Raw genomic sequence first — 57,671 nt, 5'->3', positions numbered from 1 at the left:
GAGATCGCCGGCATCATGCAGGGCACCGGCAAGCCGCAGTACGACCGCGCGGTGGACATGCTGACCCGCTCGGCGATCCGCGAGATGATCGTGCCCTCGTTGCTGCCGGTGGCGGTGCCGATCGTGGTCGGCCTGTTGCTGGGCCCGCGCGCGCTCGGCGGCCTGCTGATCGGCACCATCGTCACCGGGCTGTTCGTGGCCATCTCCATGACCACCGGCGGCGGCGCCTGGGACAACGCCAAGAAGTACATCGAGGACGGCCATTTCGGCGGCAAGGGCAGCGAGGCGCACAAGGCCGCGGTGACCGGCGACACCGTCGGCGACCCGTACAAGGACACCGCCGGCCCGGCGATCAATCCGCTGATCAAGATCATCAACATCGTGGCGTTGCTGCTGGTGCCGCTGCTGTAGCCACACGCGCAGCGGGCATCGGCGACATGCCGGCGCCTGCTGCGCGTCCTTTGCCGCTACAGGCAGTCGATCAGGCCGTCGTTGATGCTGTGCTCGCTGTGCGGCAGCGGCGCGAACAGCGGCCGCTCGCCCGACAGCGCCGCATACAGCGCGTGCAGCCGGGTCTGCGGCTGCAGCGGGGTCCGGCAGTGCCATAGCCGCGCATCGACCACGACCCGGCCGGTGCCCGCATCGATACTGGCCTCGCTGGCGCCGAAGCTCCAGATGCACTCCCCGATCACCCCGTCGCGCTGGCGCACCGAGCAGCGATAGCGCAGCGGCCGGTAGTCGCTGTAGTCGCCTTCGCAGAAGGTGTCGCCGCAGAGCTGGTCGAAGTCGTGCGCCAGCCGTTGCTCCAGGTCGGAGAACGCCTCCCAGCCCTCGCCCGGGGCGGGATAGTCCATCGCATCCACGTAGGCCGGTTGCGCCTGCTGCGCCTGTCGCGCCTGCGCACCGCCGCAGGCCAGGACCAGCACCGCCAGCAGCGGCAGCATCGATTGCCGGATTCCGTTCATCGTCTTGCTCCTTGGGTGGGGACAGTGGCCACAGGATCGCCGCCGCCCGATTCCGGCACCATCGGAATGCGCCCCATGCGGGCCGGTATGGAGTCCGAAACCGCTGTAGGAATCCTCCGAACCGCCGTGCGCTGCATTGCAACAGCCAACCGACTAGAATGCCTGCCTCTTTAGAAGCCACTCCACTGGAGCTAGCGCATGGGTCTGGAACTGGTCACCTCCGGCAAGAACCTGCCGGAAGAAATCAACGTCGTCATCGAAATCCCGAAGGATTCCGAGCCGGTCAAGTACGAAGTGGACAAGGCCAGCGGCGCCATCTTCGTCGACCGCATCCTCTCCACCCCCATGCGCTACCCGTGCAACTACGGCTACGTGCCCAACACCCTGTGCGGCGATGGCGACCCGGCCGACGTGCTGGTGGTGCTGCCGCTGCCGCTGGTGCCCGGCTGCGTGGTGCGCTGCCGCCCGGTCGGCGTGCTGAAGATGAGCGACGAGGCCGGCAGCGACGAGAAGATCCTGGCGGTGCCGGTGGCCAAGGTGTTCCAGGGCTATGCGCACATCGAGGACATCACCCAGGTGTCCGGCCACTGGATGGAGCGCATCGGCCACTTCTTCGAGCACTACAAGGATCTGGAGAAGGGCAAGTGGGTCAAGCTCGACGGCTGGGGCAACGCCGAGGAAGCCAAGCGCATCCTGCGCGAGTCCGTGACCCGCTTCGAAGCCGGCGCCTGAGCCGCCGCCACGGCGGGGCGCCGCCGCCCCGCCGTGGCTGATCCGTTTCACGTTTTGCCGTTGCCGGGGCGCCGCCCTTCGGGGTTTGCGGTACATTGCGCCATGGCATCACCGAGCCCGGTCCGTCCGCGATCCGGCTCTTCTTGGGGGACAGACTCTTGCGCATCCTGTTCGTCGGCGACGAAGCCAGCCTTCCGTCCGAAGTCACTGAATACATTCGCGATCTTGGCGACGACTGGCAGGTCCAGAGCGTTGCCGACGGCAATGCCGCGATCGCCGCGGCGGCCACGGTGCGCCTGGATGCGGTGATCGCCGCGCCGACGCTGCCGGACCTGACCACCGCCACCCTGCTCGGCCAGATCCGCACGCTGAGCCCGGAAACCATCCGCATCGCGCTGATCGAGGCCGAACAGAGCAATCGCGCGCCGCCGGCGCGGATCATCGGCGTGGCCCACCGGTTCCTGCCGTTGCCGCTGTCCCCGGAAATGCTGCTGGAGGCGGTCACCAGCCTGGAGGAACTGCAGGAACTGCTGGGCAACCCGCGCCTGCGTTCCAGCATTGGCCGCATCGAGAAGCTGCCTTCGCCGCCGCATCTGTACCTGAGCCTGATGCATGCGCTGGAGCAGGACGAGGGCAGCAACGCCGCCGACCTGGCCAAGCTGGTCTCGGCCGACCCGGCGATCGCGGCCAAGGTGCTGCAGCTGTGCAATTCGGCGTTCTTCTCCAACGGCCGCACCATTTCCGACCTGCGCACCGCCGTGACCCGGCTCGGCACCGCCACCCTGCGCGACCTGGTCCTGGCCAGCGAGGTGTTCTCGGTGCAGGCGCTGTCCAACGCCGAGCGCAACGCGCTGCAGCAGCGCTCGCTGCTGGCGTCCAAGCTGGCCGCGAAGATGCTGCCGGCCTCCAGCGTCGAACTCGGTTCGACCGCGGCGCTGCTGGCCGACATCGGCCTGCTGCTGCCGGGCGTGCGCGACGAGCGCGAGCCGCCCACCGATGCCGACGACATCCGGCCGGGCCACGCCGAAGCCGGTGCCTACCTGCTCGGCCTGTGGGGCCTGCCGATGCCGATCATCGAGGCGGTGGCCTTCCATCGCCAGCCGCAGCGCTCCAGCACCCGCAGCTTCTGGGTCACCGGCGCGGTGCACGTGGCGATGGCACTGGCCAGCGGCTCGGAGATCGACGAGGAGTACCTGGCCAAGACCGGCATGCTCAACAAGCTGCCGAGCTGGCGCGAGCACGCGGAAAATCTGATGGGCCTGACGTCGGCATAGGCCGCTGGGCGCTTGTGCGCCACAGCGCTACCGCGCCTGAGCGACTTGGTCCGACCGCTCGCCAGGCATGGCGAGCGGAAAGGGAGTCCTGCGATCACGCAGCACTGCCAACGCCCACGCGCCTGCGGGCGCACGGCCGGTCAGGCCGCCTCATGCGGCTGCAACGGCGGGACGCCTCCCAGGGGCACCCACCTCTCCGCTCTGCTGGACTACGGGTGTACGAATACGTCCGTGTGCACACACCGTCGCACCGCCCGATTGGCGTGACCTGATCAGCGGATCCGGCCTTCGCGCTTGCTGCCGCAACCGTGCGCACGCCCTGTACCGGACACGCGAGCACAGCACATCCGCGATTCGCCGCGACAGGCTAGATAGTGACGCAAACAGTCATCACCAGGGTGAGCGGCTGAAGCTGGCTTACTTTCCCCCGCCCCTCCTGGCCCTGCCGCATCGGCCAGTGATAATTCCCGACAAGACATTCGAATAGAAGAAGTGACTCGATCAAAGATCAGTGGAAAGTAAGAGCCGCATCCGGAGGCGCCCATCGAAGCTGAACCTCGAAACTCTGGGTAGCGAGCACACCTAGCACCACATGACTATCGAAAACCTGAGTACCCGAGCGCCCGGCATCCATCCTGGAGACCAAATTGAGTTATTCACCCTTGCTCGACACATTGAATTCGGAAAAGGCAAAAGGCTACTCGCAGGAAACAAGACTAGATGGCGCCGCAATCCTCAATCAATACGTCATCAAAAGATTCGACGAGAAATTCCCTGCCTACAAATTTTCAATCGAGCTCTCGAAAATCGACTCAGCCGATGATTGCGGCGACTTTGAAGAACGCCAAGAGCTAGAGGATTTCGACGCTGCAATTTCGTTTTCGAGAACGGCAGGTGTAGACATCAAAGAATTTGGCGCTTTCAAAGACACCAGCCCGATTCAGTCTGCCGGAGGCATCCTGTCCAATGCTAACCTACAGCGATGCCGTCGACATGACTGCGCTGGCAACTGCTTTGCAGCGAGCATCGTTACTGGATTGAGCATACAACTGGAAAACATCCAACCCGCAAACTGCAATGCCGGCTGAGCGCCACCATCGCCTGGGCGGCTCGACGGGATGCAACAACCCGTCATCTACGAATAGCCGCTCGATCAAGTAACGACATGATCCAGCGCAATGCCCAAAAAAAGACGAGCCTTGCGGCCCGTCTTCTTTGTTGCTCAGACGCGACTGAATCAGAAACGCTGGGTGTACTTCATGTACAGGAAGCGACCGATGTCGAAGCCGCCGTAGTACGAGAAGCTCGAGTTCGGCTTGCTGTACATCTGCGCGCCCTGGTGATCGAACACGTTGTTGGCACCCACCGCGATCGTCGCATTCCACGGCGCGGTGTAACGCACCTGCACGTCGTGGAAGGTGTTGGAACCGACTTCGCGCGATGGCTGCAGCTGGGTGTAGGCCGAGGAGAAGTTCGGCAGGTTGCACTCGCTGCCGCCTTGGTACGAGCACGCTTCCTTGGTGCCGGAGTAATAACGCACGCCCCAATTCACGCCCAGGTTGCCGAAGCTCCAATCCAGGTTCAGATTGGAACGCACGCGGAAGTTGGAACCCCAGTCTGCGCTGGACCAGCCATTACGCTGTTCGACTGGCGTCTGCGATTCGTTGTCGCGCTTGTACGACAGGTAGTCCACGTAGGTGGTCTTCCAGTCAACGACGAAGTTGCCGAATGCAGTGTCCGGCAGGCGATAACGCACGCCCAGGTCGTAACCCGCGGTTTCCTGGTAGCCACCGTTGATCAGCGTGCGCGTGACCGTGTCGACCTGGTTGATGTTGCGGCCTTCGGCGGCACGCGTGAAGCGGTCGCAGGCCGAGGCGATGTTCTGCACGTAGCACTGATTGAGGATGGAGGTGACCGACTCAGCAGCGATCACGTCGTCGATGCGGATCTTCCACCAATCCAGGCTCACGTCCAGGCCGCTGACGTAGCTCGGGCTGTAGACCAGGCCTACGGTGTAGGTCTTGGAGGTCTCAGGCAGCAGCTGCGCATTGGAGCCGGACTCGAACGCGCTGTACGACTGCGTGCCCGGACCGGTGGAGGTGGCACCGCCGGAGGTCATCTGACGGAAATTCGCCGGCACGCCCTGCGCGCCGCACAGCTGCGCGACCGACGGGTTGCGCGCGGCCGAGCCGAAGCTGGTATCGCACGGGTCAGTGTAGTTGTCGAAGGTCTGCGAGGTGCCTCCGAACAGGTCGGCCACGGTCGGCGCACGGAAGCCCGTGGCGTAGGTGCCACGCACCAGCAGGTCGTCGATCGGCTTCCACTTCAGGCCGAACTTGCTGTTGGTGGTGTCGCCGAAGGTGTTGTAGTCCGAGTAGCGGCCGGCCACGTCGAACGATAGCTCCTTGGCGAACGGCATGTTGGCCAGCACCGGGATGTTGAACTCCAGGTACACCTCGTCCAGCGAATAGCCGCCCTTGGTCGGTGCGCCGGCCAAGTCGGTACTCAGGCCGGACTGCAGCAGCGCGTCCGGTTCGTACTTGGCGTCCTCGCTGCGGTGCTCGTAGCCGGCCGCCATCGCCAGGTCGCCAGCGGGCAGGCTCAGCAGGGTGCCGCTGAGGTTGGCGCTGTAGATCTTGGTAGTGGTGGTGGAGGTGTCGTGCGACGGCAGGAACAGGTAGGCCTGCAGCGCGGGATCGGCTAACGAGCCGGCACCGGTGGCGCCGTACGGCAGCAGCGGGTTCCACGGCGTGCAGCCGGCGATCACGTTGCCGGCGTTGCCGCAGCGGGCCACGCCGCTGGCGTCGACGAACGAGGAGCCGACGGCATTGGTCACGTTCGGAATGAACAGGTTGCCGGCGCCGGTCTTGGTGCCCTTGTTCTGGTTGTAGACGTAGCCCACGTCCCAATCCCAGTAGTTGTCGCCTAGCTGGAAGGAGCCTTCCAGACCGCCGCTGAAGCGGAAGGTTTCCAGCTCAGAACGGGTCTTGCGCGGCACTTCCGAGGTGCGGCGGATGAAGTTGGCTTCGGTGCCCAGCGGGTTGTAGATGCTGTCGGCGGCCAGCGGGGTCGAATAGACCTCGGACTGGTACGGGTAGCCGGCGATCTGCTGCAAGGTCTCGCGACGGGTGTACAGCACGTCGGCCTTGGCGCGCAGGTTGTCGGTCAGGTCGAAGCTGCCGTTGGCGAACACCGAGCGACGCTCGATCTGCGTCTGCAGGAACATTTCCTGGTTGGCGTTGGTGTAGTCGCGGTAATCGGTGGGGTGGTAGTCACCGATGTTGGCGGGGTTGCCGCCCTGGTTCAGGGTGTACCAGTTGTCGTCGCCATCGATCAGCACGCCGCGGTTGGTGGCGGCGCTCCAGCCGTTGACGGCGGCGTCGCTGGTCGGCACCGGGTGGTAGACGCCGTTCGGCGAGGCGGTGAAGGAGCGGTCCTTGGCGTAGACCGGCTCTTCCTTGCTGTACTCCGCACCCAGGCTCAGCGAGCCACGGTCGGTGGTGGTGCCGTAGGCGAAGCTGTAGGTCTGCTTCTGCCCGTCGCCCTGGCCGTACTGGCCGATGTAGGCGCTGGCGTCGAGGCCGTTGAAGTTCTTGCGGGTGATGATGTTGATCACGCCGGCGATGGCGTCGGAACCGTAGATCGCCGAGGCACCGTCGGTCAGCACTTCCACGCGCTCGACCATCGAGGTCGGGATCGAGGCCAGGTCGCTGTAGCCTGCCGAGCTGATGCCCATGCGCTTGCCGTCCAGCAGCACCAGGGTGCGCTCCGGGCCCAGGTTGCGCAGATCGACGTACTGGCCGCCGACTTCTTCGCCCGAGGACAGTGCGTCGGCGCGGCTGATCGCCGGCGAACCGGTCGCAGCCAGGTTCTGCACGATGTCGGCGACGCTGGTGAAGCCCTGCCTCTCGATGTCGGCGCGCTGCAGCGCGATCACCGGTTGCGCGGTCTCGGAACTGGCCTGGCGGATGCGCGAGCCGGTGACCTCGATGCGGTCGAGGTTGGTCGGGTTGCCGTCGGTGGCGGTGGACTCTTGCGCGCCGGCAATTGCCGGCGTCAACGCGATCGCGATGCTGGCGGGCAGCAAGCCCAGCCGCACTGCGGGAGTGCGAAGGTTCATCAATCTCTCCAGGGTAACGTTAGGGGCGTGTTAAGACGCCCCCGGCACGTTACGTTCCGGTGAGCGCGGCTGCTTTGCCGCTGCCGCCCGCAGACTTTGCCGATTCTGGCGGCACGGGACTGCCATGCCGATATTGCGAGGCGGAGACACCGAAGCGCGCACGGAACGCCCGCGCGAAGCTGCAGCAATTGTCGAATCCGCTGGCGGCGGCCACCTCGCCGATCATCATGGTGGTGTCGCGCAACAGGTCCGCCGCGCGCTCCAGGCGCAGCCGCGCCGACAACGCCTGCGGGCTTTCCTCGTACAGGCTCTGGAACGTCTTGGACAGGTACCAGCCGGAGAAGTTGGTCAGCTCGGCCAGTTCGCTGATCCGCACCACGCGGTCGCGATGGCCGTCCAGATACAGCCGCGCACGCTGCATGCGCCCGAACACCTGGCGCTTGCGCATCCGCGAGCGCCCGGGACAACGCTGCACGCGGCGCGACAACTCGCCCTGCATGGAGGCCAGATGCAGCAGCACCGGCCGCATCGCCAACGCATCGCCGGGCCGCGCCGCCGCCTGCCGCCACAGGCGCAAGGCGGTCCGCGTCTCGCGCAGCGACAACTCGCCGCGCCCCGCATACAAGGTCTCGTCGGCCATCCGCCCCAAGGCCTTCAGCGCCTCGCCGTCCAGGCTCAGGCCGATGCACAGACCATCGCGGTCGGTCTGCAACAGCGGCCGCGAATCGCGCTCGAAGGCCAGCCACTGGCCGCGACGCAGGGCGAAACGTCCTTCCTTGGCCTCGATCCAGGCGCTGCCGCGCAGTTGCAGCCAGACCGTGAAGGCGTTGGCCGACGCCTGCACGCTGGCCAGGCGCGCCGCGCCCAGACAGGCCGGACCCGACAGCGCCTCGTCCGCATCCAGCACCAGCTGTTGTCCATGATCGACCAGAAACGCTTGCCGCATCCGAGCACCCGCTTGACGTAAACCGGTGCGCAGTCTTTGCCGAATCTGGCGTCAGGTCAGGACGTTTCGGCGATAGTTGTCCGAAATCGCCACGACGCCCTCACGAACAATTTACGAAACCTATTTATTCTTTCCAATCAACCAGTTGCGCGAGATCACAGAGAACCATTCCGGCTGTTCGTGCAGGTGGACGAAGCCGATTTCGCTGCCGTCCTCGACCGCCAGCGCCACATAGGCGTCGCCGCTGCGCGGATCGATGCTGAAGCCGTTGACCGCACTGAAATGGTCGCGGTCCAGGCATACGCTGGCGTCGAAGCCAGCGCCGATCCGCGCCATCCGGCTGGCGCATTCGCCGGTCTGGAACAGGTAATGCACCGCCCCGCCAGGCCCCAGCGCCCAACTGCGGTAGCGCCACAGCGACGGCAGACTGTCGTCCACCGCACGCACGCTGGCCAGGTCCAGGCTGGCATCGGCGCGCCACAGGCCGCTGCGCGCGAGCCGGGTGAACAGGATCTCCCCAGTGGCGGGATCGGTGCGGACTTGGGACACATCCGGCAAGGTCGCCAAGGGCCGCCAGGGCACCGTGCGCCGGTCGTACAACTGCAGGTGGGTGCGGCCGTTCTCGCCCAGCACCACCAGCAATTGTCCGGGGTCAGCGGTGTACAACGCCTGCAGCGGCTCGCCGGCCGGCACCGGCAAGGCCGCCACGCTGCCGGACCGGGGGCGGACCTCGTAGATCGCCGAACGCCCCTGGCCATCGCGGCCGCTGACCAGAAGCGCCTGGCTGTCGGCCGACCACGACAGCGGCTGCCGGGTCTCCGGCCGCACGCCGTCGATCAGCCGCAACGAACTCGGCTGGGTCACGTCGCCCCACCACAGCGCATAGCTGCCGTCGCGATCGGAGGTGAAGGCGAGTTGGCGCCCGTCGGGCGCGATGCTCGGCTGCCCGTCGCGGCCGGTGGACGCGAACAGCCGCTGGCGCTCGCGTGGCGCGCCCGCCGAGCGCGCCGGGATGCGGTACACGGCGAACTGCGGGCGCCGGTGCACGAACGCCAGGCTGCCGCCGTCGCGGGACAGGCGCGGCGCCTGGGCATCGCTCAAGCCCAGATCGCGCAAGCGCCGGGTCTGGGTGTCGAGCCGGTACAGCCGGGTCTCGCCATCGACCCGGCGCCCGAACACGATGCCGCGCCCGTCGCGGGCCCAGTCCCAGCCGCGGATCTCGGCGAATTCATGGGTCAGCGGCTCGGCGGTACCGCCTGCGGCGGGCATCCGCCACAGCCCGCCCATCTGCGGATTGCGCACGAAGGCGATCCATTTGCCGTCCGGCGAGTAGCGCGGCGCGTAATCGAAATCGCCGGCGGCGACCGGATAGTCCAATGCCCTCCAGCGCCCGCTGCCCAGATCCAGCACGCGGATGCCGCGTGCCGGCTGGCGTCCGCTCATGCTGCCGAAGACCAGGCCATGGCCATCCGGCGTCCAGTCGAAGCTGAGCAATTCGCTGTCGTCGCAGCGCGCGACCTCGCGCGCGGGCGCGCGCCCGTCGGCCTGCACCAGCATGACCCGGCACTGCCGGTCCGCGCCGAGCCGGGCGAAGGCGATGTGCGTGCCGTCGGGCGACCAGGAAGGCAGGCGGTCGGACGCGCCGCGGGCCGGCACACCCAGCGAGCGCGGGGCGGTACTGCCGGCGGCGCCGTTGGTCGGCTGCACAAGCAACTGCGTGCCGTCGCTGCCGGTGGTCCGTGCGGCATAGGCCACCTGCGCGCCGTCCGGAGACAGCGCCGGCTCCAGCTTGAACCCGGACAGGGCGGTGATCAGCCGATAGGGGCGTTTCGGGCTGCCCAGCACGCGCTCCTGTTCGGCGCTGTCGGCGGGCGCCGCGGGATCGCGCGCGAACCACCACCAGAAGGCCAGCGCCAGGACCAGCATCGCGGCCGCACCGGCCGCGGCGGCCAGCCACGGCGGCGCACGCCGCCGCGCTGCGGGGGCCACGGCTGGAGCGACGCTGACGGCCGTCGCCGTTGCGGCATCGGCCTCCCCGAACGCGGCCGATGTCGCGCCCACCTCGGCCTCGACATCGGGCAGGGCCTGCACCGGCGCCACCAGGCGGTAGCCGGTCTTGGCCAGGGTCTCGATGTACACCGGCGCCTCGCCACGCGCGCCGGCCGCGAAGGCCTTGCGCAACTGGGTGATGGCCTGGGTCACCACGTCGTTGGTCGGCTGCGTGTCCGGCCACACCTGCGCCAACAGCACTTCGCGTTCCACCACCTGGCCCGGTTGCGCCAGCAACACCCGCAGCACGCCCATCGCCTTGGGCGTGAGCCGTTGCGGCCGACGCGCGCGCGGTGCGTGCACCTCGCGCAAGGACAGCAGCACCAGGCAATCGCCGACCTGCATCCGTTGTGGAGGCGTCGGTGTGGCGGACGATGGAAAAGACATGTTCGACAACGAAGAAAACGCCGTGACGGAAGTGCCGCAGATGCGGCGGCGACGCGGCCACGCGTGGCCCCGCAGCGGGAGCCAACGAGCAAACTCGGCAAAACGAGGCAGCGGATGTCGCCAAGCGCGACATGTCCCCGGATTCTACTCTAGTCGTCGCCGTCGCCAACCGCGACGACGCATTCAGGCCCTCTCTCCGCCGACGAAATTCACATAACCGTTCCATGACTGCGCGCCCCTGGGCGCGCTTTTTTTTACGCCACGTTCATACCTTCATGTGCCGTGTGACGCTGAGCCCGATCAGCCGCGACACCACCAGGGCGATGTACATCACCCCGGCGAACTGTTCGATCATCACCAGCGCGCGCGCGAACGGCAGCACGGGGACCACATCGCTCAGGCCAACGCCGGAGAGCACACTGAAGCTCAGGTAGAGCAATTCCATCCAGGTCCGCGGCGAGGCGGGATCCACGGCCGCGGTGAAACTGCCCGGCAGCCATTGCTGGCACACCGCGAAGACGAACGCGAAGGCCCACGCCAGCAGCGTGAAGGTGGCACCAGCGGCATAGAGTTCGTCGCGGGTGACCACGTGGTCCTGCAGCATGTAGGCGATCAGGCTGCCGGCGGTATAGAAGTACAACAGACTTTCCAGCAGTTGCGCCCAGGCGGTCATCGCCGGATTGCCGAGCAGCGCCGCGGCGATGGACAGCGCCACCGAGGGCAGCGCCAGGCAACAGGCGATCCAGAGCGCCGCCGGTCCCCGGTCGACCACCCACAGGGCCAGCGCCAGCACCACGATGCCGAACGCACCGAACAGCGCGCGGCCGGCCGCGGTGTCCTCCATCCATGGATACAGCAGCACGCCCAGCAACTGCACGCCGAGCAGCAGCGCGGACGGATGGCGACGCAGCGCGAGCGCATAGCGCAGCATGAGACATTCCCTGTGGCGACCAGCGCGCATCATAGACGCCCGTGCGGCCAGCCTCCGTCGTCGCGACTCGGACGCAGGCCGCACCTGTCGTGCGTTCGCCTGCCAGGCAGGCGCGGCCTGGCGCAGGCACGCGACCAGGTCCACGCGGGCAACGGCGGCGGCGCCCTGCGGCGCCGACCGCCGTGCGCTCACTCGGCGCGGTACACCTGCGCGCCGGACGCCAGGAACTGCGCCGATTTCTCCGCCATGCCGGCCTGCAGCGCCGCGTCCGCATCGACCCCGTGCGCGGCGGCGTAGTCGCGCACGTCCTGGGTGATCTTCATCGAACAGAAGTGCGGTCCGCACATCGAACAGAAATGCGCCAGCTTGTGCGCGTCCTTGGGCAGGGTCTCGTCGTGGAACTCGCGCGCCTTCTCCGGATCCAGGCCGAGATGGAACTGGTCGTCCCAGCGGAACTCGAAGCGCGCCTTGGACAAGGCGTTGTCGCGCACCTGCGCGCCGGGATGGCCCTTGGCCAGGTCCGCGGCGTGCGCGGCGATCTTGTAGGCCATGATGCCGTCGCGCACGTCGGCGCGGTTGGGCAGGCCCAGATGCTCCTTGGGCGTGACGTAGCACAGCATCGCGGTGCCGAACCAGCCGATCATCGCCGCGCCGATCGCCGAGGTGATGTGGTCGTAGCCGGGCGCGATGTCGGTGGTCAGCGGCCCCAGCGTGTAGAACGGCGCCTCGCCGCACTCGCGCAGTTGCTTGTCCATGTTCTCCTTGATCAATTGCATCGGCACATGGCCGGGGCCCTCGATCATGGTCTGCACGTCGTGCTTCCAGGCGAGCCTGGTCAATTCGCCCAGCGTTTCCAGTTCGCCGAACTGGGCGGCGTCGTTGGCGTCGGCGATGCAACCCGGGCGCAAGCCGTCGCCCAGCGAAAAGGCCACGTCGTAGGCCTTCATGATCTCGCAGATGTCCTCGAAGTGGGTGTAGAGGAAGTTCTCGCGATGATGCGCCAGGCACCACTTGGCCAGGATCGAGCCGCCGCGCGAGACGATGCCGGTGACGCGCTTGGCGGTCAGCGGCACGTAGCGCAGCAGCACGCCGGCATGGATGGTGAAGTAGTCCACGCCCTGTTCGGCCTGCTCGATCAGGGTGTCGCGGAAGATTTCCCAGGTCAGTTCCTCGGCGCGGCCATCCACCTTCTCCAGCGCCTGGTAGATCGGCACGGTGCCGATCGGCACCGGCGAGTTGCGCACGATCCATTCGCGGGTCTCGTGGATGTGCTTGCCGGTGGACAGATCCATCACCGTGTCCCCGCCCCAGCGGATCGCCCACACCAGTTTCTCCACTTCCTCGGCGATGCCGGAGCTGACCGCGCTGTTGCCGATGTTGGCGTTGATCTTGGTCAGGAAGTTGCGGCCGATGATCATCGGCTCGCTTTCCGGATGGTTGATGTTGCACGGCAGGATGGCGCGTCCGCGGGCGATCTCGTCGCGCACGAACTCGGGCGTGATCTGCCGCGGGATGGCGGCACCGAACGCTTCGCCGGGGTGCTGCGCGCGCAATTGCGCATCGCGCAGGTCCTGCAGGCGCTGGTTCTCCCGAATCGCCACGAACTCCATTTCCGGGGTGACGATGCCGCGCCGTGCGTAATGCATCTGGGTGACGTTGGCGCCGTCGCGGGCGCGTCGCGGCAGACGCCTCGCCGGGAAGCGCACCGCCTGCAGGCGCGCATCGTCCTCGCGCGCGCGCCCGAACTGCGAACTGAGCCCGGCCAGCGCCACGCTGTCGCCGCGCTCGGCGATCCAGGCGGCGCGCAGCGGCGCCAGGCCGGCGCCGAGATCGATCCGCGCCTGCGGGTCGGTGTACGGCCCGGACGTGTCGTAGACGGTGATCGGGGCATTTTCCTCGCCGCCGAACACGGTGGGCGTGCGGGTCAGCGCGATCTCGCGCATCGGCACCTGCAGATCGGCGCGCGAGCCCGGCACGAAGATCTTGCGCGAACCGGGGATCGGGCGGGTCACCGCCGCGGACAAGGTGTCGGTCTGCTGCTGCAGCGGATTGGGTACGGCGTTCATCGGCGTTCGTCCTGGTTCAAGTGACCCGCAGGGGAAGCGGGACGGGTGCGAGCGGACTCGCATCTCGGACGAAGCGGCGGCGCGGGCCCGCCCCGGACGCGCACGCGCCCGCAGCGGACTTGCGAAGCTTCCCTACGCCGGTATCAGCCGGATCAGGTTCGAAGGGACTGTCTCAACCGCGGCCTGCGCCGACGGTACCCCCGCTTCTGCGGCTATTAGACCCGTTTCCGCCGCTCGCCGCCAACCGATGCGGCTGAACGCCGGCACAGCCGCCGCGCGCATGTGTCAGCGCCGCCACACGCGACGGCGCCGGCGACAAACCGCGGCCACGTGGCCGGCCTAGCCTGCGCGCACAAGAATCAGAGCTCTCTCTCATCGCCGCCGGCACTGCCGGCGGCATTTTTTTGCCAACGCGCGCGCCGGCTCATTCCAGCATGTAGGCCACGCGCAAGCCGCCCCAGTGGCGCCCGCGGACATGCACCGGCACCGACAGGTCGAACAGGATCTGCCCGGTATCGCGCCGATACACCTGCAGCAGATAGGGCTCGGTGTGGCGGCCGACATTGCGGCCGACCCGGTCGGCGAAGATGCGCTTGCTGCGGTTGCCGATCAGGTCGCGCGCGCGGTCGCCACTGAGCGGCTGGCTGAAGCGCAGATTGTGGGTCGGCACGTAACCGTCGACGTTCGCGCAGATCGCGAACACGATCCACGGATGCGCGGCCAGCAGCGGCTCCTGCAGCGGCGGCAACAGCTCGTCGCACAACGCATCGAATGCGGTGCGGTACTTGGGCGGGTCGATGCCGGGGATCGGCACGTACTCGGTGGAGAACAGCGCCTCCTCGCCGATGCGCCCGCGCATCAGCGCTGCCTCGAAGGCCAGGCCGACGCTGACCGCGGCGGCCTGGGCCAGATCGCGCACGCGCGCATGCCGTGGCTGGCGCATCGGATCGGCGGGCAGCCGGAACAGATTCACGCAGTCGTGCAGGGTGTCGCTGCCCGCGGCCAGGTCGGCGCTGCGCTGCACCACCTGCGCGGCGTGCTGCAGATTGCTGCGGCTGAGCCCGACCACGTGCTCGATGGCACGGTCGATGCCGCCGATCTCTCCGCTCTGCGTGGCGATGCGGCCGGCCACCGCCTCCATCGCCGCACTGGCGCGACCGAGCAACGCGCCGATGCCGCCCAGCACCTGCTCGGTGCGCTGCGCCGAGGCCGCGCTGTCCTGCAGGGCGGCGCCGGTCTCGCCGATGATGCTGCGCACGTCGCGTGCCGCGGTGGCAGCGCGCTCGGCGAGTTGCCGGATCTCGGTGGCGACCACCGCGAAACCGCGCCCGGCCGGGCCGGCATGCACCGCTTCGATGCTGGCGTTGATCGAGAGGATATTGGTCTGGAATGCGACCGCATCGATCACCTCGATGACCTGGTTGGCGCGTGCCGAACGCCGCGCCAGCTCCTGCATCGCCTGGCCGAGGATGCGCGCCGCCTCCACACCCTGGTGGGCGCTGTCGTCGGCGCTGGCCGCCACCGCAATCACCGCGCGCAGGTCGCGATCCATCTCGTGCAGGCTCTGCAGCAATTGCCGGGTGGTGGCGAGCACCGTCTGCAGCGCATCCAGTTGGGTCTGCGATTGCCGCGCCAGTTCGTCGTTCTCGGCGACCACGTGCGGCACGTCGGCGGCGATCTGCAGCGACAGTGCCACCGCCTGGCGGATCGCCTCGGCCAGGTTGCCGAAACCGGCCGACAGGCGCCGCCCCGGCATCGCCTCGGCCTCCTGCGCCGACAGCGGCGTGTGCAGCCCCAGATCCAGATCGCAGCCGGTCAGCCGCTCGCCGACCCGATCGAGCAGCGCCTGCGCCGCCACGCCCTCCTGGATCCGCTGCGCCAGCGCCTGCAGCGCCGGGCTGATCGCACCCTGTGCCTGGCCGGCACCGAGCAGGGCGACGTCGCGCAACAGCGCCGCGGTTTCCGGATGCGGCAGCGACAGCAGCCAGCCTTGGCCGCCACGATCGCGGTCGCGCTGGTAGCGCACGCGGCGCGCGGGATCGCCCCCCGGCGCCTGCCAACTGCCTTCGCTGTCGACCAGGGCGGACAGCGGCAAGCCCCAGACCGCCTCGCTGGCAGCGCCGAGCAGCGTTTCGGCCGGGACGCCCAGCAGGTCCAGGGCGGCACGGTTGGCGGCACTCACGCGACCATCGGACTCCAGCCGCAACAAGGCGATCGGCGCATCCGGCAAACCGGCAACGGGCGCGGCGTCGGCATCGGGATTGCGTGAGAACAAGGCCATCGGCGTCTCCCTCGGTGCTGCGGCCATGGTATCGGCTCCCGCCGCGCCCTCGCAGCGACACACGCTCCAACCGGGATCACCATCATGCAAGGGATGCGGATCGGCAGACCTGCCGACGACACGACCATGACGTCGTCTTCGCGAACATGGGGCCATCGCAACGCCCGACCGCTCCTGGATTTGGCGCCAAACGTTCGATGTGGCGCGACCGTGCAGTGCACCGGCACTGCGATGCGGCAGGCCACACGTCATGGGCGCGACGCGACGCCGGTGCAGACCCGCTGCGTCGTCTCCCCGCCCGTTTGCCGTGGGTCGGTCTGACGGCCGTAGCGCCTCTCATCCGTTCCACGACTGGAGACACGCCCCCATGGTGTTCCGCATTTCCATCGCCTTGGTGGCGCTGCTGGTCCTGATCGCCGGCGTTGCCCCCGGCCCCTTCAATGACGTGGTGCAGACCGCGCTGACCGACGTGATCCGCAGTGCCGGCTGGCTGTACCTGCTGATCGTGTTCCTGACCCTGAGCTTCCTGCTGTACCTGGCGTTCGGTCGCTTCGGCAACCTGCGGATCGGCGGCGAAGACGCCGAGCCGGATTTCTCGCGCGGGAGCTGGCTGTCGATGTTGTTCGCCGCCGGCATGGGCATCGGCCTGGTGTTCTGGGGTGCGGCCGAGCCGATCTCGCATTTCCTCAAACCGCCGGAGGGGCTGGCGCCGGAGAGCATGCAGGCGGCACGCGCGTCGATGCGCTACGCCTTCTTCCACTGGGGCCTGCATCCCTGGGCGGTGTATGCGCTGATCGGCCTGGCGATGGCCTGGTTCCAGTACAACCGCAACGGCCGCGGGCTGATCAGCGACATCCTGCAGCCGGTCATCGGCCGCCATCACCGCGGCTGGATCGGGCAGTGCGTGAACATCGCCGCGGTGGTCGCCACCGCGGTCGGCGTGGCGACCACCCTGGGCTTCGGCACCATCCAGATCGCCGCCGGCGTGCAGCGCGTGTTCGGCGTGCACGCCGGAGTGCCGTTGCAGTTGACGGTGATCGGCGTGGCCTTCGTGCTGTACATGCTGTCCACCAGCACCGGTGTGGAACGCGGCATCAAGTGGCTGTCCAACATCAACCTGGCGCTGGCGGCACTGCTGCTGGCCGCGGTGCTGGTGCTCGGCCCCACCGGCTTCATCTTCGACACCTTCACCACCACGCTGGGCGCCTACCTCAATCAACTGGTGACGATGAGCCTGCGCATGTCGCCGTTCTCCGGCGACCGCTGGGTGGCCGACTGGACCATCTTCTACTGGGCCTGGTGGATCGCCTGGGCGCCGTTCGTCGGCGCGTTCATCGCCCGCGTCTCGCGCGGCCGCAGCGTGCGCGAATTCGTCGTCGGCGTGGTGCTGGCGCCGACCCTGCTCGGCTTCCTGTGGTTCTCGGTGTTCGGCGGCACCGCGCTGTGGTCGCAGCTGTTCGGCCACGTGGACATGCTGCAGGCGCTGCACAACGGCTACGAGACGGTGCTGTTCACCCTGTTCGACAGCCTGCCGGGGTCGCTGCTGCTGTCGAGCGTGGCGTTGTTGCTGCTGATGATCTTCTTCGTCAGTTCCGCCGATTCAGCGGTGCTGGTGCTGGCCAGCATGTCCACCGACGAGGCCGGCGACCCGCCGCTGGCGCGCAAGCTGGTGTGGGGCGTGGCGGTGGCACTGATCGCCGCGGTGCTGTTGCTGGCCGGCGGCCTGGATGCGCTGCAGGGCGTGATCACCATCGCGGCGCTGCCGTTCGCCTTGCTGATGGTGCTGGTGATCGTGTCGCTGTACCGCGTGCTCGATGCCGAGTCCAACCGCCAACGCCGCCAGGCGCAACGCGCCAGGCACATGATCGAGGCCTGGATCGCGCGCGAACAGGCGGCGCGGGACGACGCAGACGCGGCGGCGCCCCGCGCACAGGAATGAACGCCCCCGCGCGCGGCCGGCCTCAGTAGCCGGCGGCCTGCCCGTCCTTGCGGCTTTCCGAAGCGCCGTAGTACACGCCGCTGTCCGGGTCGCGCGCGATGGCCTGGTAACCGCCGTACGGCCCGTCGGCGAAGATCACCCGATGGCCCTTGCGCATCAGTTCGCGGATGGTGTCGTAGGCGAAGCCGGTTTCCAGGTTCAGCTCGCCGCCGTCGCGCATCGGCGTGGCCTGCCCGGTCGGCTCGGTGGAGCCGTCGTGCTGGATCCGCGGCGCGTCGCCGGCCTCCTGCAGGTTCATGTGGAAATCGATCAGGTTCATCAGGATCTGCACGTGGCCCTGCGGCTGCATCGCCCCGCCCATCACCCCGAAGCTCAGCCACGGCTTGCCGTCCTTGGTCACGAACGCGGGGATGATGGTCTGGAACGGACGCTTGCCCGGCGCGTAGCCGTTGGGATGGTCCTTCTGCAGCACGAACATCTCGCCGCGGTCCTGCAGGATGAAGCCCAGCCCCGGCGGCGCCATGCCGCTGCCCATGCCGCGGTAGTTGGACTGGATCAGCGACACCATCATGCCGTCGGCATCGGCGACGGTCAGGTAGATGGTGTCGCCCTCTTCCAACTGCTTCGGCGTGCCCGGCTGCACTTCCTTCAGCGCGCGGTCCATCGAGATCAGCGCGCGCCGCTGCGCGGCGTAGTCCTTGGAGATCAGCCGCGCCAGCGGCGCCGGCTGGAACGCCGGGTCGGCGTAGAAGCGCGCACGATCGGCGAAGGCCAGCTTCTTCGCTTCGGTGAACAGGTGCACGTGCTCGGCCGAGCCGAACGGGATCCTGGAGAAGTCGTAGCCTTCCAGGATGTTGAGCATCTGCAGCGCGGCGATGCCCTGGCTGTTGGGCGGCAGTTCCCACACGTCGTAGCCGCGGTAGTTGGTGGACACCGGCTCGACCCATTCGCCGTGGTGGCTGGCCAGATCCTCGTAACGCAGGAAGCCGCCGTTGGCCTTGAAGTAGGCATCGATGGTGCGCGCGATCGGGCCCTTGTAGAACGCGTCGCGGCCGCCGTCGGCGATCTGCTGCAGGGTGTTGGCCAGGTTCGGGTTCTTCCACAGCTCGCCCTTGCGCGGGGCGCGGCCGTCGATGGTGAACTGCTCCTTGAAGCCGGGGTACTGCGACAGCCGCGGCACCGAGCGATCCCAGTAGTAGGCGATGGTCTCGGCCACCGGATGGCCGTCGCGGGCGTAGCGGATCGCCGGCGCCAGGTTCTGCGCCATCGTCCTGCGCCCGAAACGTTCGTGCAGCGCGAACCAACCGTCGACCGCACCGGGCACCGAGACCGGCAGCGGACCGGTGGCCGGGATCTCCTTCAACCCGCGGCGCTGGAACTCGGCCAGGGTCAGCGCCTTCGGCGAACGGCCGGAGCCGTTGTAGCCGTACAGCTTCTGCGTCTTCGGATCCCAGACGATGGCGAACAGGTCGCCACCGACGCCGTTGCCGGTCGGCTCCATCAGCCCCAGCGCGGCGTTGGCGGCGATCGCCGCGTCCACCGCCGAGCCGCCCTCACGCATGGTCTCCAGTGCGATCTGCGTGGCCAGCGGCTGCGAGGTGGCGGCCATGGAGTGCGGGGCGATCACTTCCGAGCGCGTGGCGAACGGCTGGCCGGTGATGCGGTCGGCGGCCTGCGCCGGCACCGACGTCGCCAGTGCCAGCGCGAGCGCCAGGCGCGGCAGGGAAGGAAGCGAAACGGACATGCGCGGCTCTCCGGAGAACAGGGGACGCCCACCGTACCCGAGTGCGGCGGGTGCCGCCGCGCAGGCGCTCACATCGCGCCATCGCAAAGGCCGGATTTCCGCGCAATTGGCGCCATTCGTCGCCTGCGCCGCCTCCGTTTCATGCGTAACCATGCAGTGCTGGCGCGGCTTTCGGCACATTCGCCCGCGGAGGCCCGCAACACAGTTGACAGTCGCGCAAAGCCCATGGTTATCTCGCTGCATGTTGCAGCGCCACACCCGCCCGAAGTCGACCCGCCAGCCCGCCGCGTTGCGCGCGGACGCTGCTGCGTCGCTCCTCGTACTCGTGCTTATTACCTCGCCCACAAGTGCGGGACGAACCGGCGTGTAAGCGACAAGCAGCCAGGATTCGATCAGACCCCGCACCGGCAACGGCGCGGGGTTTTTCGTTTCAGTGACCACGAATGCAAGACCCCTCTCCACTCCAACACCGTTCAAGGACATCCGCACAATGACCAGTTCCGCCCAGCCCACCACCAAGATCGCCATCGTCGGTTACGGCAGCCAGGGCCGCGCGCACGCGCTGAACCTGCGCGAGTCCGGCTTCGACGTCACCATCGGCCTGCGCGCCGGCGGCCCGACCGAAGCCAAGGCGCAGGCCGACGGCTTCGTGGTGAAGAGCCCCGCCGAGGCGGTCAAGGACGCCGACCTGGTCGCGGTGCTGACCCCGGACATGGTGCAGAAGAAGCTGTACGAAGAAGTGCTGGCGCCGAACATGAAGCAGGGCGCCTGCCTGCTGTTCGCGCACGGCCTGAACGTGCACTTCGACATGATCAAGCCGCGCGCCGACCTGGACGTGGTGCTGGTCGCGCCGAAGGGCCCGGGCGCGCTGGTGCGGCGCGAGTACGAGATCGGCCGCGGCGTGCCGTGCATCTGGGCGGTGTACCAGGACAAGAGCGGCAAGGCCGAGCAGTTCGCGCTGGAGTACGCCGCCGGCCTGGGCGGCGCGCGCGCCAACCTGATCAAGACCACCTTCAAGGAAGAGACCGAGACCGATCTGTTCGGCGAGCAGGCGGTGCTGTGCGGCGGCGCCTCGTCGCTGGTGCAGGCCGGCTTCGAAGTGCTGGTGGAAGCCGGCTACCAGCCGGAAATCGCCTACTACGAAGTGCTGCACGAACTGAAGCTGATCGTCGACCTGTTCTACGAAGGCGGCATCACCCGCATGCTCGAGTTCGTCTCCGAGACCGCGCAGTACGGCGACTACGTCAGCGGCCCGCGGGTGATCGACGCGGCGACCAAGGAGCGCATGCGCGACGTGCTGACCGACATCCAGAACGGCACCTTCACCAAGAACTGGGTGGCCGAATACGACGCCGGCCTGCCGAACTACAAGAAGTTCAAGCAGGCCGATCTGGACCACCCCATCGAAACGGTCGGCAAGCAGCTGCGCGCCAAGATGGTGTGGCTCAACGGCGACGCCGCTGCCGCACCGGCCGCCGGCGGCACCAAGGCTGCGTAATCCGCGGCTCCCCCACCCGCTTCCACCGAAAGGTCGCCACCGTATGAACTCCTCCGCTCACGGCACGCCCCGCAACGGCGCGCGCTGGCTGACGCAGGCCCTGGAAGCCGAAGGCGTGGACACGCTGTTCGGCTATCCGGGCGGCACCATCATGCCGTTCTACGACGCGCTGGTAGACAGCCAGCTCAAGCACATCCTGGTGCGCCACGAACAGGGCGCGGCGCTGGCCGCCAACGGCTACGCCCGCGCCAGCGGACGGGTCGGCGTGTGCGTCGCCACGTCCGGCCCGGGCGCATCCAACCTGGTCACCGGCATCGCCGATGCGATGCTCGACTCGGTGCCGATGATCTGCCTGACCGGGCAGGTCGCCACGCCGCTGCTGGGTACCGACGCGTTCCAGGAACTGGACGTGTTCGGGTTGACCCTGCCGATCGTCAAGCACAGCTTCCTGGTGCGGCACGTGGACGACCTGCCGCAGGTGCTGCGCGACGCGTTCCGCATCGCCCGCGAAGGGCGGCCGGGGCCGGTGCTGATCGACCTGCCCAAGGACGTGCAGCTGGCCGATGCCTCGCATCTGCCGGCGCACGTGCCGGCGGCGGTGCCGACCCCGCCGGCGCCGCAGGACGCGGTGCTGGCCGAGGCGCTGGCAGCGATCGCCGGCGCCGAGAAGCCGGTGATCTACGGCGGCGGCGGCATCGCCCTGGGCGATGCGGTGGACGCGTTCCGCGCGTTCGTCGAGGCCACCCGCATCCCCACCGTGCTGACCCTGCGCGGCCTGGGCGCATTGCCGCACGCGCACCCGCATTACCTGGGCATGCTCGGCATGCACGGCACCCGCGCCGCCAACATGGCGGTGCAGGAGTCGGATCTGCTGATCGTGGTCGGCGCGCGCTTCGACGACCGTGCCACCGGCAAGCTGGCCGAGTTCGCGCCGTTCGCGCGGGTCATCCACCTGGACGCCGACGCCTGCGAGATCTCCAAGCTGCGCCAGGCCGACATCGCCGTGCCCGGCGACGTGGCGCAGGCGCTGCGTGCGCTGTCCGCGGCGACCAGCACCTGCGAGGCCTGGCACGCCCGCTGCGTCGGCCATCGCGAGAAGTTCGGCGCGCGCTACGACGCGCCCGGGCAGGACATCTATGCGCCCGGCCTGCTGAAGCGGCTGAGCGAACTGGCCCCGGCCGACACCGTGATCGCCTGCGACGTCGGCCAGCACCAGATGTGGGTCGCCCAGCACTGCCGCTTCAACCACCCGCGCAACCACCTGACCAGCGGCGCGCTGGGCACGATGGGCTTCGGCCTGCCGGCGGCGATGGGCGCGCAGTTCGCCTGCCCCGACCGCACCGTGGTGCTGGTCAGCGGCGACGGCAGCTTCATGATGAACGTGCAGGAGCTGGTCACCATCGCCCGCTGCAAGCTGCCGGTGAAGATCGTGCTGCTGGACAACAGCTCGCTGGGCATGGTGCGGCAATGGCAGGAGCTGTTCTTCGCCGAGCGCTACAGCGAGATCGACCTGTCCGACAACCCGGATTTCGCCGCGCTGGCGCAGGTCTTCGGCATCCCGGCCAAGCGCATCACCGCGCGCGGTCAGGTCGACGACGCGCTGGCCGAGCTGCTGGCGCAGCCGGGCCCGGCGCTGCTGCACGTGGCCATCGACGCCCGCGCCAACGTGTGGCCGCTGGTGCCGCCGAACACCGCCAACAGCACCATGCTGGAAAGCAATCCCGCTGCCCAGCGCCAGGAGACGACACATGCGTTACCAGCTTGACCTGGTGCTGAAACCGATCGACGGCGCCCTGCTGCGCGCGATCGGCATGGCCGAACGCCGCGGCTTCGCGCCGATCTCGATCAGCGGCGCACCGGTGGCCGAGGACGCCGGCCGCTGGCACCTGCAACTGGTGGTGGACGGCAACCGTCCCGGCGAGACCCTGCGCCTGCAGATGGAGAAGGTCTACGACTGCGAATCGGTGCGCGTGACCGCGCTGGATGGGGTGGTATGAAGAGGTCGGGACTCGGGACCCGGGACCCGGGACCCGTGGCGGTCGCCGCGGGTGTCAGGCGCAGCGCGAAACGCGCGAAAGCGAGGGTTGCGCGGAGGTGTCTTCTTCCATGGAGGTCGCTTCTCCGGGAACCCGCTTTTCCCGGGTCCCGGGTCCCGGGCCGCGGGTCCCGAGCGCATGTCTAACATCCCCGCCCCGCAGGAGCCGGACGTAGGCCACGTCGCCGTCAGCGTGGCCGACGTGCTGGCCGCGCAGGCGCGGCTGCGCCGCTATCTGCCGCCGACGCCGGTGCATTACGCCGAGCGCTTCGGCGTCTGGCTGAAACTGGAAAACCTGCAGCGCACCGGTTCCTACAAGGTCCGCGGCGCGCTCAATGCGTTGCTGGCCGGGCTGGAACGCGGCGACGAGCGCGCGGTGATCTGCGCCTCCGCCGGCAACCACGCGCAGGGCGTGGCCTGGGCCGCGCACCGCCTGGGCGTGCAGGCGATCACGGTGATGCCGCATGGCGCGCCGCAGACCAAGATCGCCGGCGTCGCGCACTGGGGCGCCACCGTGCGCCAGCACGGCAACAGCTACGACGAGGCCTTCGCCTTCGCCCGCGAGCTGGCCGAACAGAACGGCTACCGCTTCCTGTCCGCCTTCGACGACCCGGACGTGATCGCCGGCCAGGGCACGGTCGGCATCGAGCTGGCCGCGCACGCGCCGGACGTGGTGATCGTGCCGATCGGCGGCGGCGGCCTGGCCTCCGGCGTGGCGCTGGCGCTGCGCTCGCAGGGCGTGCGCGTGGTCGGCGCGCAGGTCGAGGGTGTGGACTCGATGGCGCGGGCGATCCGCGGCGACGTCCGCGCCGTGGATCCGGTGCCCACCCTGGCCGACGGCGTCAAGGTTAAAATCCCCGGGTTCATCACCCGCCGGCTGTGCGCCAGCCTGCTCGACGACGTGGTGATCGTGCGCGAGGCGGAACTGCGCGAAACGCTGGTCCGCCTGGCGCTGGAGGAGCACGTCATCGCCGAGGGCGCCGGCGCGCTGGCCCTGGCGGCCGGGCGCCGCGTCGCCGGCAAGCGCAAATGCGCGGTGGTGTCCGGCGGCAACATCGACGCCGGCGTGCTGGCGACGCTGCTGTCGGAGGTGCGCCCGCGCCCGCCGCGCAAGCCGCGCCGCCGCAGCGCCGAGCGACTTCGTAGCCAACGTCCCGCCCCGCCCGCTCCTGCCCGCATCGCCGCGTCCCCGCATCCCCATCCGCAAGCCACCGCCGCCGTAGAGGAACCCATCTGGTGAACACTTCCGTTTCTTCCCAGACCCCCCGCATCCGCATTTTCGACACCACCCTGCGCGACGGCGAGCAATCCCCCGGCTGCAGCATGACCCCGCCGCAGAAGCTGGTGATGGCGCGCGCCCTGGCCGAGCTGGGCGTGGACATCATCGAGACCGGCTTCCCGGCCAGCTCGCAGTCCGACCGCGAGGCGATGGCGCTGATCGGCCGCGAAGTGCGCGGCCCGACCCTGGCGGTGCTGTCGCGCTGCCTGGCCGCCGACATCGAGACCTCGGCGCGGGCGCTGGAAGCGGCGGCCAATCCGCGCCTGCACGTGTTCCTGTCGACCAGCCCGCTGCACCGCGAGCACAAGCTGCGCATGACCCGCGAGCAGGTGCTGGAGTCGGTGCGCAAGCACGTCGCGCTGGCGCGCCAGTACGTGGACGACGTGGAGTTCTCGGCCGAGGACGCCACCCGCACCGAGGAGGATTTCCTGGCCGAGGTCGCCAGCGTAGCGATCGCCGCCGGCGCCACCACCATCAACCTGCCCGACACGGTCGGCTTCACCACCCCGGAAGAGATCCGCGGCATGTTCGCGCGGATCATCGCCAGCGTCCCTGGCGCCGACCGGGTGGTATTCAGCGCGCACTGCCACAACGACCTGGGCCTGGCCGTGGCCAACTCGCTGGCCGCGGTGGAAGGCGGCGCGCGGCAGGTGGAATGCGCCATCAACGGCATCGGCGAGCGCGCCGGCAATTGCGCGCTGGAAGAAATCGCGATGGCGCTGAAGGTGCGCAACGCGTTCTACGAACTGGACACCGCGATCCACACCCCGCGCATCGTCGCCACCTCGCAGTTGCTGCAGCGCCTGGTCGGCATGCCGGTGCAGCGCAACAAGGCGATCGTCGGCGGCAACGCCTTCGCCCACGAGTCGGGCATCCACCAGCACGGCATGCTGCGCCACCGCGGCACCTACGAGATCATGCGCCCGGAAGACGTGGGCTGGGAGTCCTCGCAGATGGTGCTGGGCCGCCACAGCGGCCGCGCCGCGGTCGAGCAGCGCCTGCGTGCGCTCGGCTACGTGCTGGACGAGGCCGAACTGAACATCGCCTTCGACGCGTTCAAGGCGCTGTGCGAGCAGCAGCGCGTGGTCAACGACGCCGACCTGCAGGCGATGATGCAGGACGCGCCGGAGAGCCAAGGCTACCGCCTGTCGTCGATGACCGTCAGCGACCGCGGCCAGCGCGCCAGCGCGCAGGTCGAGCTGTCCGATCCGGACGGCCAGCGGGTCAGCGAGCGCGCCGAGGGCGACGGCCCGGTGGACGCCCTGTTCGCCGCACTGTCGGCCGCCACCGGCGTGCAACTGGTGCTGGACAGCTACCAGGTACACAGCGTCGGCATCGGCGCCGACGCGCGCGGCGAGGCCAATCTCAGCGTGCGCCACGGCGAGGTCGAGTACGACGGCACCGGCACCAGCCGCGACATCATCGAGGCCAGCGCGCTGGCGTGGCTGGACGTGGCCAACCGCGTGCTGCGCCAGCGCCAGGGCGCGCCGGCCGCGGCCGACGCGCTGGCCTGAGCGGCCACAGCGCGGTCATCGTCCTCGTGCACGCTCGCCTTCGCTCCCCTTCCCCGCCCAGCTTTCCTGCCAGGTAGTTCCGCAATGTCCGCCACTCCCCGCACCCTGTACGACAAGCTGTGGGACGCGCACGTCGTCGTCCCCGAAAGCGCCGCCGCCCCGGCGGTGCTGTACATCGACCTGCACCTGATCCACGAAGTGACCTCGCCGCAGGCGTTCACCGAACTCAAGACGCGCGGCCTGGCGCCGCGCCGGCCCGACCGCACCAAGGCGACGATGGACCATTCCACGCCGACCCTGCCGCGCGGCGCCGACGGCAAGCTGCCGTACTACACCCCGGCCTCCGAGGCGCAGGTGGACATGCTCGCGCGCAACTGCGCCGACTACGACATCGAACTGTTCGACATGGGCTCGGACAACCGCGGCATCGTCCACGTGATCGCGCCGGAGCAGGGCTTCACCCAGCCCGGCATGACCATCGTCTGCGGCGACAGCCACACCTCCACGCATGGCGCGTTCGGCGCGCTGGCGTTCGGCATCGGCACCAGCGAAGTCGGCCACGTGCTGGCCACCCAGTGCCTGTTGCAGCGCAAGGCCAGGACCATGGCGATCACCGTCGACGGGCCGCTGGCGCCGGGCGTGGGCGCCAAGGACGTGATCCTGCACATCATCGGCGTGATCGGGGTCAACGGCGGCACCGGCCACGTGCTGGAATACCGCGGCTCCGCCATCGAAGCGATGGACATGGAGCAGCGCATGACCCTGTGCAACATGTCGATCGAGGCCGGCGCGCGCGCCGGCATGATCGCGCCGGACCAGGTCACCTTCGACTGGGTCGCCAACACCCCGCGCGGCCCCAAGGGCGCCGACTTCGACGCCGCCGCGCAGCGCTGGTCGCAGCTGCGCAGCGATCCCGGCGCGCGCTTCGACGCCGAGGTGCGCATCGACGCGCGCGACATCCGCCCGACCCTGACCTGGGGCACCCACCCCGGCACCGCGATCGCGGTGGACGTGCCGATCCCGGCCGCGCAGGATCCGGCAGCGCAGAAAGGCCTGCACTACATGCACCTGGAAGCCGGGCACGCGCTGATCGGCACGCCGGTGGATGTGGTGTTCGTCGGCTCCTGCACCAACGGCCGGCTCAGCGACATGCGCGAAGTGGCGCAGGTGCTGCGCGGCCGCAAGGTGGCGCCGCACGTGCGCATGCTGGTGGTGCCGGGCTCGGAGATCGTCAAGCGCCAGGCCGAGGCCGAGGGCATCCACGAGGTGGTGCGCGCGGCCGGTGCGGAATGGCGCGAATCCGGTTGCTCGATGTGCATCGCCATGAACGGCGACCTGGTGGCGCCGGGGCAACTGGCGGTGAGCACCAGCAACCGCAATTTCGAGGGCCGCCAGGGCCCGGGGTCGCGCACCCTGCTGGCCTCGCCGCTGACCGCGGCCTGGGCCGCGGTGAACGGCCAGGTCAGCGATCCGCGCGCGCTGTTCGCGGAGGTCGCGTGATGGCGCCGCACATCGCCGCGTTCGCGGCCACGCTGACCTTCGTCGCCACCACCACCCGCGCCTTCGCGCACCGCCACCAGCCGCTGCTGCCGCCACACGTGCCGCCCGCGGCGCTGCCGCCGGTGGCCGACGCCGCGGCGCCCGCCCCCGACTCCGTCGCTTCCCAGGAGACCCCGTGATGGCCGGCTTCGCCACCCTCACCTCGCGCAGCGTGGTGCTGCGCCAGACCAACATCGACACCGACCAGATCATCCCGGCGCGGTTCCTGTCCACCACCGAACGCGCCGGCCTCGGCCGCCACGCCTTCAACGACTGGCGCTGGCAGGCCGACGGCACGCCGAACCCGGAGTTCGCCTTCAACCAGGCGCACAACGCCGGCCGCCAGATCCTGCTGGCCGGGCGCAACTTCGGCTGCGGCTCCTCGCGCGAGCATGCGCCGTGGGCGCTGACCGACCTGGGCCTGCGCGCCATCGTCAGCAGCGAGATCGCCGACATCTTCCGCAACAACAGCCTCAAGAACGGCCTGCTGCCGATCGTGCTGGCCGAGGACGACGTGCAGACGCTGATGCAGCGCCCGGACGACGAACTGACCGTGGACGTGGCCGCGCGCGAGCTGCGCACGCCCGACGGCCGCGTCTACAGCTTCCCGCTCGATGCGTTCTCGCAGACCTGCCTGCTCGAGGGCGTGGACGAGATGGGTTACCTGTTGCTGCGCCAACCCGACATCGAACGCTACGAGGCCACCCATGCACGCTGACATCGTCGTCCTGCCCGGCGACGGCATCGGTCCGGAAGTCGCCGCCGCCGCGGTCGCGGTGCTGCGCGCCGTCGCCGCGCGCCACGGCCACGACTTCCAGTTCCACGAACACGACATCGGCGGCATCGCCATCGACCGCCACGGCGAGCCGCTGCCGGCGGCGACGCTGACCGCCTGCCAGGGCGCCGACGCGGTGCTGCTGGGCGCGGTCGGCGGACCGAAGTGGTCCGACCCCAACGCCAAGGTGCGCCCCGAACAGGGCCTGCTGGCGATCCGCCGCGGCCTGGGCCTATTCGCCAACCTGCGCCCGGTCAAGCCGCACAAGGCGGCGCTGGACGCCTCGCCGATCAAGCCGCACCTGCTGCAGGGCGTGGACATCGTGGTGGTGCGCGAACTGACCGGCGGCATCTACTTCGGCGACAAGACCCGCAGCGCCAGCGACGCCAGCGACCTGTGCCGCTACACCGTCGCGGAAATCGAACGGGTGTTGCGCAGCGCGTTCCGCCTGGCCCGGCAGCGCCGCAACCACGTGGTCTCGGTGGACAAGGCCAACGTGCTGGAAACCTCGCGGCTGTGGCGCGACGTCGCCGCGCGGATCGGCCGCGAGGAATTCCCGGACGTGCGCCTGGAACACCAGTTGGTCGATTCGATGGCCATGCACCTGCTGGCCAAGCCGCGCGAGTACGACGTGATCGTCACCGAGAACATGTTCGGCGACATCCTCACCGACGAAGCCTCGATGCTGGCCGGCTCGCTGGGCCTGCTGCCGTCGGCCTCGCTGGGCGATGGCCGCATCGGCCTGTACGAGCCGATCCACGGGTCGGCGCCGGACATCGCCGGCAAGGGCATCGCCAACCCCTACGCGACCATCCTCAGCGCGGCGCTGCTGCTGCGCCACTCGCTGGGCCTGGAAGCCGAGGCGGCGGCGATCGAGCAGGCGGTGGATGCCGCGCTCGACGCGCAGGCGTTCACCGCCGATCTCGCCGCGCCCGGCCAGGGCATCTCAACCGAAGCCGCCGCGCAGGCGGTGCTGCAGCGCCTGCAGGCCTGACCCGCGCCGGCCGTCTCCCGCCCGCCGCGGCGATGCGGCGGTGCGCAACGCCCCACTGCAACGCCCCACGCGCTTCGCGGCGCCTGCCTGGCGCCTGCCTGGCGCCTGCCCGCGCTTCCCACGCAAGCTGCGTCGCCGCGCCACCGACGCGCTGCGTCCGGGTTGCGGCAGCGGCCTAGCCGACCACCCGATCGCGGCCTTCGCGCTTGGCCTGGTACAGGTGCTTGTCGGCCTTCACCAGCAGGTCGCGGCGGGTGCGCAGGGCCGGCGACAGGCAGGCGAAGCCGATGCTGGCGGTGAAGCGCACCGCGCGACCGTCGTCGGCGTACAGCACCAGGTCGGCCACGCGCAGGCGCAGCGCGTCCAGGCGCGCGCGCGCCGCCTCCTGGTCCAGGCCGGGCAGCACCAGCAGGAATTCCTCGCCGCCATGGCGCGCGGCGAACGCCTGCTCGCCGAGGCTGTCGCGCAGCGCCTCGCCGACCCGGCGCAGCACCTCGTCGCCGATCTCGTGGCCGTAGGCGTCGTTGATCTTCTTGAAGTGGTCGATGTCCAGCAGCGCCACGCACAACGGCGTGCGCGCGCTCAGCGCCCGCTCCAACGCCGCGTTGAGATAGGGATCGCCGGTGCGCCGGTTGGGCAGGCCGGTCAGCGCATCGTGCCCGGCCTGGTAGGCGAGCTTGCGCACCAGGTCCTCGCGTTCGAGATTGGCCAGCTTCAACGCCAGGTTCTTGGCCTTCAGCTCGTGGGTGCGCTCGGCGATGATGGTGTTGAGCCGGCGCTGGCGGCGCCGGTAGCGATAGCTGCGGCCGCGGTACCACCACAGGATCAGACCGGTCGCGCACAGCGCCGCCAGCACCACGAACGGCCAGCGTTCCCAGAACGGCGGCACCAGCTGCAGTTGCAGCGAGGCGCTGCCGATGCGTTCGCTGCGCGACCAGTCCAGCGGACTGGTCATCGCCTGCACGTCCAGGCGATAGCTGCCCGACGGCAGGTTGGTGTAGACGGCTTCCTCGTTGCTGCCGGCATCGACCCACTGCCGGTCGAATCCCTGCAGGCGGTAGCGGTAGCGCACCTTGTCCGGCGAGCGGAAGCTCAGCCCGGCATAGCCGACCGCGAGCCGGGCGACACCGCCGTGCAGGCGGTACTCGCCACGCAGCGGCTGCGCCACGCCATCCACCTGTACATGCGAGATCACCAGCGGCGGCGCACGCACGTTGCGCCGGCTCGGCAGGGCCGGATCGATCAGCGCCAGCCCGGCCGAGGTCGGGATCAGCAGCACACCGTCGCGGCTGCGCCAGCCGGCCGGTGCGCTGCTGCCGTTGCCCTGCCCGCCGGGCATGCCGTCGCTGCGGTCGACCACATCCACCGCAAGGGTGCTGCGCTGGCCCGCGTCGAGCTCCGCCAGCCGCGCACGCGCGATGCGCAGCACGCCGCGGTTGCTGTTCGCCCACAGGTTGCCGTTGCCGTCGTCGAGCAGCCGGAACAGCTTGTCGCGCGGCAGACCGACGCTATGGTCGTAGATGCGCCACTGCCCGCCGCGCAGCCGCAGCAGGCCACGGTCGCTGGCGACCCACAGGGTGCCGTCGGCATCTTCGAGGAAGTCGAAGGCGTTCTGCGCCGGGAAGCCCTGCCCGCTTGGCCGCGCCTGCAGCGTGCCGTTGCCCGCGAGCGTGGCGACGCCCTGATTGGTGCCGATCCACAGCACGCCGGCGTGGTCGCGGTACAGTGCCTGCACCTGTCGCCCGGGCAGGCCGTCGGCGCTGCCGTAGGCCCGCGTGCGATCGCCCTTGCGGTACAGCAGCCCCTCGTTGCCGCCGATCCACAGGCCGCCGTCGGCATCGGCCAGCAGCGCGCGCACCATGGAGCGCGGCACGCCCGCGGCCACGCCCAGGCGTTGCCGGATCGTGCCGTCGGCCGACAGCAGCAGCACGCCCTGGTCGTAAGTACCCACCCACATGCCGCCGTCGCGGGCAGCGGCCAGCGCCAGCACCGATGGATCGCGGCCCGGCCGCTCGCTCAGCCGTACCGCGCGGATGCGGCCGCCCTCCCAGCGGTCCACGCCGGCGGCGTGGCCGATCCAGATCGTGCCATCGGCGTTCTGCTCGACCACACGCACGTAGTCGCTGCCGAGCCCGTCCTGGCGGGTCAGGCCGCCGGCGTCGCCCTTGGCGACACGGAACAGCCCGTCGGTGCTGCCGGCCCACACCAGGCCCTCGTGGTCCTCGATCAGCGCGGGGCTGACCACGCCGGAGATCGACAGGACTTCGTCGCTGGCGCCGTTGGCGGTGCGCCGCAGCAGTTGCCCGCTGGACAGGCTCATCCACAGCTGGCCGTCCTGATCCTGCAGCGCGGCATCGACGCGCTGGCCGCGCCGCAGCCATTGCAGCTCGCCGTTGCGGCCGAGCCAGAACACGCCCTCGTCGCTGGCCACCAGCAGGCCGCCGTGACGGTCGGGGGTCAGCCGCCGGATCGAGGCGGTGCGCATCGCCGCCGTGCCCCAGCGTTGCGCCTGCGTGTCGTGCGCGGTCAGGCGGAACAGCCCCTGCGAGGTGCCCACCAGCACCGCATCGCGGTAGCGCAGCAGCGCGGCGATGCGGGTCCGGCGCAGCCCCGCGGCGGTGCCGACATCGACCAGGCGGCCGTCGGCCTCGATCCGGAACAGGCCGTCCTCGCTGCCCACCCACAGCGCGCCGTCGGCATCGCGCAGCATCGCGGTGACCCGCAGGCGCTGCGCGCGCGCATCGCCCAGATGCTCCCAGCGCCCGGCGGCGTAGCGGAACACGCCGTCGTAGGCGGTGCCGACCAGCATGCCGCCATCGGTTTCGGCGAGCAGTGCGAACACGCCCGACAACTCCATGCCCGGGGTGTTCTGGCGATCGAAGACGGTGAAGGCGCGGCCGTCGAAGCGGGCCACGCCTTCCCAGGTTCCCACCCAGATCATGCCGTCGCGGTCCTGGGCCAGCGCGTGCACCAGGTTGTGCGGCAGCCCCTCTTCCATGGTCCAGCGCGCGATCACCGGGCGGTCGAGCACCGCGCGCTCGGTCAGCGGCGCGGCCGGTTCGGCGCGCGCGGCGGCACTGGCGCAGCACAGCGCCAGCAGCAGGCATATCACCACGCCCAGGCGGCGACACAGCGCGTGCGCGCCGTCGCGACTATCGTGACGCCGATCCCCCTGTTCCATCCCTTTCCGAATCACACCTGCAACGGCGCGCGGGTACCCCCTGTGGGCAGATGGCTAATCTATCACCGCCTGTTCGGCGCCGATGTCAGGGTGTTCCTGACGCCCAGGCCTGGCTCGCGGGGGCAGCGGCAGGGTCACGCAGACGCGCAGGCCGCCCAGGGTCGGCGAGGCGTCCAGGGTCACCTCGCCGCCGTGCGCGGTCACCACCTCGCGCACGATCGCCAGGCCCAGGCCGCTGCCTTCCACGCCACTGCCCAGCTCGCGGTGGAAGCGCGCGAACACCCGCTCGCGCGCCTCGGCCGGGATGCCGGGGCCGGAATCCTCGACGCTGAAGCAGACGCCGTCACGGCCGGCGCACAGCGCCACCTCGACCTGGCCCTGCGGCGGCGCATAGCGCAGCGCGTTGTCGATCAGGTTGCGCACCAGCGCCGACAGCGCCGCCTCGTTGGCCGGCAGCCGTGCCGGGTCGTTGCGGCGCAGGTGCAGGTGCTGGCCGCGGCGCGCGGCCTGGTCGCGCGCCTCCTCCACCTGCAACGCCACCAGTGCGTCCAGCGCCAGCGGCGACAGCGCCGCGGCGGCAGCCCCCGGCTCGACCCGGCTCAGGGTCAGCAACTGTGCGACCAACCGCTCCACCCGGCGCACGCTGGCGTCCAGGTGCCGCTGCGATTCGCTGCGCTCGTCGGCGTCGCGGGCCTGGCGCAGGTTGTCGGCGTGCACCTTCAGCGCGGCGATGGGAGTGCGCAGTTCGTGCGCGGCATCGGCGATGAAGCGGCGTTCGCGCTCCAGCGCGGTCTGCAGGCGCCGCATCAGCCCGTTGACCGCGGCGACCAGGCCGAGGATCTCGCGCGGCACGCCCTGCAGCGGCAGCGGTTCCAGCCGCTGCGGGTCGCGCTCGCCGATCGCCTGCGAGACCCGGCTCAGGGCGCCGCTGGCCCAGCTCACCACCAGCCACACCAGCACCACCAGCACCGGCAGGGCCAGCAGCAACGGCAGGGCCGTGCCCAGCGCGATGTCCTCGGCCAGTTCCTCGCGGATATCGGCCTGTTCGCCGGTCTGGAACCAGCGCCCGCCCGGCGAGCGCAGGCTGAAGGTGCGCCAACGGTCGCCATCCAGGGTGACGTCGGCGAAGCCGGCGCGCAGCGGCGCCAGCTGCCGGGTCGGCCCGCTGTCCGAGCGCAGCAGCAGATGGCCATTGCGGTCGCGCACCTGGAACGCGAGTTTGCTTTCGTAGGCGTGCCCGGTGCGGAACGCCAGCGCCTCACCCACGCCCTGCGCCTGGCCATGCCAGCCGCGGATCACGATGGCGTCGCCGGCAGGGCCCAGCCGCGACAGATCGTCCAGCGGCTCGTCGACCAGGCTCAGCAATACGCGCGAGGACTGCACCAGCTTGGCATCGAACATCTCGCCGGCCTCCTGCAGCCCGGCGCGGTAGCTCAGCAGCGCGGTCAGCGCGAACACCGGCACCACCACGCCGAGCAGGCCGCCCAGCAAGCGTCGCCGCATCGAACTCATGGCGCCGCCGTCGCGGCCTGGGTGTCGAGCGCGTAGCCGACCCCGCGCACGGTGCGGATCAGCGCCGGATCGAGCTTGCGCCGCAACTGGTGCACGTGCACGTCCACCGCGTTGCTGGCCACATCCTCGTCCCAGCCGTACAGCCGCTGCTGGATCGAATCGCGGGCGATGGCGCGGCCGTGGCGCTCGGCCAGCAGCCACAGCAGGGCGAACTCGCGCCGGGTCAGGTCCAGGGCACGGCCGCGCCAGCGCACCGCCAGGCGCTCCGGGTCCAGGTGCAGCGCGCCGATCTCCAACTGCGGCGTGGCGCGGCCGGCGCTGCGCCGCAGCAGCGCACGCGTGCGCGCCAGCAGTTCGGTCGTATCGAAGGGCTTGCCCAGGTAATCGTCGGCGCCCACGTCCAGGCCCAGCGCACGGTCGGCCGGCCGCTCGCGCGCGCTGAGCACCAGGATCGGCACGTCGGCACCGAGCTGGCGGGTGCGCCGGATCACCTCCAGCCCGTCCATCCGCGGCAGCCCCAGGTCCAGCAGCACCAGGTCGATCTCGCCATCGCCGATCGCGGCCAGCGCGGCAGCACCGTCCTGCACCCAGTCCACCGAATAGGCGGCGCGGCGCAGGGCGGTGCGGATGCCCTCTCCCAGCGACAGATCGTCTTCCACCAGCAGGATGCGCATGACCGCAGTGTGGGCGGCCGCTCAGCGGCTGGCAAGATGCGTTTCGACCTCGTGCAGCGCCGCCTGGATCTGCTGGCGGCGGCCGTGGTCGGCCACCTCGCGGCCGGGCCGCGGCGGCGCCGCCAGGGCCTTGCGCAGCGCCGCCGCGGCGCCGCTCCAGTCCTTCTGCGCGCGCAGGAAATCGCCGTAGAAGTAATTGGCGTCGATGCCGTCCGGGTCGTACTGCAGGCCCTGCTGCAGCAGCGCGCGCGCCTTGGCGTCGTCGCCGAAGCCCACCGGCCAGCCCGGCACCTGGTAGTACAGCGCGCCCAGGCTGGTGCAGCCGGCGCCGTTCAGGGCGGCCGGGTCCAGCGCCAGCGCCTGCTCGAAATCGCTGCGGGCGCGCTTGACCAGGCCCAGCGCGCCGAGGCCGCCGCGCTCGCCGGCTTCGCTGGACAGCACGATGCCCTCCCAGATCAGCGCCGCCGGATCGCGCGGCGCCGCCTGGCGGGCGGCGGCCGCCTGCGCGGCCAGGCTGGCATATGCCTCCAGGCGCTGCGGCTTCGGCGTCTGGTAGGCGACCTGGGCCCACTGGTCGCGCACCGCGACCACTGCCGGCGTCAACGGCGCGGCGGCGACGGCCGCCCCCAGCGGCGACAGCGCAAGCAACAACGACAGCGCACGCAGACGGACGTTCATCGGGCATCTCCAAATCGGGAAGGAGCGCGCGCGGCATGCCGGCGCACCACGGGCAACTGCGCTTTCAAACTGCGGTCCACCAGCCCCGGCAAGGCGCCGTTGAGGCGGGCGAAGAGCTTTTCCGGCCAGCCGATCTGCAGGCGCCGATCGCCGCGTTCGATCGCCTGGCGCAGCGCGCGCGCCACCCGCTCGGGCGTATCCGCGCCGACCTTCAACTCCTGGTTCATCGCATCCACCTGCGCGGTGTTGAACGCGGTGCGGGTGGCGCGCGGCGCCAGATACTGGAAACGCACATGGCTGTCGGCGTACTCGCGCGCCAGCGCCTCGAACAGGCCGCGCAGGCCGAACTTGCTGGCGCTGTAGCCGGCGAAACCGGGGAATCCCAGGCTGCCGAAGGTCGAGCCGACCGCCACCACCGTGGCCTGCGGCTGCGCCTGCAGCAACGGCAGCAGCGCGCGCACCAGCAACATCGGCGCCATCAGGTTGGTGTCCAGCAGTTGCCGCAGATCCTGCTCGGACTGCTCCGCGAACAGGCCGAAACCGCTCTGCGCATGCGCGATCAGCAGCAGCGACGGACGGATCGGCAAGGCCCCGGCGGCGCCGAGCAACTGCGCGCGTCCGGCCGGCGTGGACAGGTCCAGCGGCAGCGGCAGCACCCGCCCCTGCGGATGCCGACCGGCGACCTGCGCCAGCCGCACCGGGTCGCGGCCGACCGCCAGCACGCAGGCCCCGGCGGCCACCAGTTCGTCGCACAGGGCGGCGCCGATGCCGCCGCTGGCGCCGGTGAGAATCACGCTGCGTCCGTTGAGATCCATCATGCGGCCTCCGCCATGGGCAGCGCCGGCTGTACGCGCAGGCTGCGGAAGATGTCGCCGTACAGGCCGTAGAAGCGCTTGGCCGCGTGCACCACGGCGCGCTGGTCGTCGGCGTCGTCGAGGCGGTCCATCAGGCCTTCGAAGAAGCCGGCATGTTCGATATCCAGGTCGCCGTGCGAGCGCAGGTAGCTGAAGGCGTTGCGCGGCAGGCCCAGCGAGGTTTCGATGCTCTCGGCCGCACGCGTGGCCAGCGCCACGCTGGTGCCTTCCAGCACCAGCACCATGCCGAAGAAGCCCACCGGATTGCCGCGGGCGATGGTGTCGTAGGCGTAGGCCACCATCAGCTCGGTCGCCGCCGAGGGCATCGACGCCGCGGCCGCGGCGCGGTCGGCGCCGCAGGCGGCCAGGTCGTCGAGGATCCACTCCTGGTGGCCCAGCTCTTCCTCGATGTACTCGGCCACCGCGCTGCGCAGCCACTCCAGCCGCGCCGGCAGGCGCGCGCCGCAGGCCATCAGCAAGGGCACGGTGTGGCGGACGTGGTGATAGGCCTGACCCAGGAAGGCGACGTAATCGGCGCGGGCGATCTGCCCGGCTAACGCAGTCTGGATGATCGGGATGGCGATCAGGTCGGCGCGTTCGGCCTGGGTCTCGGCGAGCAGCCGGGCATGGAAACTCATTGGAAGGCTCCTGGGGCGGGATCGGGTTCGAGTTCGGCATAGCGCTGCGCCACGGCGTCGGCGTAGCGCTGCAGGATGGCGTCGCGGCGCGGGCGGCCGTTGCCGGTGAGCAGACCGTCGGCGGCGCTGAACGGCGCGGCGGCGCGCACGAAGCCGGCGACGCGGGCGTAATCGGGCAGGCCGGCATTGACCTCGGCCAGCGCTCCGTGCAGCGCGGCGTCGTCTTCGCCGGCGCGGCGCGGCCACAGCACCGCCAGGTTGTGCGCACGCGCCTCGCCGCACACCACCGCCTGGGCGATCAGCGGATGCTGCAGCAGTTCGCTTTCCACCCACTCCGGCGAGACATTGCGGCCGAACGCGGTGATGAACACATGCTTGCGGCGGCCGGTGATGTGCACGAAGCCGTCGGCATCGACATGGCCCAGGTCGCCGGTGGCGATCGGCCCCGGTGCCGGGCCGGGCGCGCCCAGGTAGCCCAGGCAGCGCACGCCCTCGACCTGCAGTTCGCCATCGACCACCTGCACCCGCGCATGCGGCAGCGGCCGTCCGACGCTGCCCAGGCGCTGCGCCTCGGGCCGGTTCAAGGCCACCACCGAGGCGCATTCGGTCAGGCCGTAGCCTTCGAACACCGGCAACTGCAGCGCCGCCGCGCGGCGCAGCAGCCCCGGGCCGACGCGGCCACCGCCGACCGCCAGGTAGCGCAACGAGGCGGGCAGCGGCACGCCGCGCTCGGCGGCCATGACCAGCCCCAGCAGCAACTGCGGCACCAGGATCACGCTATGCGGCTGGTAGCGGTGCAGGCAGGCGATCAGGGTCGGGATGTCCAGGCCGGCAGCGCCGCTGTAGCCGATCTCGGCCAGCGACGGCAGCGCGATCTGCGCGCCGGACAGCAGCGGCGCGTACAGGCCGCCGACGTTCTCCAGCAGCGTCGACAGCGGCATCAGGCACAGGTGCCGGCGCGGCGCCAGCGCCGAGGCGGCGTCGGCCAGCGAGCCGGCGACCTGCAGCAACGCGTCGGCGCTCAGGCACACGCCCTTCGGCTGGCCGGTGGTGCCGGAGGTGTAGGTGATGCAGCCGGTGCCCGCGGGCAGGGCCACCGGCGCCTGCGTCAGGCGCCGGCCGGCCAGTCCCGGTTCCGGCAGGCGCAACGCCTCGCCATCGAGGTCGGCCAGCGCCGGACCCGGCGCCGCGATCAGCCCCTGCGCGCCGCTGCTGGCCAGGGCGTACTGCACCTGCGCCGGGCTGAAGAAGGTCGGCAGCGGCACGTGCACGCCGCCGTTCAGGCGGATCGCCAGATCCAGCAGCAGCCACTCGGGGCCGTTGTCCAGGCGGCTGGCGACGCAATACACCCCATGCCCCTGCAGCGCATCGGCCAGGCGCTGTGCGCGCTCGAGCAGATCGCGCTCGCGCAGCGCCCCATCGGCGTAAAGCACGCGCGCGTCGTCGCCGCGCAAACCGGCCAGCAGGTCGGCGACGCCGGGCGTGCTCACGGCGCCCCCGCCAGGCAGGCGCGGAACGTGGGCAGCACGCCGTGGCGGGGTTCCGCCTCGCGCTGCAGGAAGGCGTGCCCGGCGGCGATGTCGCCGAACATCAGCCGCGGCTGCGCCGCGTAGTAGTCGCCCCAGTCGCTGGGATCGTCGCGCAGGTCCTGGCCGCGCGCCTCGCCCAGCTCCACTGTCGCCAAATGCAGGCGGTCGAAGGCGTTGCGTAGCTGCCGGGTCGCCACGAACAGCACCCAGCGCAGGCCTGCGCCATGCAGGGTGCAGGTCAGTGCGCGGATCATCGCCCGCGCGTCGCCGGCGTGCTCGGCGGCGAAATTGCCCACCTCCACCAACTCCGTGCGCACCACCCGCCGCGGCATCCGCTCGGCGATCGCCAGCTCGGCCGGCTGCGCCAGGTACTGCTCGACGAACAGCGGACCCTCGCTGGCGCAGCGCAGTCCCAGTGCGGCCTGCAGGCGACCGTCGGCGCCGTGGTAGGCGAGCAGGTGCGGAAGAAAGCCGCGCAGGACCGCGCCGTAGCGCTCGCGGTAGACCCGGGCGATGAAGGCTTCCACCTGCGCGCGATCGGGATGCAGGGCATCGACCAGCACAGGATCGGCGAAGCGGAAACCGGAAGCAGCGGAGAGGGGGACGATGGCCATGGCGACATCGTCGGGGCAGTCGATTAGGCGACCATGAGCCCGATGTTAGGCAAATGTAAGCCGCGCATAAGCAAAGCATTGGATGCCGTGGCCCTGCGGCCCGTGCCCGCCGGCGCACTGCGCATCCCGGCCCCCACGCCCGCCGAACGCAGCGTCACAATAATGAACCAGCGGGTCTAGTATAAATATCGAACCGACTGGTCTAGTATTGCCACCCATGGTCAGCAAATCGTCCGCCGCCTCCGCCAAATCCTCCTCGCGTCCCGCCGGGCCCGGTCGCCCCAAGGACATGGGCAAACGCGCCGCGATCCTGGAAGCGGCACGGGAAATGTTCACCGAACTGGGCTTCGGCGGGGTCAGCATGGACGGCATCGCCGCCCGCGCCGGCGTCTCCAAGCTCACCGTCTACAGCCACTACGGCGACAAGGAAACCCTGTTCGCCGAGGCGGTGCGCGCGCAATGCCAGGCGCTGCTGCCCGACGACCTGTTCGGGCACGCCCTGAAAGGACCGCTGCGCACCCAGTTGCTGGACATCGGCCAGGCCTTCTTCGCCATGATCAGCAGCGACGCGGCGATGGCCACCCACCGCATGATGCTGACCCCGGGCACAGGCGACGACCACGTCCGCGAGATGTTCTGGAATGCCGGTCCCAAGCGCACCCAGCAGCACCTGGCGCAACTGCTGCAGGCCCACGTCGCCGCCGGCGCGCTGGACATCGCCGACCTCGACCTGGCCGCCTCGCAGTTCTTCTGCCTGGTCAAGGGCGAGCTGTACTCGCTGATGATGTGCGGGCTGTGCCGCGACGCCAGCCAGGAGCGGATCCGCGCCCATGTCGAGGCCAGCATCGACTTCTTCCTGCGTGCCTATGCGGCGCGCTAGCCCGGCCGTGGGGCTGTCCGCGACGGCCGATGACTTCCGGCACTGCGCGCCGGACCGTCCGGCGGCGATGCTGCGGCATACGCCCGGCCTCCGTGCCGGCTAAAATGCCCGGCCCTCCGCGTTGGATGCCCGAAATGACGATCGACTACTCCCAAGCCCGCGAAAAGATGGTGGAACAGCAGGTCCGTCCCTGGGACGTGCTGGACCTGCGCGTGCTCGACGTGCTGTCGCGGCTGCCGCGCGAGACCTTCGTGCCGCCGGCCCACCGCGCCGTGGCCTACGCCGACCTGGAGATTCCGCTGGGCCACGGCCAGTTCATGATGAAGCCGGTCATCGAAGGCCGCATGCTGCAGGCCCTGGACCTGCAGCCGGGCGAGGACGTGCTGGAGATCGGCACCGGCAGCGGCTTCGTCAGCGCCTGCCTGGGCGAGCTCGGCCGCGAAGTGGTCAGCCTGGAGATCGAGCCGGCCCTGGCCGCCGCTGCGCGCGCCAACCTGGACGCCGCCGGCCTGGGCAGCAACGTCCGCATCGAGACCGCCGACGCCTTCGCCTGGAACAGCGAGCGCCGCTTCGACGTGGTCTGCGTCACCGCCGCGGTCACCGAGATCCCGGCCCAGTTCCTGGCCTGGCTGCGCCCCGGCGGCCGCCTGTTCGCGATCCGCGGCCGCGCGCCGGTCATGGAAGCGGTGCTGGTGCATGCCGAAGCGGGCGCGCCGCGCACGGAATCGCTGTTCGAAACCGACCTGGCGTACTACCTGCGAGGCGCAGCGCCAGTCCCCCAGTTCACATTCTGATCCATCAAGGAAGCCGCAATGATCCGCCGATCCCTCGTCCTGGCGCTGGCCGCCGCGCTGTTTCCGCTGGCCGCCAACGCCACGGACCTGCTGCAAGTCTACGAAATGGCCCGCAACAGCGACCCGCAGTTGGCCTCCGCGGAATCGACCCGGCTGTACGACAAGGAAGGCGAAGTGCAGGCGCGCGCCGCCCTGCTGCCGCAGATCAACGGCAGCGCGTCGCTGCAGCGCAACCATAGCGAAGTCGAGCGCGGCGGCGGCGAACTGGCCGGCACCGGCAAGAGCCGCAGCTACGCCGTGCAGGGCCAGCAGACCCTGGTCAACTTCGCCCAGTTCTCCAACCTGCGCGCGCAGAAGGCGCGCAGCCTGGCCGCCGACTACACCCTGGATTCGGCCAACGACGACCTGATCGTGCGCACCTCGGCGGCCTACTTCAACGTGCTGGTGGCGATCGAATCGCTGGTCGCCGCCGAGACCAACGAAGCCGCCGCCAAGAAGCAGTTCGACTACGCCGACAAGCGCCTGGAAGTGGGCCTGGCGCCGATCACCGACGTGCACGAAGCCCGCGCCGAGTACGACCAGGCCCGCGCCGACACGATCAATGCGCGCAACTCGCTGCAGGACCTGTACCAGGCGCTGACCCAGATCACCGGCCAGCCGGTGCGCGACCTGCGCGGCCTGCCGGAGGATTTCCGTCCGCAGCTGCCGGCCACCGGCGGCGACATCGACAGCCTGATCGCCTCGGCGCTGGACAAGAACCCGTCGCTGCGGTCCTACCAGTACCAGGTGCAGGCGGCCGAGGCCAGCGTCTCGGCGGCACGCGCCGGGCACCTGCCGACGCTGAGCCTGTCGGCCAGCGCCGGCCGCGATGCGAACTGGGGCAACAGCGTCTCCGGCAGCGGCAGCACCCCGCGCGCCGACAGCAACACCATCGGCCTGACCTTGAACATCCCGATCTTCGCCGGCGGCGCCACCCAGTCCGGCGTGCGCCAGGCGCTGGCGCAGCGCGACATCGCTCAGGACACCTACGAACTGCAGAAGCGCGCGCTCGACCGCAACACCCGCAACGCCTACCAGACGGTGGTGGCCGGGATCAGCGAGATCGAGGCGCGGCGCCTGGCGGTGGTCTCGGCGCAGGCCGCGTTCGATGCCTCGCAGGTCGGCCTGGAGGTGGGCACCCGCACCGTGCTGGACGTGGTGCAGAACCAGCGCACCCTGTACCAGGCGCAGCTGGCCTACGCCCAGGCCCGCTACAACTTCCTGCAGAACCGTCTGCTGCTGAGCCAGGCGCTCGGCTCGCTGGACGTGGCCGAGGTGCAGTCGATCAACGCGCTGCTGACCCAGAGCGCCGAATCCAAGCTCAACTCCGCCAACAGCACGCAGTAAGCGCACGCACACGCGCTTGCCGCCGAAACGGCGGGCCTTCGGGTCCGCCGTTTTTGTTTATGGAGGCGTGGGGCGAATGGCGGCAGCCTCCTGTGGGAGGAACTTCAGTCCCGACGCGCTGCGCGATGGGAGGAGAGGGATGGCGAGAGCCATGCGTCGCGACTTGCAGGGCACCTCGAGTCACGACGCAGTCATGCGCAGGAGCCGCAGGAGTCAACTGTCATGCACCTGCGATGACAGGAGGAGCGTACGGGGCCTGATCGCGCGCGATGGCATTGAGCCAGCGCAGGAACTTGTGCATGCAGGCGACGATGGCGACCTTGGCCGGCTTGCCCGCTGCGCGCAGGCGCGCGTAGGTGTTGGCCAAGGGGGATTTGGCGCGGATGCTGGCCCAGGTGGCCATGTACAGCACGCGCCGCACGTCGGCGCGGCCGCCTTTGATGCGGCGTTGGCCTTTCCAGCAGCCGCTGTCGTGATTGAACGGGGCCAGCCCGACCAGGGCAGCGAGCTTGCGTGGCGGCAGCGTGCCCAGCTCTGGCAGCCGCGCGGCCAGGACCGCGCGCAGGATCGTGCCGAGCCCAGGCACCTTTGGCAGGGTCGAGCAGGTCCTGCCCTGCTGCTCGATCTCCTGCGTCAACGTCTGGATCTGCTGGTTCAGCAGGGCGATCACCTCTCGGCAGTGGCGTTGCACCTCAGGACGGGTGATGTGCTCCAGGCGCCGCCGATGGGCATCGCGCTGACCGACCACGGTGGCGCGCAGGTCCAGCAGTTCGCGAAGAGACTGCTGGTGCTCGGGCACCACGGGCGTGGGCGTGGTCGGGATGCGCTGGGCAGCCATGGCCAGCAGGCGCGCGTCCAGGGCGTCGGTCTTGGCATGCAGGCCCAAGGCCTGAGCGAGCTTGCGCGGACGATCGGCGGCCATCCGCACCGCCGGCAGGCCTGCCTTTCGGAGCACCTGCAGCACGGCACGTTCGTAGCCACCGCTGGCTTCCAGCACGATCCGCTCGCAGCCCAGCCCAGCCAGACGTTGGGCCAGCGCACACTGCCCCTGTGGCGTATTGGGCTGGGTCCAGGCCTGCTCGTCCGGCAGGACATGAATGACCAGTTCGGCCTTGGATACATCGATCCCGACATAGCGCCGCATAGACGTTCTCCGCAGTAGACTCATGGACGAGAGCGCTCCTGCCGATGCCCATGCTTGTGGAGTTCGAGCTCGTCACTCGGGCAACTGTTCGGGCTTGTCAGGCAGGAGAACCGGAGTGCGGCGGCGCTGACTCCTACTCGTGCTTGCTTGGCACTGCGGCTAAACGGCCTGCCGCACTCCGCTCTCACCTACAACGATAGACCCTTATTTGACACAAGCGGCTTCAGCCGCGACGGGACTTCCCATGAACAGCCCGTCATGGCGATACCCGCTGCGACGGCTATGCCCGCGCACCTCTACGACGCGTCAGTCCTCCACGCCCGCATCGCCCGCCAACGGCGGCAGGTGCGGCGCGATCAACTGCAGGGTCCGCTGCAGCGCGCCGCGGCCGTTGGCGACCAGCGCGCAGCCGGCCTCGGCCATGCGCGTGCGCGCCTCGGCATCGCCCAGCAGGGACTGCAGCGCCGCGCACACGGCGCCGGCGTCCTCGCAGATGGCCACCGCCCCGGCTTCGCGCATGCGCCGCGAAATCTCGGAAAAATTATGCAGGTGCGGGCCGGTCACCGACGGCGTGCCGACCGCCGCCGGCTCCAGCAGATTGTGGCCGCCGATCGGCTGCAGGCTGCCGCCGACGAAAGCCACCTGGGCACACGCATAGAACCCCATCAGCTCGCCCAACGTATCGATCACGAACACCGCATCCTCGGTGCCCGGCCACTGCTGCTGGCGGCGCGTGGCCACGCGCCAGCCCTGGTCGCGCGCCAGCGCCTCGACCTTGGCGAAGCGCTCCGGATGCCGCGGCGCCCACAGCAGCAGCAGGTCCGGCCACTGCCGGCGCAACTGCCGGTGCATCTCGATCACCGCCGCTTCCTCGCCGTCGTGGGTGCTGGCGGCGATCCACACGGGACGCGTCGCCGGCACGCGCTCGCGGAACGCGGCGACGACCTCCGGCAAGTGCGCAGGCGCGGCGATGTCGAACTTCAGGTTGCCCAACGCGCGCACCTGCTCGGCACGCGCGCCGAGCGCGACGAAGCGCTCGGCATCCTCCTGCGACTGCGCCGCCACGCAGGTGACGGTGCGCAGCGCACGCCCGATCAACGGCCGCAGCAGCCGATAGCCGCGCAACGAACGCGCCGACAGCCGCGCATTGAGCACGTACACGGGAATGCCGCGGTCGCGGCAGCCGAACAGCATGTTCGGCCACAGCTCGGTTTCCAGGATCAGCGCCAGGCTGGGGCGGAAGTGCTGCAGGAAACGGCCGACGCTGCCGGGCACGTCGTAGGGCAGATACACATGATCGAGCGCGTCGCCCCACAGCGCGCGCACCCGCTCCGAACCGGTCGGGGTGATGGTGGTGATCACCCAGCGGATGTCCGGGCGCTGCGCGCGCAGCGCATTGACCACCGGCGCGGCGACGTTGACCTCGCCCACCGAGACCGCATGCAGCCACACCCGCGGCCGCCCGCGCGCCTGCGAATACGAGGCGTAGCGCTCGTCCCAGCGCTGGAAGTACTGGCGCACGCGGAAACCGCGCCAGACCAGGTGATAGACGGTGACCGGCAGCAGCAGATAGAGCACGGCCGAGTACAGGCCGCGCAGCAGCCGCTCGATGAAATCGTTGCGCATCCGGACAGCATAGCCGGTTGCAAGCAGGCGGCGGCAGACGATCGCCACGCGCGCCGCAGCGCACGCCGACGCGGTCGTGCGCGCGCCCGGCTAAACTTGGCGCATGTCTGCCGCCCCCACTCCGCCCGCGTCCGCCACCCAGGCCGCACCGCCGCCACGCTCGCCCCGCCACTGGCCCACCTGGCTGCTGCTCGGCCTGGCGGTGATCGCCGCGCGCCTGCCCTGGCTGTTGCAGCGCGCCCTGGGTCGCGGCATCGGCTGGCTGGCGCTGCGCCTGGCCGGCACCCGCCGCCACGCCGCCGAGGTGAACCTGACACTGTGCTTCCCGGAGCAGAGCGATGCCTGGCGCGAACGCCTGCTGCGCGACAGCTTCGATGCGCTGGGCGTGGGCGTGTTCGAATTCGCCCGCGCCTGGTGGGGCGGCATCGGCGCGATCCGCCGGCGCACCCGCATCGAGGGCCTTGAACACCTGCAGGCCTTGCAGGCGCAGGGCCGCGGCGTGCTGCTGGTGTCGGGCCACTTCATGACCCTGGAGATCTGCGGCCGGCTGCTGTGTCAGTACGTGCCGCTGGCCGGCATGTACCGGCGCCACCGCAACCCGGTGTTCGAATGGGCGGTCAAGCGCGGCCGTCTGCGCTACGCCACCGCCATGTTCGCCAACGAGGACCTGCGCGGCAGCGTGCGCCATCTCAAGCGCGGCGGTTTCCTGTGGTACGCGCCGGACCAGGACATGCGCGGCAAGGACACGGTGTTCGTGCCGTTCTTCGGCATGCCCGCGGCCACCATCACCGCCACCCACCAGCTGGCGCGGCTGACCGGCTGCGCGGTGGTGCCGTACTTCCACCGCCGCGAAGGCGCCGACTACGTGCTGCGCATCGCGCCGCCGCTGCAGGACTTCCCGTCGGAGGACATGGTCGCCGACACCGCGCGGGTCAACGCCGCCATCGAGGCGATGGTGCGCGAAGCGCCGGCGCAGTATCTGTGGATCCACCGCCGCTTCAAGCGCCAGCCCGGCGGCCGCAGCGACTTCTACGAGCGCGGCTGAGCGCTCACCCCGGCGTCGCGGCGTCGGCGCGCTCGCCCGGTTCGGGGTCGTTCGCCAGCAGGGCGCCGGCGTACAGGCCGATCAGCAGCATGGTCAGCCCGCCCCAGAACGACGAATAGAACGCCAGGTGGGTGTTGAACGGGAACACCGTGATCAGCAGCGCCTGCATCGCCGGACGCGCCCGCTCGCGCGCCTGCGCCGAGGCGTAGCGCCAGGCGCGCCACGCCTGCGCGGCACCGGCCAGCCACAGCAGCAGGCCGATCACGCCGGTCTCGGCGAGCACCTCGAGCACGATCTGGTGGGCATGGAAGGCCGGCTCGCGCCCCCATTCCCCGGCATGGGTCGGATCCGGGTCGCACCCGACGTAGGCCTCGCGGAAGCCGCGCACGCCGACGCCGTTGATCGGGTGCTGGCGGATCATGCACCAGGCCGCGCTCCAGATCTGCGCACGCCCGGTCAGCGCCGCATTGAGGTCGGCCGGATGCCCGCTGAGCGCGCGCGCGGTGCGCTCGAAGCGGTCGTGCACCTGCGGCGACACCACGCCCAGCACCCCCGCCACCAGCAGCGCGGCCACGCCCAGTGCCAGCAGCTTGCGCGCGCCGAGCAGGCGCCAGCCCGACAGCACCAGCAGCACCGCGAAGGTGATCCACGACGCGCGCGATCCCGCCAGCACCAGCACCACGCCGACCGCCCCTGCCGCGATCAGCCAGCCCCAGGCACCGCCGCGGCGCGCGGCCAGCCACAGCAGGAACGGCGACACACTGGCCAGCACCTGGCCGAACTTCAGGTTGCACGGGCCGAACACGCCGCTGAGGCGATCGGCCAGGGCGATCTCCTGCGGCGTGCACAGGCCGTGGTGGCTGATCGCCCACTTCAGCTGGTCCAGCGACCAGAACAGCGGGCTGGTGCCGCACAACGCCTGCGCCAGTGCATCCACGGTCCAGAGCCCGGCGATCACCGCCAGGCCGTTGAAGGTGGTGCGGCGACCGCGCGGCGTCGCCACCGCCATCGCCACCAGCCACAGAAACGGCAGGAAACGCAGGTCCACCGCCGATTCGCGCAGTGCCAGCGGCACGTCCACCGCGCCCAGCGCCGACAGCGGCTGCGGCAGCCAGTAGGTGAGGAACAGCAGCGTGGTCAGCGCCCAGGCCGGGCCGCTGAGCAGGCGCGCGCCGCCGCGGAAGCGGCTGTGCAGCAGGCGCGCCAGGGTGACCAGGGCGCCCAGCGCCAGCACCCCGGCGGCCAGGCCGGGCGCCGGCCACAGCGCGACGAACACCAGCACCCACACCGGCGCCCAGCGTTCGCGGACTTCGGGCAAGGCAGAAGCGGACAGGGAACCGTCAGGGCCGGAGTTCGTCATAGATCGCCAGGGTGCTGCGCTGCATCGCCTGCAGCGTATAGGGAAGCGTGGCCGGCGGCGCCGGCGGTTGTGCCAGCAGTGCGCGCGCGGCCGCCAGCAGGGCCACGGCGTCGAAGGTCGCCACTGCGCCGGCGGGCTGCAGCTGCGCCAGCAATTCGCCGACCCCGCCATGCGCCCAGCCCAGCACCGGCCGCCCGACCGCCAGCGCTTCGACCACGGTGCGACCGAACGCCTCGGGCTTGCGCGACAGCTGCAGCACCAGGTCGCTGGCGGCGTAGGCGTCGGCGATGCGCGCGGTCGGCGGCGTGAACGCCACCGCGTCGGCCACGCCGAGGGTCGCCGCCTCGGCTTCCAGTTCGCGGATGTAGGCCTCGCGCCCGGCCTCGCGCGCGCCCGGCAGCCACAGCCGCGCGTCGCGTCCCTTGCCGCGCAGCGCCGCCAGCAGACGCAGCGCGTCGGCGTGGCCCTTCAGGCGGGTGCCGCGCCCCGGCAGCAACAGCAGCGGCCCATCCCCGGCCAACGCCGGCGCCTGACTGACGGCCCAGGCCCGCGCCTGTGCATCGGGCCAGGGACGGCGCGGGAACTGCGCCGGATCGATACCGCGCGGCACCACCCGCAGGCGCGCCGGGTCGGTCTGCGGATAGTGCTGCAGCACGTAGTCGCGCACAGTCTCGGACACGCAGATGACCCGCTCGCCGCGGGTCATCACCGCGCTGTAGCGGCTCGGCGAGTTGAGCCCGTGCACGGTGGTGACCAGGCGCGGACGCTGTGCCGCCGGCATGCCCTGCAGCGCGCGCCAGCCCAGCCAGGCCGGCAGCCGCGAGCGCGCGTGCACGATGTCCGCGCGCTCGCGCGCGAACAGGCGCCGCAGCGCCGGCACGTGGCGCAGGGTCAGCAAGGATTTGCGACCGATGTCCAGGGCGATGTGTTCGGCGCCGGTGGCGGCCAGCGCCGGCAGCAGCCGGCCGCCGGCCGACACGACCACGGCGCGATGCCCGGCCTCGACCAGGGCCTGGGCGATTTCCAGGGTGGACCGCTCGACGCCGCCGGACTCCAGCGCCGGCAGCAGCTGCACCACGGTCAGGCGGTGCATCGAACCCGGATCAGTCGACCAGCACGAAGACCGCGCCGCAGTACGGGCACTTGGCTTCCAGGCCCGGCTCGTCCTCGATCGGCAGGTAGACCCGCGGATGCGAGTTCCACAGCGCCATTTCCGGGGTCGGGCAGCTCAGCGGCAGGTCGGCGCGGCGCACCTCGTAGCGCGTCTGGGCATTGGCGGGCGCGGTGGCGGTATGGCTCATGGCGGTGGGGACACGGCAAAAAGGGACAGGCGATTCTAGCAGCCCGTCCCGCCACGGGCGCGGTGCGCGGCGGCGGCCCCAGGCGGTCCTTTCACGCGCCTTTCCGGTTCGCTTGATACGGAACCAACGCGCCACTATGCTGGCATCACGCGGCGCCGACATGCCGCTATGAGGTGTCTCGTGGATATAGGTGTGCGTTTGATGCAGGCGCGGCGAAATGCCGGTTTCACACTGCGCGAGCTTGCCGCCTTGCTGGGCGTGGCGCATAGCACCCTGGGTCATTGGGAGAACAACCGTTCGGTCCCCAATGCCCGGCATTTGCTGAAGATCGCCGAACTTACCGGCGTCGATGCGTATGTGCTGCTGACCGGCAAGCCGTCCAAGCTGAACCAGACCGACAGCGACAGCCTGCCGTTGCCGGTGGGCAAGCGCATGGCCTGAGCGCGGCGCGGCGCCACTGGCGCCGTCCCCGTGCCCGGCTCGACCCCGCGCAGCCCAGGTGCCGGCTGCGCGTGAAGACGCGACTCGCACTGCGACGCTCGCTGTCGCCCCGATATGAAACCGCTTCCAGCCCCGCCCTTTCGCTGATCTCGCCGCAATCCGGCGCAGCGGTTGCGGCACTCTTGCCGCTTCAGCGCCACTCCCTCACTGCCCCTGACGCAATCGCGGTTGCCTTCCCTGCCAGTCACTCCGTCTGCGGCGACATCGCGCGCTCAGGCACGGCCTCGCGCACGACTCGCACGTGAGGCGCGCGCAGCGCGCGAGCGGATCTCCTGAAGACATGAGGGTGGCAGCCGTGCTGCCAGCCGTGCCGTGTGCGCACGCCCGAAGCGCCGCTTGAGCACATGCAGCCGCACCGGCACCGCAGTCATGCGGGCCGGTGCGGACTGGAAGCCGCGTGGCGGCTTATTTTTCCGCTTCGAGCTGCTTGCGGATCTGCGCGTCGACCGCGGCGATCGCGGTCATGTTCATCACCCGGCGCGAAGTGGCGCTGGTGGTGAGGATGTGCACCGGCTTGGAGATGCCCATCAGGATCGGGCCGATCGCCACACCGTCGGTGAACACGCGCACCAGGTTGTAGGCGATGTTGGCCGCTTCCAGGTTCGGCAGCACGAACAGATTGGCGCGGCCCTTCAGCGTGCTGTTGGGCATGATCTGCTTGCGCAGCGCCTCGTCCCACGCGGTGTCGCCCTGCATCTCGCCGTCGATGTTGAGTTCGGGCTTGCGCTTGAGCAGCGCCTCGCGCACCTGGCGCATCTTCAGCGCATCGCGCGAATCGTGGCTGCCGAAGTTGGAGTGCGACAGCAAGGCGATGTTCGGCTCGATGCCGAACAGCTTCAGGCGATAGGCGGCCTGCAGCGTGGCTTCGACGATCTGCTCCACGCTCGGATCTTCCTGCACGTGGGTGTCGACGAAGAAGAACGCGCCCTGCTGGTTGATCACGCCGGTCATCGCCGAGGTCGAACTGACCCGCGGCTCCAGCGGAATCACGCTGCGCGCGTAGCCGAGCTTCTTGTGGAAGCGGCCGACCACGCCGGTGAGCAGCGCATCGGCTTCGCCGCGCGCGACCATCACCGCCGCGATCAGCGTCGGCCGCGAACGCATCAGCTCCTTGGCCGCGGTGACGGTGACGCCGCGGCGCTCGGTGAGCGCGTGGTAGTACTGCCAGTAGTCGTTGAAGCGCGGATCGTCGTGGATGTTGGTGATCTCGAAATCCACGCCGGCAGTGATGCGCAGGCCCAGGCGCTGGATGCGCGCCTCGATCACGTCGGGACGGCCGATCAGGATCGGGAACGCCAGGCCCTCGTCGATCACGCTCTGCACCGCGCGCAGCACCACTTCCTCTTCGCCCTCGGCATAGACCACGCGCTGCTTGTCGGCGCGGGCGCGGTCGTACACCGGCTTCATCATCAGGCTGGTGCGGTAGACGAACTGGCTGAGCTTGTCGCGGTAGGCGGCCATGTCGGCGATCGGCCGCGTGGCCACGCCCGAATCCATCGCCGCCTGCGCAACCGCCGAGGACAGCTCGACCAGCAGGCGTGGATCCAGCGGCCGCGGAATCAGGTAGTCGGGACCGAAGCTCGGCGTCTCGCCGCCGTAGGCCGCGCCGAGGTCGGAGGCCTCGCGCCGCGCCATCGCCGCGATCGCCTTGACGCAGGCGATCTTCATTTCCTCGTTGATGCCGGTGGCGCCGACGTCGATGGCGCCACGGAACAGGTAGGGGAAGCACAGCACGTTGTTGATCTGGTTCGGATAGTCCGAACGGCCGGTGCCGATGATCGCGTCCGGACGCACCGCCTTGGCTGCCTCCGGCGTGATCTCCGGATTCGGATTGGCCAGGGCGAAGATCACCGGCTGCGGCGCCATCGTCGCCACCATCTCCGGCTTGAGGATGCCGGCGGCCGACAGGCCGAGGAAGATGTCCGCGCCCTCGACGATCTCGGCCAGGGTGCGCTTGTCGGTATCGCGGGCGTAGCGCGCCTTGTCCGGGTCCAGGTCGGTGCGGCCGGTGTGGATCACGCCGTCGCGGTCCAGGGCCAGGATGTTCTCCGGCTTCAGGCCCAGCGAGACCAGCATGTTGACGCAGGAGATGCCGGCCGCGCCCATGCCGGTGGTGGCCAGCTTGACCTCTTCGATCTTCTTGCCGGTGACCACCAGCGCATTGAGCACGGCCGCGCCGACGATGATCGCGGTGCCGTGCTGGTCGTCGTGGAACACCGGGATGTTCATGCGCTCGCGCAGCTTGCGCTCGACGATGAAGCACTCCGGTGCCTTGATGTCTTCCAGGTTGATGCCGCCGAAGGTCGGCTCGAGGCTGGCGATGATGTCGACCAGCTTGTCCGGATCGTTCTCGTTGATCTCGATGTCGAACACGTCGATGCCGGCGAACTTCTGGAACAGCACGCCCTTGCCTTCCATCACCGGCTTGGACGCCAGCGGGCCGATGTTGCCCAGGCCCAGCACCGCGGTGCCGTTGCTGATCACCGCCACCAGGTTGCCGCGCGCGGTCAGTTCGCTGGCCTGTTTCGGATCGGCGACGATGGCCTCGCAGGCGAAGGCGACGCCCGGCGAATAGGCCAGGGAGAGATCGCGCTGGGTCAGCATGGGCTTGGTCGCGGAGACCTTGATCTTGCCCGGCGGCTGCTGGCGGTGATAGTCGAGGGCGGCCTGTTTGAAATCGTCGTTTGACATCGAGGGCTTCTTTTGTCGAAAGGCGCGGAGGCCCGGAATTCTACCCCCAGCCGCAGGAGCGGTCCTGTCTGGCGGCTGTCGCCACGGCCTTGGGGGCAGGAAAAAAGCAACGCGCCGGCAAGGCCGGCGCGTCGTGTGATGCAAGGGATCAGCGCGTGGCGAGCGGTTCGGCCGCCACCGCCGGCAGCGGCACGGCCTCGCCATCCAGCGCCAGGCGCAGGCGGTCGCGATCCAGCGCATTCTCCCAGCGCGAGACCACCACGGTGGCCACCGCATTGCCCATGAAGTTGGTCAGCGAGCGGCACTCGCTCATGAAGCGGTCCACGCCCAGGATCAACGCCATGCCGGCGACCGGCACTTCCGGCACCACCGCCAGCGTCGCCGCCAGGGTGATGAAGCCGGCGCCGGTCACACCGGCCGCGCCCTTGGAGCTGAGCATCGCCACCAGCAGCAGCGTGATCTGATGGCCCAGAGTGAGTTCGGTGTTGGTGGCCTGCGCAATGAACAGCGCCGCGAGCGTCATGTAGATGTTGGTGCCGTCGAGGTTGAACGAGTAACCGGTGGGCACCACCAGGCCGACCACCGACTTCTCGCACCCGGCGCGCTCCATCTTCTCCATCAGCGACGGCAGCGCCGATTCGGACGAGGACGTGCCCAGCACCAGCAACAGTTCCGTCTTGAGGTAGCGGATCAGCTTGAAGATCGAGAAGCCGCACAGATAGGCGACGGCGCCGAGGATCACCACCACGAACAGCAGCGAGGTGACGTAGAACGAACCGACCAGCCAGGCCAACTGCACCAGCGAGTGCAGGCCGTGCTCGCCGATGGTGTAGGCGATCGCGCCCAGCGCGCCGATCGGCGCGGCCTTCATCAGGATGTGCACCAGCTTGAACACCGGCGCGATCAACGCCTCCAGGAAGTTCAGGACCGGCTTGCCGCGCTCGCCGACCATGGCCAGCGACACGCCGAACAGCACGGCGACGAACAGCACCTGCAGCACGTTGGTCCCGACCAGCTTGCCGTTGACCACCTGGTCGCCGGTGAACGCGCCGAGCAGCGAGTTGGGGATGATGTCCATCAGGAAGCCGACCAGGGTCAGGTCGTGCGACTTCTGCACGTAGCTGGCGACCTTGCTCTGGTCCAGCTTGGCCAGGTTGACGTCCATGCCCGCGCCGGGCTGCACCACGTGCGCGACGATCATCCCCACCACCAGCGCCAGGGTGGAGAAGAACAGGAAGTACACCATCGCCTTGCCGAACACCCGGCCCACCGTCTTCAGGTGCGTCATGCCGGCGATGCCGGTGACGATGGTCAGGAAGATCACCGGCGCGATGATCATCTTCACCAGCTTGATGAAGGCATCGGCCAGCGGCTTGAGCTGCGTGGCGAACTGCGGCTCCAGATGGCCGAGTACGGCACCGATGACGATGGCCACCAGCACCTGGACGTAGGTATGCCGGTAGAACGGCACCGGCCGCGGCGCAGGGCTGGCCGGGGAAGTTGAGATATGCATCGAAGGCGCTCCGGGACGGTCCGCCCACCCGACGCGGGTCGCGGAATGCTGCCTTTGTACGCGTCGCCGGCGTCTAAGCAGATAACCTATTGGTACTAGGCCCAGCGCCGCGCCGTGTCGACGCGGTTACAGTGGCGCGGCAGGCTCACGGAAGGGCTGACGCAACGCCGCACGCAGACGCCGCCCCTCGCGGCCGATGGCGGCGTGGCCGCCATCGCAGCGCACGTCTTCAGGGGGAGACGGCGCCGCAGGACTGCAACATCGCCGTAAAGAACGGCCGGGCGCGTCCGCTATTGCATGCAGGGGGCATCGCGTCCGGCACCGTGTCCGCATCGCAGCGGCCTCGCCGTTCGCGTGCGGTCCACCACCGCACTGCCCGCGCCATCCATGGCACCACCAGCCCGGCCGGGGACTGCCGCGCCTTCATTCCTTACCGAGACGACTCCATCATGCGCCACACTCTCCTCTTCGCTGCGCTGGGCCTGACCGCCGCCGCTCCCGCCGTCGCCGCCAACGGTTTCGACGACTGGCCGACCAAGGTCGCCTTCAACGACGGCACCGAACTGGCCGTGACCGGCAACTACGCCTACGACTGGAACAACTTCTCCAACGACGACGGTCGCCTGGAGGACGACAACGCGTTCCGGCGCAAGGAGTTCGGCGCCACGTTGAAGAAGAAGGGCGTGTACGACGCGATGGTGTACTTCGACTTCCAGTCCAAGCTGTGGCTGGACGTGTTCTTCCGCTTCGAGACCAAGGCCCTGTTCGGCGCCGACTACGGCAAGGTGCGCCTGGGCTACATCAAGGTGCCGGTGGGCCTGGAAGGCGTGACCAGCTCGCGCGCGGACAGCTTCATGGAAGTGGCGCTGCCGGTGCAGGCCATCTACCAGGGCCGCCGTACCGGCGTGGAGTGGACCTTCGAGCGTCCGCAATACCTGCTGCAGGCCGGCGCCTACGGCGGCAAGGACCTGCAGGGCGACAACCCCGGCACCACCCAGGCGGTGCGCGGCGTGTGGACCCCGTTCAAGGCCGACGGCGACGTGCTGCACCTGGGCCTGGCGTACTCGCAGGAGAATCCGCGCGGCTACCACAACGGCCTGGACGTGAGCTTCAGCCCGCGCGCGCGCTTCCGTGCGCGTCCGGAAGCCGGCCTGACCGACGTGCGTCTGATCGATTCGGGCACGCTGGTCGACGTCGACCAGGTGCGCCGCACCGGCCTGGAGGCGATCTGGATCAAGGGACCGTTCTCGATGCAGGGCGAGGCGCTGCGCGCCGACGTGACCCGCGACAACGGCCGCCCCGACTACACCGCCGACGGCCAGTACGTGTTCGCCAGCTACGTGCTGACCGGCGAATCGCGGCCGTACAGCGCCGGCAACGTCGGCAACATCAAGCCGGCCAACGCCTACGGCGCGGTCGAGCTGCTGGCGCGCTACAGCCGCCTGGACCTGGACGACGGCACGGTGCTCGGCGGCCGCCAGCACGACTGGACCTTCGGCGCCAACTGGTACCTGACCAGCCACTTCAAGTTCCAGGTCAACTACGTGCGCGCCGATGCCGAACGCGCCGGCGTGCACGTCAAGCCGAACTCGCTGGACGTCCGCGCCCAGGTCCAGTTCTGAGCCAGCGCACGCCGGCCGATCCGAGGCGATCGGCCGACGTGCACCCCGCTGCGCCAGCCGCAAAGGCTGCGCAGCGAACCGCAGGAGGGGCCTCGGCGATGCCAAGGCCCCTTGGGTGATGCGGCCTCGCCGCCCGTAGCGTGTTCGCGGCACATCCGCAAGACGACACCGGCGACGTTCCCTGATGCGATCGCCGTTGCACCTGCCGGCGGTTTCGGCTCGTTGGCGGTCCGCGACGCCAGCCATCTGCGCCGCATGCCGCAAACGGCAGCGCACCCTCTAAGCTGATGCGGTCCCGGTCGCCGCGTTCTTCCGCATGCCCTCGCTCCTGCGCCATCGTCGCCTGATCCTGCTGCTGGTCGTCATCGTCGGCGGCATGGTGCTGGCGATGCTGTCGGCGCAACACGTCGCCGAACAGCGCGCGCTGCGCGCCGAGAGTGTGCAACTGCGGCAACAGCTGGAGCTGTATGCGCAGACCCTGCAGCAGCGCATCGACCGCTACCGTACCCTGCCGCAGGTGCTGGCGCTGGATCCGGAACTGCGCGACGCCCTGACCCATCCGCTGGACGCGGCCACCCAGCAGCAGTTGAACCTGAAGCTGGAGCGCGCCAACGACGTCACCCGCTCCTCGACCCTGACCCTGATCGATGCCAACGGCGTGGCCCTGGCCGCCAGCAACTGGCGCCTGGCCAGCAGCAACGTCGGCGCCGACTACAGCTTCCGTCCGTACGTGAAGCAGGCATTGGCGCAGGGCAAGGGCCGCTTCTACGGCATCGGCATGACCACCGGCGTGCCCGGCTACTTCCTCTCGCAGGCGATCCTCGACGCGCATGGACGCCCGCTCGGAGTGATCGTGATCAAGATCGAACTGGCCGCGCTGGAGCACGAATGGCTGCGCGTGCCCGACGTGGTGCTGGTCAGCGACAGCCATGGCGTGGTGTTCCTGTCCAGCCGCGACGTCTGGCGCTATCGCCAACTGCAACCGCTCAGCGCGCGCGAGCGCGACGAACTGCTGGCCACCCGCCAGTACGCGCAACAGACGCTGCTGCCGGCGCGACGGCGGGTGCTGGAGACGCTGGACGACGGCGGCCAGGTGATGCGCATCGACATGCCGGCGCAGCCGGCGCCGCTGCTGTGGCAGAGCATGGCGCTGCCGGAGGGCGGCTGGCGCCTGCACTTGCTGCACGACGTCGGCGGCAGCCGCGCGGCCGGCCGCGCCGCCGCGCTGGCCGCGGCCGGGATCTGGCTGGCGCTGTCGTTCCTGGGCCTGCTGTTCCAGCAGCGCCAGCGCCTGGCACGGCTGCGCCAGCGCAGCCGGCGCGAACTGGAGGCGTTGCTGCAGCAGCATGCGCAGGAGCTGCGCACCGCCCAGGACGGCATCGTGCAGGCCGCGCAGCAGGCCGACACCGGCCTCAGCCGCAGCCTGGAGCACCTGCCGCAGGGCGTGGTGATCATCGATGCGCAACTGCGCCTGGTGGCGTGGAATTCGCGCTATCTGGAGATCTTCCGCTTCCCGCCGGAACTGATCCGGGTCGGGCGCCCGATCGAGGATGTGTTCCGCTACAACGCGCGCCGCGGCCTGCTCGGCCCCGGCCCGGTGGAAGCGGCGATCCAGCGCCGCCTGGACCACCTGCGCAGCGGCCGTCCGCACATGCGCGAGAGCGAGAAGGACGACGGCACGGTGCTGGAGATCCGCGGCAATCCGCTGCCCGACGGCGGCTTCGTGACCAGCTACGCCGACATCACCAGCTACAAGAACGCCGCGCGCGAACTGCGCTCGCTGGCCGACGCGCTGGAGCATCGCGTCGCCGAGCGCACCCACGACCTGGCCGAGGCCAAGCGCGAGGCCGAGAACGCCAACCGCTACAAGACCCGCTTCGTGGCCTCGGCGGTGCACGACCTGCTGCAGCCGCTCAACGCCGCGCGCATGTTCGTCTCGGCGCTGCGCGGCAAGCTGCACGAGGCCGATGCGCGGCAGATCGCCGACCATGTCGACAACGCGCTGGCGGCGCAGGACGCGATCCTCAACAGCCTGTTGGACATCTCGCGACTGGAAGCGGGCACGTTGAAGACGCAGGTGCAGGATCTGGCGCTGGACCCGCTGCTGCAGACCCTGGCACGCGAGTTCGGCATCGTCGCCGAAGGCCGTGGGCTGCGCCTGGACTACGTACCGACCCGCGCCACCGTGCGCAGCGACGCGACCCTGCTGCGGCGCATCCTGCAGAACTTCCTGTCCAACGCGGTGCGCTACACCCCGCGCGGACGGGTGCTGCTGGGTTGCCGGCGCGACGGTGCGCAGCTGCGCATCGAAGTGCACGATCAGGGACCGGGTATTCCCGACGCCCTGCAGCAGGAGATCTTCGAAGAATTCCGCCGGCTTGGCGACGGCGTCGCCAACGATCGCGGCGCCGGCCTCGGCCTGGCGATCGTGGAGCGCATCGGCCGCCTGCTCGGCCACCGTATCGGCCTGCGCTCGCAGTTGGGCCGCGGCAGCGTGTTCTCGGTGACCGTGCCGCTGGGCGATGCCGCTGCGGCGCAACGCCAGCTGCCGGCGGCGATGGCCAGCGACAACGGCGACGACCCGATCCTGCATGGCTGCCGGGTCTGGTGCATCGACGACGACCCGCGCGTCTGCGAGGCCAGCCGGACCCTGCTGACGCGCTGGGCATGCCAGGTGGAACTGGCCGCCGGCCCGGACCAGGCGCTGGCCGCAGCGCAGCCGGCACAGGCGCCGGAACTGGTATTGCTGGACGTGCGCATGGGCGACTGCCACGGCCCGACCCTGTTCGCGCAGCTGTGCGCACGCTGGCAGGCCGAGCCGCGGGTGATCCTGGTCACCGCCGAAGCCGATCCGGCGCTGCGCACCTTGGCACAGGACCGCGGCTGGGGCTTCCTGGCCAAACCGGTCCGCGCGCCAGCCCTGCGCGCGCTGATGACGCAGATGCTGCTGCGGCGTGGGTGAGGCTTTTGCTTGGGTTTGGTTTGGTTTTGGGTTTGGGGAGTTTGGATCTCTAGCTGCCGTACCCTCATCCGCCCCTGCGGGGCACCTTCTCCCGGGGG

At 69.9% G+C, this 57,671-nt stretch carries 44 protein-coding genes and 1 riboswitch (1 of these 45 running past the window's edge); of the genes, 21 read left to right on the top strand and 23 right to left on the bottom strand.

From position 1 onward, the window contains the following. A protein-coding gene (locus tag CEK68_RS10650; RefSeq protein WP_152239339.1) for a sodium-translocating pyrophosphatase crosses the window boundary here: on the top strand, positions 1 to 411 show its 3' portion. Its footprint begins 1,617 nt before the window's first position; only the last 411 of its 2,028 coding nucleotides appear in the window; the start codon falls outside the window, past its left edge; it ends in the stop codon at positions 409 to 411. Positions 412 to 467: 56 nt separating this feature from the next. Here CEK68_RS10650 and CEK68_RS10645 read toward each other — a convergent pair whose 3' ends face one another. Then, on the bottom strand, positions 468 to 965 hold the full coding sequence (locus CEK68_RS10645) for a hypothetical protein (RefSeq protein WP_152239338.1): 498 nt from the start codon (positions 963 to 965) through the stop codon (positions 468 to 470). A gap of 198 nt (positions 966 to 1,163) precedes the next feature. Between CEK68_RS10645 and ppa the strand changes: the two genes are divergently transcribed. From ppa to CEK68_RS10630, 3 genes are all read left to right on the top strand, one after another. Further along, complete coding sequence (ppa, locus tag CEK68_RS10640) at positions 1,164 to 1,697, top strand: inorganic diphosphatase (RefSeq protein WP_017917485.1); 534 nt, start codon at positions 1,164 to 1,166, stop codon at positions 1,695 to 1,697. Between the two features lie 158 nt (positions 1,698 to 1,855). After that, complete coding sequence (locus tag CEK68_RS10635; protein ID WP_152239337.1) at positions 1,856 to 2,971, top strand: HDOD domain-containing protein; 1,116 nt, start codon at positions 1,856 to 1,858, stop codon at positions 2,969 to 2,971. 647 nt (positions 2,972 to 3,618) lie between these two features. Beyond that, on the top strand, positions 3,619 to 4,059 hold the full coding sequence (locus tag CEK68_RS10630; protein ID WP_152239336.1) for a hypothetical protein: 441 nt from the start codon (positions 3,619 to 3,621) through the stop codon (positions 4,057 to 4,059). A gap of 149 nt (positions 4,060 to 4,208) precedes the next feature. Here the strand turns inward: CEK68_RS10630 and CEK68_RS10625 are convergent, their stop codons facing one another. The 6 genes from CEK68_RS10625 to CEK68_RS10600 form a co-directional block, all read right to left on the bottom strand. Further along, positions 4,209 to 7,091, bottom strand: a complete 2,883-nt coding sequence (locus tag CEK68_RS10625; protein WP_193314165.1) for a TonB-dependent receptor — start codon at positions 7,089 to 7,091, stop codon at positions 4,209 to 4,211. A gap of 49 nt (positions 7,092 to 7,140) precedes the next feature. Then, positions 7,141 to 8,037 carry a helix-turn-helix transcriptional regulator gene (locus tag CEK68_RS10620; protein ID WP_152239335.1) on the bottom strand — a complete coding sequence of 299 codons (897 nt, stop codon included), beginning with the start codon at positions 8,035 to 8,037 and terminating at the stop codon, positions 7,141 to 7,143. Between the two features lie 120 nt (positions 8,038 to 8,157). Next, complete coding sequence (locus CEK68_RS10615; RefSeq protein ID WP_226977839.1) at positions 8,158 to 10,431, bottom strand: winged helix-turn-helix domain-containing protein; 2,274 nt, start codon at positions 10,429 to 10,431, stop codon at positions 8,158 to 8,160. 307 nt (positions 10,432 to 10,738) lie between these two features. Beyond that, positions 10,739 to 11,404 (bottom strand): ion channel, encoded by a 666-nt coding sequence (locus CEK68_RS10610; protein ID WP_152239333.1) that lies wholly within the window; start codon positions 11,402 to 11,404, stop codon positions 10,739 to 10,741. A 188-nt stretch (positions 11,405 to 11,592) separates the two neighbouring features. Further along, positions 11,593 to 13,470, bottom strand: a complete 1,878-nt coding sequence (gene thiC, locus CEK68_RS10605) for a phosphomethylpyrimidine synthase ThiC (RefSeq protein ID WP_152239332.1) — start codon at positions 13,468 to 13,470, stop codon at positions 11,593 to 11,595. Positions 13,471 to 13,581: 111 nt separating this feature from the next. Then, positions 13,582 to 13,682: riboswitch (TPP riboswitch) on the bottom strand. A 212-nt stretch (positions 13,683 to 13,894) separates the two neighbouring features. Continuing rightward, on the bottom strand, positions 13,895 to 15,751 hold the full coding sequence (locus CEK68_RS10600; RefSeq protein WP_152239331.1) for a methyl-accepting chemotaxis protein: 1,857 nt from the start codon (positions 15,749 to 15,751) through the stop codon (positions 13,895 to 13,897). 367 nt (positions 15,752 to 16,118) lie between these two features. On the opposite strand from CEK68_RS10600, the gene CEK68_RS10595 reads away from it, so the two are divergent. Beyond that, a complete protein-coding gene (locus tag CEK68_RS10595; protein ID WP_017914891.1) occupies positions 16,119 to 17,690 on the top strand; it encodes a BCCT family transporter in 1,572 nt (523 codons plus the stop codon). Positions 17,691 to 17,712: 22 nt separating this feature from the next. Here CEK68_RS10595 and ggt read toward each other — a convergent pair whose 3' ends face one another. Next, complete coding sequence (gene ggt, locus CEK68_RS10590) at positions 17,713 to 19,434, bottom strand: gamma-glutamyltransferase (protein ID WP_226977838.1); 1,722 nt, start codon at positions 19,432 to 19,434, stop codon at positions 17,713 to 17,715. A gap of 490 nt (positions 19,435 to 19,924) precedes the next feature. On the opposite strand from ggt, the gene ilvC reads away from it, so the two are divergent. From ilvC to leuB, 9 genes are all read left to right on the top strand, one after another. Next, complete coding sequence (ilvC, locus tag CEK68_RS10585) at positions 19,925 to 20,932, top strand: ketol-acid reductoisomerase (RefSeq protein ID WP_010343386.1); 1,008 nt, start codon at positions 19,925 to 19,927, stop codon at positions 20,930 to 20,932. A gap of 43 nt (positions 20,933 to 20,975) precedes the next feature. Continuing rightward, positions 20,976 to 22,697, top strand: coding sequence for an acetolactate synthase 2 catalytic subunit (gene ilvG, locus CEK68_RS10580; RefSeq protein WP_152239330.1), 1,722 nt, complete (start codon positions 20,976 to 20,978; stop codon positions 22,695 to 22,697). After that, positions 22,681 to 22,929 carry an ACT domain-containing protein gene (locus tag CEK68_RS10575; protein WP_017910519.1) on the top strand — a complete coding sequence of 83 codons (249 nt, stop codon included), beginning with the start codon at positions 22,681 to 22,683 and terminating at the stop codon, positions 22,927 to 22,929. Before ilvG ends, CEK68_RS10575 begins: the two co-directional genes overlap by 17 nt. Positions 22,930 to 23,106: 177 nt before the next feature. Next, positions 23,107 to 24,207 (top strand): threonine dehydratase, encoded by a 1,101-nt coding sequence (locus CEK68_RS10570; RefSeq protein ID WP_017910520.1) that lies wholly within the window; start codon positions 23,107 to 23,109, stop codon positions 24,205 to 24,207. Beyond that, positions 24,204 to 25,760 (top strand): 2-isopropylmalate synthase, encoded by a 1,557-nt coding sequence (locus tag CEK68_RS10565; RefSeq protein WP_026144683.1) that lies wholly within the window; start codon positions 24,204 to 24,206, stop codon positions 25,758 to 25,760. The genes CEK68_RS10570 and CEK68_RS10565 overlap by 4 nt, the downstream gene beginning before the upstream one ends. Positions 25,761 to 25,844: 84 nt before the next feature. Beyond that, the gene (gene leuC / locus CEK68_RS10560; RefSeq protein WP_152239329.1) at positions 25,845 to 27,260 is read left to right on the top strand and encodes a 3-isopropylmalate dehydratase large subunit; all 1,416 of its coding nucleotides are present in this window, start codon (positions 25,845 to 25,847) and stop codon (positions 27,258 to 27,260) included. Continuing rightward, positions 27,260 to 27,439 (top strand): hypothetical protein, encoded by a 180-nt coding sequence (locus tag CEK68_RS10555; RefSeq protein ID WP_048492492.1) that lies wholly within the window; start codon positions 27,260 to 27,262, stop codon positions 27,437 to 27,439. The genes leuC and CEK68_RS10555 overlap by 1 nt, the downstream gene beginning before the upstream one ends. After that, entirely contained in the window at positions 27,439 to 28,017 is a 579-nt protein-coding gene (gene leuD / locus CEK68_RS10550; protein WP_152239328.1) for a 3-isopropylmalate dehydratase small subunit, read from the top strand. Before CEK68_RS10555 ends, leuD begins: the two co-directional genes overlap by 1 nt. Then, complete coding sequence (gene leuB / locus CEK68_RS10545) at positions 28,007 to 29,068, top strand: 3-isopropylmalate dehydrogenase (protein ID WP_152239327.1); 1,062 nt, start codon at positions 28,007 to 28,009, stop codon at positions 29,066 to 29,068. The genes leuD and leuB overlap by 11 nt, the downstream gene beginning before the upstream one ends. Positions 29,069 to 29,243: 175 nt before the next feature. On the opposite strand, the gene CEK68_RS10540 is transcribed toward leuB, so the two are convergent. From CEK68_RS10540 to CEK68_RS10505, 8 genes are read right to left on the bottom strand one after another with little or no spacing between them, the layout of a single operon-like run. Then, a complete protein-coding gene (locus tag CEK68_RS10540; RefSeq protein WP_152239326.1) occupies positions 29,244 to 32,249 on the bottom strand; it encodes a ligand-binding sensor domain-containing diguanylate cyclase in 3,006 nt (1,001 codons plus the stop codon). Between the two features lie 54 nt (positions 32,250 to 32,303). After that, the gene (locus CEK68_RS10535) at positions 32,304 to 33,761 is read right to left on the bottom strand and encodes an ATP-binding protein (protein ID WP_226977837.1); all 1,458 of its coding nucleotides are present in this window, start codon (positions 33,759 to 33,761) and stop codon (positions 32,304 to 32,306) included. Continuing rightward, positions 33,758 to 34,435: a response regulator transcription factor gene (locus CEK68_RS10530; protein WP_010344484.1), complete on the bottom strand. Its 678-nt coding sequence runs from the start codon at positions 34,433 to 34,435 to the stop codon at positions 33,758 to 33,760. Before CEK68_RS10530 ends, CEK68_RS10535 begins: the two co-directional genes overlap by 4 nt. A gap of 21 nt (positions 34,436 to 34,456) precedes the next feature. Further along, on the bottom strand, positions 34,457 to 35,113 hold the full coding sequence (locus CEK68_RS10525) for a tetratricopeptide repeat protein (RefSeq protein ID WP_152239325.1): 657 nt from the start codon (positions 35,111 to 35,113) through the stop codon (positions 34,457 to 34,459). Beyond that, complete coding sequence (locus CEK68_RS10520) at positions 35,110 to 35,928, bottom strand: SDR family oxidoreductase (RefSeq protein WP_152239343.1); 819 nt, start codon at positions 35,926 to 35,928, stop codon at positions 35,110 to 35,112. Before CEK68_RS10520 ends, CEK68_RS10525 begins: the two co-directional genes overlap by 4 nt. Continuing rightward, positions 35,928 to 36,605, bottom strand: coding sequence for an iron-containing redox enzyme family protein (locus CEK68_RS10515; RefSeq protein WP_010344488.1), 678 nt, complete (start codon positions 36,603 to 36,605; stop codon positions 35,928 to 35,930). Before CEK68_RS10515 ends, CEK68_RS10520 begins: the two co-directional genes overlap by 1 nt. Further along, on the bottom strand, positions 36,602 to 38,095 hold the full coding sequence (locus CEK68_RS10510) for an AMP-binding protein (RefSeq protein ID WP_152239324.1): 1,494 nt from the start codon (positions 38,093 to 38,095) through the stop codon (positions 36,602 to 36,604). Before CEK68_RS10510 ends, CEK68_RS10515 begins: the two co-directional genes overlap by 4 nt. Beyond that, the gene (locus tag CEK68_RS10505) at positions 38,092 to 38,748 is read right to left on the bottom strand and encodes a thermostable hemolysin (protein WP_043094822.1); all 657 of its coding nucleotides are present in this window, start codon (positions 38,746 to 38,748) and stop codon (positions 38,092 to 38,094) included. The genes CEK68_RS10510 and CEK68_RS10505 overlap by 4 nt, the downstream gene beginning before the upstream one ends. Before the next feature lie 289 nt (positions 38,749 to 39,037). Between CEK68_RS10505 and CEK68_RS10500 the strand changes: the two genes are divergently transcribed. The 3 genes from CEK68_RS10500 (at position 39,038) to CEK68_RS10490 (ending at position 41,808) form a co-directional block, all read left to right on the top strand. Beyond that, complete coding sequence (locus CEK68_RS10500) at positions 39,038 to 39,628, top strand: TetR/AcrR family transcriptional regulator (RefSeq protein ID WP_043094821.1); 591 nt, start codon at positions 39,038 to 39,040, stop codon at positions 39,626 to 39,628. 134 nt (positions 39,629 to 39,762) lie between these two features. Then, positions 39,763 to 40,422, top strand: coding sequence for a protein-L-isoaspartate O-methyltransferase (locus CEK68_RS10495; RefSeq protein ID WP_010344493.1), 660 nt, complete (start codon positions 39,763 to 39,765; stop codon positions 40,420 to 40,422). An 18-nt stretch (positions 40,423 to 40,440) separates the two neighbouring features. Then, positions 40,441 to 41,808, top strand: coding sequence for a TolC family outer membrane protein (locus CEK68_RS10490; protein ID WP_017911135.1), 1,368 nt, complete (start codon positions 40,441 to 40,443; stop codon positions 41,806 to 41,808). A gap of 220 nt (positions 41,809 to 42,028) precedes the next feature. Here the strand turns inward: CEK68_RS10490 and CEK68_RS10485 are convergent, their stop codons facing one another. Then, positions 42,029 to 42,952, bottom strand: a complete 924-nt coding sequence (locus tag CEK68_RS10485) for a transposase (RefSeq protein WP_193314163.1) — start codon at positions 42,950 to 42,952, stop codon at positions 42,029 to 42,031. Between the two features lie 306 nt (positions 42,953 to 43,258). After that, on the bottom strand, positions 43,259 to 44,578 hold the full coding sequence (waaA, locus tag CEK68_RS10480; RefSeq protein ID WP_152235858.1) for a lipid IV(A) 3-deoxy-D-manno-octulosonic acid transferase: 1,320 nt from the start codon (positions 44,576 to 44,578) through the stop codon (positions 43,259 to 43,261). Positions 44,579 to 44,681: 103 nt separating this feature from the next. Between waaA and CEK68_RS10475 the strand changes: the two genes are divergently transcribed. After that, entirely contained in the window at positions 44,682 to 45,623 is a 942-nt protein-coding gene (locus tag CEK68_RS10475; RefSeq protein ID WP_152239322.1) for an LpxL/LpxP family Kdo(2)-lipid IV(A) lauroyl/palmitoleoyl acyltransferase, read from the top strand. Positions 45,624 to 45,627: 4 nt separating this feature from the next. Here CEK68_RS10475 and CEK68_RS10470 read toward each other — a convergent pair whose 3' ends face one another. Genes CEK68_RS10470 through CEK68_RS10460 form a run of 3 tightly spaced genes read right to left on the bottom strand, consistent with a single transcriptional unit; the run spans position 45,628 to position 48,284 of the window. After that, the gene (locus CEK68_RS10470) at positions 45,628 to 46,983 is read right to left on the bottom strand and encodes an O-antigen ligase (RefSeq protein WP_152239321.1); all 1,356 of its coding nucleotides are present in this window, start codon (positions 46,981 to 46,983) and stop codon (positions 45,628 to 45,630) included. Next, complete coding sequence (locus CEK68_RS10465) at positions 46,964 to 48,076, bottom strand: glycosyltransferase (protein WP_152239320.1); 1,113 nt, start codon at positions 48,074 to 48,076, stop codon at positions 46,964 to 46,966. The genes CEK68_RS10470 and CEK68_RS10465 overlap by 20 nt, the downstream gene beginning before the upstream one ends. Before the next feature lie 10 nt (positions 48,077 to 48,086). Beyond that, positions 48,087 to 48,284, bottom strand: a complete 198-nt coding sequence (locus tag CEK68_RS10460) for a zinc-finger domain-containing protein (RefSeq protein WP_010344507.1) — start codon at positions 48,282 to 48,284, stop codon at positions 48,087 to 48,089. 168 nt (positions 48,285 to 48,452) lie between these two features. On the opposite strand from CEK68_RS10460, the gene CEK68_RS10455 reads away from it, so the two are divergent. Then, complete coding sequence (locus CEK68_RS10455) at positions 48,453 to 48,725, top strand: helix-turn-helix transcriptional regulator (RefSeq protein ID WP_226975157.1); 273 nt, start codon at positions 48,453 to 48,455, stop codon at positions 48,723 to 48,725. 465 nt (positions 48,726 to 49,190) lie between these two features. Here CEK68_RS10455 and CEK68_RS10450 read toward each other — a convergent pair whose 3' ends face one another. Both CEK68_RS10450 and CEK68_RS10445 read right to left on the bottom strand, forming a co-directional pair. Next, positions 49,191 to 51,476 (bottom strand): NADP-dependent malic enzyme, encoded by a 2,286-nt coding sequence (locus CEK68_RS10450; RefSeq protein WP_152239319.1) that lies wholly within the window; start codon positions 51,474 to 51,476, stop codon positions 49,191 to 49,193. Between the two features lie 148 nt (positions 51,477 to 51,624). After that, entirely contained in the window at positions 51,625 to 52,989 is a 1,365-nt protein-coding gene (locus CEK68_RS10445; protein ID WP_026144702.1) for a dicarboxylate/amino acid:cation symporter, read from the bottom strand. Between the two features lie 449 nt (positions 52,990 to 53,438). Here CEK68_RS10445 and CEK68_RS10440 point away from each other — a divergent pair, with 449 nt between their 5' ends. Continuing rightward, entirely contained in the window at positions 53,439 to 54,611 is a 1,173-nt protein-coding gene (locus tag CEK68_RS10440) for a porin (RefSeq protein WP_017917402.1), read from the top strand. A 316-nt stretch (positions 54,612 to 54,927) separates the two neighbouring features. After that, complete coding sequence (locus CEK68_RS10435; protein WP_152239318.1) at positions 54,928 to 57,573, top strand: PAS-domain containing protein; 2,646 nt, start codon at positions 54,928 to 54,930, stop codon at positions 57,571 to 57,573. Positions 57,574 to 57,671 lie beyond the last annotated feature (98 nt).

Source organism: Xanthomonas sp. LMG 12461, from assembly GCF_009192935.1.
Classification (GTDB): Bacteria; Pseudomonadota; Gammaproteobacteria; order Xanthomonadales; family Xanthomonadaceae; genus Xanthomonas_A; species Xanthomonas_A sontii.
Note: the sequence above shows the minus strand (reverse complement) of the source record. Positions and strands in the feature narration are given on the sequence as shown.

Excerpts from the sequence above, each read along its gene's own strand:
- CEK68_RS10500 (WP_043094821.1), top strand. The coding sequence starts at position 39,038 with ATGGGCAAACGCGCCGCGATCCTGGAAGCGGCACGGGAAATGTTCACC.
- CEK68_RS10645 (WP_152239338.1), bottom strand. The coding sequence starts at position 965 with ATGAACGGAATCCGGCAATCGATGCTGCCGCTGCTGGCGGTGCTGGTC.
- CEK68_RS10575 (WP_017910519.1), top strand. The coding sequence starts at position 22,681 with ATGCGTTACCAGCTTGACCTGGTGCTGAAACCGATCGACGGCGCCCTG.
- ilvG (WP_152239330.1), top strand. The coding sequence starts at position 20,976 with ATGAACTCCTCCGCTCACGGCACGCCCCGCAACGGCGCGCGCTGGCTG.
- CEK68_RS10440 (WP_017917402.1), top strand. The coding sequence starts at position 53,439 with ATGCGCCACACTCTCCTCTTCGCTGCGCTGGGCCTGACCGCCGCCGCT.
- CEK68_RS10470 (WP_152239321.1), bottom strand. The coding sequence starts at position 46,983 with ATGACGAACTCCGGCCCTGACGGTTCCCTGTCCGCTTCTGCCTTGCCC.
- CEK68_RS10515 (WP_010344488.1), bottom strand. The coding sequence starts at position 36,605 with ATGAGTTTCCATGCCCGGCTGCTCGCCGAGACCCAGGCCGAACGCGCC.
- CEK68_RS10555 (WP_048492492.1), top strand. The coding sequence starts at position 27,260 with ATGGCGCCGCACATCGCCGCGTTCGCGGCCACGCTGACCTTCGTCGCC.
- CEK68_RS10475 (WP_152239322.1), top strand. The coding sequence starts at position 44,682 with ATGTCTGCCGCCCCCACTCCGCCCGCGTCCGCCACCCAGGCCGCACCG.
- thiC (WP_152239332.1), bottom strand. The coding sequence starts at position 13,470 with ATGAACGCCGTACCCAATCCGCTGCAGCAGCAGACCGACACCTTGTCC.
- CEK68_RS10595 (WP_017914891.1), top strand. The coding sequence starts at position 16,119 with ATGGTGTTCCGCATTTCCATCGCCTTGGTGGCGCTGCTGGTCCTGATC.
- CEK68_RS10530 (WP_010344484.1), bottom strand. The coding sequence starts at position 34,435 with ATGCGCATCCTGCTGGTGGAAGACGATCTGTCGCTGGGAGAGGGCATC.
- waaA (WP_152235858.1), bottom strand. The coding sequence starts at position 44,578 with ATGCGCAACGATTTCATCGAGCGGCTGCTGCGCGGCCTGTACTCGGCC.
- ilvC (WP_010343386.1), top strand. The coding sequence starts at position 19,925 with ATGACCAGTTCCGCCCAGCCCACCACCAAGATCGCCATCGTCGGTTAC.
- CEK68_RS10535 (WP_226977837.1), bottom strand. The coding sequence starts at position 33,761 with ATGAGTTCGATGCGGCGACGCTTGCTGGGCGGCCTGCTCGGCGTGGTG.
- CEK68_RS10495 (WP_010344493.1), top strand. The coding sequence starts at position 39,763 with ATGACGATCGACTACTCCCAAGCCCGCGAAAAGATGGTGGAACAGCAG.
- CEK68_RS10520 (WP_152239343.1), bottom strand. The coding sequence starts at position 35,928 with ATGGATCTCAACGGACGCAGCGTGATTCTCACCGGCGCCAGCGGCGGC.
- CEK68_RS10445 (WP_026144702.1), bottom strand. The coding sequence starts at position 52,989 with ATGCATATCTCAACTTCCCCGGCCAGCCCTGCGCCGCGGCCGGTGCCG.
- CEK68_RS10455 (WP_226975157.1), top strand. The coding sequence starts at position 48,453 with ATGAGGTGTCTCGTGGATATAGGTGTGCGTTTGATGCAGGCGCGGCGA.
- CEK68_RS10615 (WP_226977839.1), bottom strand. The coding sequence starts at position 10,431 with ATGCAGGTCGGCGATTGCCTGGTGCTGCTGTCCTTGCGCGAGGTGCAC.
- CEK68_RS10485 (WP_193314163.1), bottom strand. The coding sequence starts at position 42,952 with ATGCGGCGCTATGTCGGGATCGATGTATCCAAGGCCGAACTGGTCATT.
- CEK68_RS10465 (WP_152239320.1), bottom strand. The coding sequence starts at position 48,076 with ATGCACCGCCTGACCGTGGTGCAGCTGCTGCCGGCGCTGGAGTCCGGC.
- CEK68_RS10450 (WP_152239319.1), bottom strand. The coding sequence starts at position 51,476 with ATGTCAAACGACGATTTCAAACAGGCCGCCCTCGACTATCACCGCCAG.
- CEK68_RS10460 (WP_010344507.1), bottom strand. The coding sequence starts at position 48,284 with ATGAGCCATACCGCCACCGCGCCCGCCAATGCCCAGACGCGCTACGAG.
- CEK68_RS10600 (WP_152239331.1), bottom strand. The coding sequence starts at position 15,751 with ATGGCCTTGTTCTCACGCAATCCCGATGCCGACGCCGCGCCCGTTGCC.
- CEK68_RS10610 (WP_152239333.1), bottom strand. The coding sequence starts at position 11,404 with ATGCTGCGCTATGCGCTCGCGCTGCGTCGCCATCCGTCCGCGCTGCTG.
- CEK68_RS10540 (WP_152239326.1), bottom strand. The coding sequence starts at position 32,249 with ATGGAACAGGGGGATCGGCGTCACGATAGTCGCGACGGCGCGCACGCG.
- leuB (WP_152239327.1), top strand. The coding sequence starts at position 28,007 with ATGCACGCTGACATCGTCGTCCTGCCCGGCGACGGCATCGGTCCGGAA.
- CEK68_RS10525 (WP_152239325.1), bottom strand. The coding sequence starts at position 35,113 with ATGAACGTCCGTCTGCGTGCGCTGTCGTTGTTGCTTGCGCTGTCGCCG.
- CEK68_RS10435 (WP_152239318.1), top strand. The coding sequence starts at position 54,928 with ATGCCCTCGCTCCTGCGCCATCGTCGCCTGATCCTGCTGCTGGTCGTC.
- leuD (WP_152239328.1), top strand. The coding sequence starts at position 27,439 with ATGGCCGGCTTCGCCACCCTCACCTCGCGCAGCGTGGTGCTGCGCCAG.
- ppa (WP_017917485.1), top strand. The coding sequence starts at position 1,164 with ATGGGTCTGGAACTGGTCACCTCCGGCAAGAACCTGCCGGAAGAAATC.
- CEK68_RS10570 (WP_017910520.1), top strand. The coding sequence starts at position 23,107 with ATGTCTAACATCCCCGCCCCGCAGGAGCCGGACGTAGGCCACGTCGCC.
- leuC (WP_152239329.1), top strand. The coding sequence starts at position 25,845 with ATGTCCGCCACTCCCCGCACCCTGTACGACAAGCTGTGGGACGCGCAC.
- CEK68_RS10505 (WP_043094822.1), bottom strand. The coding sequence starts at position 38,748 with ATGGCCATCGTCCCCCTCTCCGCTGCTTCCGGTTTCCGCTTCGCCGAT.
- CEK68_RS10490 (WP_017911135.1), top strand. The coding sequence starts at position 40,441 with ATGATCCGCCGATCCCTCGTCCTGGCGCTGGCCGCCGCGCTGTTTCCG.
- ggt (WP_226977838.1), bottom strand. The coding sequence starts at position 19,434 with ATGTCCGTTTCGCTTCCTTCCCTGCCGCGCCTGGCGCTCGCGCTGGCA.
- CEK68_RS10625 (WP_193314165.1), bottom strand. The coding sequence starts at position 7,091 with ATGAACCTTCGCACTCCCGCAGTGCGGCTGGGCTTGCTGCCCGCCAGC.
- CEK68_RS10620 (WP_152239335.1), bottom strand. The coding sequence starts at position 8,037 with ATGCGGCAAGCGTTTCTGGTCGATCATGGACAACAGCTGGTGCTGGAT.